Origin of the sequence: Qipengyuania sp. R86523 (genome assembly GCF_044596365.1) — a bacterium.
In the GTDB taxonomy this organism is placed as follows: domain Bacteria; phylum Pseudomonadota; class Alphaproteobacteria; order Sphingomonadales; family Sphingomonadaceae; genus Qipengyuania; species Qipengyuania citrea.
In genome coordinates, this window is the sequence record NZ_CP138997.1 from 112,710 (window position 1) to 167,583 (window position 54,874).

Here is a 54,874-nt window from a genome sequence, read left to right on the forward strand (position 1 = left end):
ACCCCGCCTGCTGCGCCGCCCCCGCCGCCGCCGCCGCCGCCCGCTCCCGAGCCGGCACCGGCTCCGGTGGCCAAGAAGGCTGCGCCGAAGAAACCGGCTGCGCCCGCCGACGAAACCCCGCAGGAACGCGTCGCGCGTCTGCAGCGCGAGGCCGAGGAAGATCGCCTGCGCCAGAGCGAGGACGCACGCAAGCGCGAGGAAGAGCAGGCCCGCCAGGCTGCCGAAGACCAGAAGAAACGCGCCGAAGAGAAGCGCAAGGCCGAGGAAGAGGCCGCCAAGGCCGCTACCGAGGAGGCGCAGAAGCCGGCGCAGCAGCCCGCGGAAGAACCCGCTGCGGCTGCTGGCGAAACCGCGGCGGAAACGCCTGCGGGTGACAAGGCCGCTGCCGGGACCCCGTCGCCGGCGCCGCGCCGCTTCACCCCGGTTGCGCGCCCCGAGCCCAAGAAGCCCGAGCGCAAGAAGAAGGACGACAAGGCCGCGCGCACTGCCGAGAAGCCGGACAAGCGCCGCGCCGGCAAGCTGACGGTCAACAAGGCCCTCAACGAGGACGAAGGACGCCGTGCACGTTCGCTCGCCGCGCTCAAGCGCGCCCGCGAGAAGGAGCGCCGCATGCAGGGCGGCCCCTCGAAGCCGCGCGAAAAGCAGGTCCGCGACGTCATCGTCCCCGAAGCCATCACGGTTGGCGAACTGGCCAAGCGGATGGGCGAAAAGGGTGCCGATCTCGTCAAGGAACTCTTCAATCTCGACATGATGGTGACCGTCAACCAGACGATCGACCAGGACACTGCGGAATTGCTGGTCGACCAGTTCGGCCACAACATCCAGAAGGTCTCGGAAGCCGATGTCGACATCGCCAATGTCGATGACGTCGATCCGCCCGAGACGCTCAAGCCGCGTCCCGCGGTGGTCACGATCATGGGCCATGTCGACCACGGCAAGACCAGCCTGCTCGACGCCCTGCGCGGCGCCAATGTCGTCAAGGGCGAAGCCGGCGGCATCACGCAGCATATCGGCAGCTACCAGGTGAATACGAAGGGCGGCGATACGATCACCTTCCTCGACACGCCGGGTCACGCCGCCTTTACCGAGATGCGCCAGCGCGGTGCCAATGTCACCGATATCGTGGTGCTGGTGGTAGCGGCCGACGACGGCATCATGCCGCAGACGATCGAGGCCATCAATCACACCAAGGCCGCGGGCGTCCCGATGATCGTCGCGATCAACAAGATGGACAAGCCCGAAGCCAATCCCGACAACATCCGTACGCGTCTGCTCGAACACGAAGTGATCGTCGAGAAGATGTCGGGCGATGTGCAGGACGTGGAAATCTCGGCCAAGGAGAAGTCCGGTCTCGACAAGCTGCTCGACGCGATCAGCCTGCAGGCCGAACTGCTCGAGCTGAAGGCCAATCCCGACCGCATGGCCGAAGCCACGGTCATCGAAGCACAGCTCGACAAGGGCCGCGGCCCGGTGGCCACCGTGCTCGTCACGCGCGGTACGCTGGAGCGCGGCAACACCTTCGTGGTCGGTACGCAGAGCGGCCGCGTCCGCGCGATCGTCAACGACCAGGGCAAGCAGATCAAGAAGGCCGGTCCGTCGATGCCGGTCGAGGTCCTCGGCCTTGGCGGCGTGCCGTCGGCCGGTGACGTGCTGAGCGTGGTCGAGAACGAACAGCGTGCCCGCGAAGTCGCCGAATACCGCCAGGAAAAGGCAACCGAGAAGCGCACCGCGCTGGCCCCGACCAGCTTCGATACGATGTTCAACAACCTCGCGTCGAATGTGGTCGAGTTCCCCGTACTGGTGAAAGCCGACGTGCAGGGTTCGGTGGAAGCCATCACGACCGCGTTGCACAATCTGTCGAACGATCTCATCAAGGTCCGCGTGCTGCACGCCGGCGTGGGTGCGATCACCGAAAGCGATGTCCAGCTGGCGGCTGCTTCCAACGCGCCGATCATCGGCTTCAACGTGCGTCCCAACGCCAAGGCGCGCGAACTGGTGAAGCGCGACGGCGTCGAGATGAAGTATTACGACGTCATCTACCACCTGACCGAGGAAATCGCGAAGGAGATGGCAGGCGAGCTGGGTCCGGAACGGATCGAACACGTCGTGGGCCGTGCCGCGGTCAAGGAAGTGTTCCGTTCGGGCAAGAAGGACAAGGCCGCCGGCCTGCTGGTCGAGGAAGGCGTCATCCGCAAGGGCCTGTTCGCCCGTCTCACGCGCGACGACGTCATCGTTTCGGCAACGACCATCGCCTCGCTGCGGCGCTTCAAGGACGACGTGGACGAAGTCCGCGCCGGGCTCGAATGCGGCGTGGTGCTGGCCGATACCAACGACATCAAGGCGGGCGACCAGCTCGAAGTCTTCGAAGTCGAGGAGCGCGAACGCACGCTGTGACCGGGGGCTGAGGACGGATGGCGAAAATCCACGAAGGCAGGCGTTCGCCATCGGCCGAGCTGATGGCGAGCGACTTCGTCTCCTTCGATGTGGAGCGGGGCGAGCTGACCACGCGCTACACCCCGCCGCCGAGCTTCGCGAGCCCGCGCGGCGCGGTGCAGGGGGGCCTCATTGCGGGGTTCCTCGATGAAGTGATGGGCGGGGCGCTGCTCGCCGTTACCGAAGCCCGCTTCGGTGCGGCGGCGCAGCGCCTGCCGCTCAATCTCGACATGAACCTCACCTATTTGCGCATGGTTCCGATGGAAACCGTCACTGCCAGGGGACGCGTGCTCAAGCTAGGCAAACGAGTCGCCTTCCTCGAGGGCGAGCTGTTCGACAAGGACGGCAATCTGCTGGTGCGCGCCACTTCGAGCGCCATTCCCACGCCGCTGCCGGGAAAGGACGACTGATGGCCGACAATGCCATCCTCGGCGCGCCGCACGCCAAATTGCTCAGCGTGGAGTTCGACCATTTCGACAAGGACCGCGAGGAAATCACCCTGCGTTTCCACGCGCCCGACAGCTTCATCACCCCGCGCGGCAGCGTGCAGGGCGGGCTTGTCGCGGGCTTCCTCGATGAGGTGATGGGCTGGGCGCATGTCTGGGCCACCGACCACGAAGAGGCGCCGCTCAATCTCGACATCTCGATGAGCCTGCTGAAGCCGGTCATGGCCGGGCCGGTCATCGGCAAGGGCCGCGTGATCCGCCGCGGACGCAAGGTCATCTTCCTCGAAGGCGAACTGTTCGACGAGGCGGGCAAGTTGCTCGCCCGCGCAACCAGCACCGCGATCCCTACACCGCGCCCGGGCGGGGCCGCCTGATGGGGCGTCGTCTCGCTCTGCTCGGGTCGATCAATGTCGGCGGCAACCGTATCACGATGGCGGATCTGGTCGGCGCGCTGACCAGGCACGGCTTCGCCGATGTCGAGACCGTCGTCGCCAGCGGCAATATCCTGTTCGACCCGCCAACCGGCGTGTTGGGAAAGGAACTGCCCGACCGGATTGCCGATATTGTGCGCAGCGAACTGGGCGTCGATACCTTCGCACTGGTACTCAGCGCCGCCGAACTGGAAGCGGCGATCGCGGAAAATCCCTTCTCCGGCACGGGCGAAGACAAATTCGTCCACGTCCACTTTCTCACCGCGCAGCCCGGACCGGAACGCTTCGAACGGCTCCTTGCCGACCATGCCGGGCGCGGGGACGAGCGGATCGCCCCTGGAACACGCGCACTCCATATCGATTATGTGAACGGTGTCGGCACCAGCAAGCTGACTGCCGCCTTTATCGAGCGCCGCCTCGGCTGCCAGGGCACGGCGCGCAACATGCGATCGCTCAAGCGACTTACCGAAAGACTTGCCTGATGGCCCGAAACGACTCCACTCCCGAACAGCAATCGGTCCGCGTCCTCAAGGTGGGCGAGCGGGTCCGCCATATCCTGTCCGAACTGCTCGCGCGCGGCGAGGCGCATGACGACGTGCTTTCCGCCAGCAACATCGCGGTGACGGAAGTGCGCATGACACCCGACCTGCGCAACGCCAAGGCCTATGTGAAGCCGCTGCTCGGCGAAGACGAGGGCCAGGTGCTCAAGGCGCTGCGGACCAACACCGCGTTCTTCCAGAAGGAAGTCGCGCAGCGGCTCGGTCTGAAATTCGCGCCCAGGCTCAATTTCCAGCCCGACGAGAGCTTCGACGAAGCCAGCCGGATCGAAAAGCTGCTGTCCGACCCCAAGGTCGCGCGCGACCTCGACGATACCGACGACTAGGCGCGCGCCCGGGGTTCCATGCACCTGCAATTCGTCATTCCCGCGCTGACGGGGATGACGAACGCATGGATCAATTCATGAGCGGCGCCGTGGGCGCGGCGACTTCCGGCAGCATGTAGCCGACCGGCGCATCCGGCCCGAGCGGAATGCCGAGGTAGAACCACAGCACGATCAGCACCGTCCCGGAGATGAGTAGCCAGACCGAATAGGGGATCATCATCGCGGTCAGGCTGCCCAGGCCGAAGTCCTTCTGCCAGCGCTGCGCGAAGACCAGGATCAGCGGGAAGTAGACCATCAGCGGGGTGATGATATTGGTCGCGCTGTCGCCGACGCGGTACGCTGCGGTCGCGCCTTCCGGGCTGATCCCCAGCAGCATGAGCATCGGCACGAGGATCGGCGCAAGCAGTGCCCACTTGGCGCTTGCCGAGCCCACGAACAGGTTGAGCAGCCCGGTGAACAGCACCATCAGGCCGAGCACCAGCGGAAGCGGCAGGCCGGTCGACTGGATCGCCGCCGCGCCATGCACCGCGCTGATAAGGCCGAGGTTCGACCAGCCGAACATCGCCACGAAATGCGCAGCGGCGAAGGCGAGCACGAGGTAATAGCCCATGTCCTTCATGCTCTCGGCCATCATCTCGACCAGGTCGCGGTGCGACCTGATCTTGCCGGTCGCGCGGCCATAGGCCCAGCCGGTCAGCAGGAACAGCAGGAAGAAGGCGGCGACGAGGCTGCGGTAAAGCGGCGCAAGCTGCGTATGGATCGAACAATCGGCCGCAGGGACCGCCTCGCACGCGGCTTCGTCGACCAGCGGCGTGCCCGGGGCGAAGACCATCAGCAGCCAGAGCGCGACCACGAACAGCGCGGCATAGCCGGCATGCCGCAGCCCCTTGGCCGCCAGCGCGCCGCTTTCGCCGGCGGGATCGGGGCTCATGTCGTCGGCCTGCGCGCCGGCAGTCGCGCCGCCTTTCCACGGGCCGAGCCGCGGTTCGACGATCTTGTCGGTGACATACCAGATGATCGGCAGGTACACGAAGGTCATCACGCTGATGAAGAACCAGTTGCCCGCGATATTGGCAGTCCACAGCGGGTCGAGCGCGCTCGCGCCCACCGCTTCCTCGGTGATCCCGAACAGCAGCGCATCGAGCTGGCCGGGCGAGATATTGGCCGAGAAACCGCCCGACACGCCGGCAAATGCGGCGGCGATCCCGGCCAGCGGATGGCGCCCGGCGGCGGCGAAAAGGATGCCGGCAAGCGGGATCAGCACGACATAGCCCGCATCGGCGGCATGGTTGCCGAGCATCGCGACCAGCGCGACCACCGGGGTGAGCATTGCTTTGGGCGCGCTCTTGACCGCTTTCGACATGCCGGCGGCGAAGAAGCCCGAACGTTCCGCGACGCCCGCGCCCAGCATCACGACGAGCACGTAGCCGAGCGGGTGGAAGTGCGTGAACGTGGCGGGCATTTCGACCCACAGGCGCTGGATGTTCTCGGGCGAAAGCAGGCTGACCGCGTCGATCCGCAGCGCGGACCCGGTCGCTTCGTCGATGGCGGTGGGGTGGAAGGCCGACACGCCCGAGAGCGCCGCGACAATCGAAACCACCACCAGCGCGATAATCAGGTAGAAGAAGATGAATACCGGGTCGGGCAGTTTGTTGCCCGTCCGCTCGACCCAGCCCAGAATGCCGGTCTGGGTGTTTTCCGCTGTCGTCGCCTCAGCCATCGAAGTTCCCTGGTCTCTTGTCGTCTCTCGTCGGGGCGATCATCCCCGATCGCATGTGACGCCCTTCTTAACAGCCACGCCGCCGGGGGCTAGGGCCAGCGCATGGCCAAGCTCTATTTCTATTATGCCAGCATGAATGCGGGAAAGAGCAGCACGCTGCTGCAGGCCGCATTCAACTACAACGAGCGCGGAATGCGGGTCTCGCTGTGGACCGCTGCGCTCGACGACCGGCCGGGTTTCGGCGCGATCTCGAGCCGGATCGGCCTGGCCAGCGAAGCGCATCGCTACGACGCGCAAACCGATATCGAAGCGCGCGTGCTGGGCGACCATGCGAAGGAGCGGGTCGCCTGCGTGCTGGTCGACGAAGCGCAGTTCCTGTCCGAAACGCAGGTATGGCAACTCGCGCGGCTGGCCGATGCGGCGGACATTCCGGTGCTGTGTTATGGGCTGCGCACCGATTTCCAGGGAAAACTGTTCCCCGGCTCCGCCACGCTGCTGGGCATTGCCGATGCGCTGGTCGAGCTGAAGGCGGTGTGCGATTGCGGGCGCAAGGCGATCATGAACCTGCGCGTCGATGCGGAGGGACGGGCGGTGAGCGAAGGCGCCCAGACCGAAATCGGCGGTAACGACCGTTATGTCGCGCTGTGCCGCCGGCACTTCGTGGACAAGCTGGGTGGGGCCTATCCCGGCGAACCGCTGGCGGGTTAGTCCGGCGCACCCTATCTAGCCTGCCATGACTGAAACGCTTCTTCTCGCGGTGATTCTCATCCCGTGCCTGATTGTCGCCATCGTGTTTCACGAGGTGGCGCATGGCTGGGTCGCGCTGGCACTGGGCGATCCCACCGCCAAGGAACAGCGGCGGCTGTCGCTCAACCCGATCCGCCATGTCGACCCGATCGGCACGCTGCTGGTGCCCGGAGCGCTGGCGCTGTTCGGCGGGCCGATCTTCGGCTGGGCCAAGCCCGTCCCGGTGCGCGGCGAACGGCTGCGCGATCCGCGGTTCGGCATGGTCGCGGTGGCGGCCGCCGGGCCGGGCACCAATCTCGTGTTGGCATTGGTCGGCGCGCTGTTGCTCGGCGCAGTATCGGGGGCGATCATCGCCGCCGGCGCCATGCCGCCCGAATGGCTGGTCACTGCGGGCGGGACATTCATCCTGATCAATGTCTTCCTCGCCTTGTTCAACCTCCTGCCGATCCCCCCCTTCGACGGTTCGCACATCGTCGGTGGGCTGCTGCCGCGCAAATGGGCGGGCAATTGGCAGAAGCTGCAGTCGCTGGGCATGCTGTTCTTCGTCGTCCTGATCGCCGCGACCTGGGCATTCCCCGATAGCGGGCTGATCGAGAACACCGTCCTGCCGCCGGTGGTGTGGCTGCAGGAACATTATTTCTCCATCGCCGAATGGGTCGCACGCGGGATCGCCGAATGACCGATCGGAAGGCGCCTCCGCATGGCTGGCTGATCCTCGATAAGCCGCGCGGGCTGGGTTCGACGCAGGCGGTCGGCATGGTCAAGCGCGTGCTGCGCCAGGGCGGCTATGCCAAGACCAAGGTCGGGCATGGCGGCACGCTCGATCCGCTGGCCGAAGGAGTGCTCCCGATCGCATTGGGCGAAGCGACCAAGCTTGCGGGCCGCATGCTCGATGCCGACAAGATCTACGCCTTCACCATCCAGTTCGGCGAGGAAACCGCTACACTCGATACCGAGGGCGAGGTCACCGAGCGCAGCGATCGCCGGCCGCCAATGGCAGCGATCGCGGGCGTACTCGACCATTTCACCGGCCCCATCGAACAGGTGCCGCCCGCTTATTCGGCGCTGAAGATCGACGGCAAGCGCGCCTACGATCGTGCCCGCGCCGGCGAAACGGTCGAAATGAAGACCCGCGCCGTGACAGTTCACGACCTTTATCTTGCCGGTCATCCCCGCGATGGCGGGGATCCAGATAAGGGCAGCTCTCTCGCTCGGGGGCGGCTGGACCCCCGCCTTCGCGGGGGTGACGATAGTGGTGTTGGCCTCGTCAGCACATTCCAGACCACTGCCGGGCGGCCCGACCCCTACGATCCGCAGGCGCCGCTCGAACTGGCGGACAGCGTCACGCTGGTCGCGCATGTCTCCAAGGGGACATACATCCGGTCGCTGGCACGGGACATCGCACGCGCGCTTGGCACGCTGGGTCACGTCACTTATCTCAGGCGCATCAAGGCCGGCCCGTTCCGCGAGGAACAGGCGATTTCGCTGGACAAGCTTGAGGAAATCGCTAAGGGCGCGGCCATTGAGAACCTTCTCTTGCCGCTCGAGGCCGGACTGGACGACATCCCGGTTCTGACACTCGATCCCGACAGCGCGCAGGCGGTCCGCCAGGGCCGGGTATTGTCGGAACTGCCCCATACCGACGGGCTCCATCTCGCCAGCTTGCACGATGTGCCGGTGGCCCTGGTGGAAGTCGACGGTGGCACGGCCAAGGTCGTGCGGGGTTTCAACCTGCCGGATGTCGCGGAGTAGAATACATGTCGGTTACTGCCGAAAAGAAACAGGAAATCATCAAGGACAACGCCCAGGCCAAGGGCGATACCGGTTCGCCGGAAGTCCAGGTCGCCATTCTGACCGAACGCATTCGCAACCTGACCGAGCACTTCAAGTCCAACCACAAGGACAATCACTCGCGTCGCGGTCTGCTGATGATGGTCAACAAGCGCCGCAACCTGCTCGCCTATCTCAAGAAGACGGACGTCGAGCGTTACAATGCGCTGATCCAGAAGCTGGGTCTTCGCAAATAAGAGTTTCTCGAAGGGGTGGCTCAGGCCGCCCCTTTGTTTATCCGGCCTGCGCGCAATACGGCGCGGGGCTGGAAAATGGAGGCGCGAAAAGCCTCGGACCGGACCGGGACGGAATACCCGGCACAGTAGGCCCCGCACCGCAATAAGGCCGTGCGGGTTCATAAGGAAAATACATGTTCGACACGAAAACCGTATCGCTGGAGTGGGGCGGAAAGACCCTCACCCTCGAAACCGGCCGCATCGCCCGTCAGGCTGACGGCGCCGTTCTGGCAACCTATGGCGAAACCGTGGTGCTGTGCGCCGTGACCGCCGCCAAGAGTGTACGCGAAGGGCAGGACTTCTTCCCGCTGACCGTCCACTACCAGGAAAAATTCTCCGCTGCGGGCCGCATTCCCGGCGGATTCTTCAAGCGCGAAGGCCGCGCCACGGAGAAAGAAACGCTCACCTCGCGTCTCATCGACCGCCCCGTACGGCCGCTGTTCCCCGAAGGTTTCTACAACGAAATCAACGTGATCTGCCAGGTCCTGTCGTATGACGGCGAGACCGAGCCCGATATCGTCGCGATGATCGCCGCTTCGGCTGCGCTGACCATCTCGGGCGTGCCCTTCATGGGCCCGATCGGTGCTGCCCGCGTCGGTTTCCGCAATGGCGAATACGAACTCAACCCGAGCCTCGAAAGCGCGCTCGACGAAGAAGGTCGCCTCGACCTCGTCGTTGCCGCAACGCAGGACGCGGTGATGATGGTCGAATCCGAAGCCAAGGAACTGACCGAAGAGGAAATGCTCGGCGCCGTCATGTTCGCGCATGAGGAAAGCCGCAAGGTCATCGGCGCGATCGTCGACCTGGCCGAGCAGGCCGCCAAGGAACCTTGGGAAATCGACACTTCGGACGATACCTCGGCGATCAAGGAAAAGCTGCGCGGCATCGTCGGCGACGACATCGCCGCCGCCTACAAGCTGACCGACAAGTCGGCGCGTTCGGATGCGCTCAACGATGCGCGGGCCAAGGCCAAGGATGCCTTCGCCGAAGAAGAAGCGCAGACGCAGATGGTCGCCAACAAGGCGGTCAAGAAGCTGGAAGCGGAAATCGTTCGCGGCGCCATCCTCAAGGACGGCCAGCGCATCGACGGTCGCAAGCTCGACCAGGTCCGCCCGATCGAGGCGATGGTCGGCCTGCTGCCCCGCACGCACGGTTCGGCGCTGTTCACGCGCGGTGAGACGCAGGCGATCTGCACCACCACGCTGGGCACCAAGGATGCCGAGCAGATGATCGACGGTCTCGAAGGCCTGTCGTACAACAACTTCATGCTGCACTATAACTTCCCGCCCTATTCGGTCGGCGAAGTGGGCCGCTTCGGCTTCACCAGCCGCCGCGAGACCGGTCACGGCAAGCTTGCATGGCGTGCGCTGCACCCGGTGCTGCCCAAGCATGAAGACTTCCCCTATACCATCCGCATCCTGTCGGACATCACCGAGTCCAACGGCTCGTCCTCGATGGCGACCGTCTGCGGTGGCTGTCTGTCGATGATGGATGCCGGCGTTCCGATCGAACGCCCGGTGTCGGGCATCGCCATGGGCCTGATCCTCGAAGGCGACGACTTTGCGGTTCTGTCGGACATCCTCGGTGACGAAGATCACCTGGGCGACATGGACTTCAAGGTTGCCGGTTCCGAAAAGGGCATCACCTCGCTCCAGATGGACATCAAGGTCGCCGGCATCACGCAGGAGATCATGAAGACCGCGCTGGAGCAGGCCAAGGGCGGCCGTGCACACATTCTCGGTGAAATGAACAAGGCGCTGACCGGCGCCCGCACCGAGGTTTCCAAGCACGCCCCGCGCATCGAGACGATGCAGATCGACAAGTCGAAGATCCGCGACGTCATCGGCACGGGCGGCAAGGTGATCCGCGAGATCGTTGCCGAAACCGGCGCCAAGGTCGACATCGACGACGAGGGCGTGATCAAGATCAGCTCCTCCAACGCCGACGAGATCGAAGCCGCACGCAAGTGGATCGAAGGCATCGTCGAAGAGGCGGAAGTCGGCAAGATCTACAATGGCAAGGTCGTCAACATCGTCGACTTCGGCGCCTTCGTGAACTTCATGGGCGGCAAGGACGGTCTCGTCCATGTCAGCGAGATGAAGAACGAGCGCGTCGAGAAGCCGACCGACGTCGTGTCGGAAGGCCAGGAAGTGAAGGTCAAGGTCCTCGAGATCGACCAGCGCGGCAAGGTCCGCCTGTCGATGCGCGTGGTCGACCAGGAAACCGGCGAAGAGCTGGAAGACACCCGCCCTGCGCGCGAACCGCGCGGTGACCGTGGCCCGCGTGGCGGCGGTGGTGGCCGTGGCGGCGATCGCCGCGGTGGCCGGGGTGGCCCGCGCCGCGACCGCGATGGCGGCGGGAACAAGGACGGGGGCGGTGAAGCCCACGTGCCCGACTTCCTGAAGGACTGATCCTTCGCTAGGCATTACAGGGGGTCGCGGGTCCGCCCGCGGCCCCCTTTGCTATGGAGAATAGACGATGCTTCCGCGCGAAACGCTCGCCACTGCCCAGGTCCCCGACGGCGAAACGCTGACGCTGGTCAGCCACGGCCGCGATTTCATCATCATGCTTGGCCGCGACGAGCTGATGGGGACGCGCATGCAGTTTTCCGAAGAACAGCTGGCCGAGCTGACGCTGGCTGAACTGGATGCGCCGCGCCCGCGGGTGCTGATCGGCGGCTATGGCATGGGCTTTACCTACCGCGCGGCGCTGGCGACACTGCCCGAAGGCGGCTCGGTCACGGTGGCCGAAATCGTCCCCGACATCCTCGAATGGGCTGCAGGGCCGCTGGCGCATCTGACCGGCGACAGCCTGTCCGACCCGCGTGGCGAAGTGGTGATCTGCGATGTCGCGGCGTTGATCGACGATGCCAATGACGGCACGACGCCGAAATACGACGCCATATTGCTGGATGTCGACAACGGTCCCGACGGGATCGTGCGCGATGCCAATTTCCGGATCTATACGAAGACCGGGCTGGGCAAGGCGCGCGATGCGCTGCGACCCGGCGGTGTCCTTGCCGTGTGGTCGGCCGCGCCCGACCACAAGTTCACCCAGCGGCTCAAGGACAGCGGGTTCAGCGTCGAGGTGCGCGAAGTGCGGGCGCGGCCCAACAACAAGGGGCCGCGCCACACGATCTGGTTTGCGCGCAAACGCTAGCGCTTGATCCGCATCCGGCCCATGAAGTCCATCTTGCCCACGGGCAGGCCCTTCATCCGCAGGATGTTGTAGGCGGTGGCGCAGTGGAAATAGAAGTTCGGCTGGCTGAAGGTGAGCAGGAAGTCCTCGGCATTGAAACCCATGCTGCGGTCCTTGAACTCGAACCGCATCGGTTGGCCGATCCAGCCTTCCATTTCCTCTTCGGTCAGCGCTTCCAGCGTTTCGCGCGCGCCCGATAGCTTTTCGCGCAGCGCGTCGAAGCTGATCGGCGGCGGGTTGAGATCGGGCGAATAGAGCCCCGCCCGCACGCCCTCGATCGACCCCTGCGTATGCTCGGCCACGCATTTGACCTGGTAGGACCACGGCAGCATGTCGTCGAACACGCGCGCATTGATGAAATCGTCATGCCCGCAATCGTGCTCGCTGCACCATTTCTCTGCTGTATCGACCAAGTGGCGGGCAGTCCCCAGCATTTGCAGGGCGCTCGGAACATAGGCAGCGTGTAGCGAAAGCGGCATGTAAGTCTCCTCTCTGAAAGCGCGCGAACATAGGCAAGATGCCCGGCGATGCCAGCGGCAATCGCGTCAGACGCCGTGCACGAGGCGCGGCTGTGAATGCTTCCCGTCCTGCCACAGCAGCAGCTGGTCCCTGCCGGCGTCCTTCGCCGCGTAGAGCGCCTCGTCGCCGCGCTTGACCGCGCTGTCGAGCGTATCGTTCGGCCGCACTTCGGTCAGCCCGGCGCTCGCCGTGACGGGGAAGGGGACCTCGGGGACCTTTTCAAGTACCGACAGGGTAATCTGCCGCCGGACGGTCTCTGCCAGCCGTTGATAATCCTCGCCATAGATCAGCACGACGAACTCCTCTCCGCCCTGCCTGGCGGGGAATACGTTCTCCTGCTTCAGGCCCTCGGCAACCGCGATCAGGACCTCGTCGCCGGTATCGTGGCCGAACATGTCATTGATGCGTTTGAAATGATCGCAATCGATGACCGCCAGCGCGGCAGGGCGCGGATGGGCGGGATCGCGAAAGCGCAGCGCGAGCCCGCGTCGGTTGGCTATCTCAGTCAGCGGATCGGTAGCGACCGCGATCCGCGCTTCGCTGACGTCGGCCCAGGCTTCGTCGCGTTCGCGCTTGACCGTGAGATAGCCGTTGATGACGCCGCCAGCAGTGACCATGAAATCGACCAGCACCGCAAGCAGCGCGGCCACCGGCCAATAGGGAACGGGCGCGCCGGTACTCAACTCATACGCAAGGACTAGCAAGCCGAGGATGATCAATGGTGCATAGCCGACAGCCTGATACTGCGCGAACCTGCTGCCTGATCGGACGGCTGCCGCAAGACCGGCCGTCATGCCGAGGATCATCGTGAGCAGAAGGAGGTCGTGCACCAGGTCGAAGCCCGGCCATAGCGGCGCCAATGCTGTAGCGATCGCCCCGACGACGCCGACGATGAAAAGGGTCCGCAGCCAGTAGCGGATCCGCGCAAATCGAGGCCGGTTTTCGATATAGGCGGCGAGAAACGGTCCGGTGCTGCCGATCGCGATCGACAAGGCGATCTCGCCGATATCGGTCCGGAATTCGCCCCCAAGTGTCGGGCTGGTGAGCGCTACCGGGAACAAGGCAACGCTCATTATCGCGAAACACAGCGCGCGCAATGCTGCCCAAAGCAGGAAGCTGCGCCGCACCAACGGATACACTGCTAGAGCCAGCAGCCCGACAGTCAGTGCAATCCCCAAGAATGCGCCAAGACCGACGCTACCCCATTCCATCTCTTCCGCCCCCCAACGGTTCCGCACACCAAGCCGCCCCCCGCGCTGCGGGAGGTGGCCGAGTGTCCTTGGGTGTAAACGCCGTCCCGTTGTGGGCTAGGCGAGGAGCGACCCGCTAAAATCTCGGTTAGCGTACCCGCGGTCCGCCGAACGGCAGCGGCGGAGGGGGACGGCGCGCGCCGCGCGGCAGCTGGGCCTGGTAGGCCCGGCCGCAGTGTTCGACGCAATAGGGGAAGCCGGGGTTCACGGCCTCGCCGCAGAAATGGAAATCGGGTTCGCCCGGGTGTCCCATCGGCCAGCGGCATACCTTGTCCGACAGATCCAGCAGGCTGGTCTTGTCGGCGATTTCGGGGCTCGGCTTGGCCGGGACCAGGCGGCGCGGCGGCGCTGGGGGAATCGGGGGCTGCTGGTCACCGGGACCCTGGCGCAGGAAGCCACCCGGCCCGACCGAAACGATCTTGGGCAGGTTGGAATTCTTGTTCGGCATCGGCTGCGACGGGTTGCCGGCATCCTGCCGCGGTGCAGGCGGCGGTGCTGCCGGTTCCGGCTGGGCGGCCGGCGCAGCAGCAGCGGCCGGCTTGGCTGCGGGCTTCGCCGCCTTCTTGGGCGCCGGTGCCTTGGGCGCGGCCTTGGGGGCAGCGGCGGCCTTCTTCTTGTCGTTGGCCTTGACCGGCGACGGGCGCGACTTGAGACCGAGGCGGTGCGCCTTGCCGATCACGGCATTGCGGCTCACCCCGCCCAGCTCGTCGGCGATCTGGCTGGCGGTCGAACCGCCTTCCCACATCTTCTTAAGCGTTGCGATCCGTTCGTCGGTCCAGCTCATGTACAGTCCTGTATCTCGTGTCTTGGCGCCGCGGCTTGCATGCCGTGACGCTTGGGCCTAGGCGCGCCCTATGGTCGATCAAGCTCAGCCCAAATCGCTCGGAAGCGATCATCCGGACGCATCCTTCGTCGAAGGTAATGCCGGAGGGGAGAGCAGGTTTCCGCCGCGGGGTCGCCCGGTGATCCGCGGAATCAACCGGATTGGCCTGTGGAGCCTCTATATGAAGGAGGTCCGCCGGTTTCTCAAGGTCCAGACGCAGACAATCTGGGCCCCGGCAGTCACCACGGTGCTTTTTCTCGTGATCTTCTCGGTCGCGCTGGGGCGGGGCGGGCGCGAGGTGCTGGGCGTCAATTTCCCCACCTTCGTCGCACCCGGCCTGATTGCCATGGCGATGATGCAGAACGCCTTCGCCAATTCCTCCTTCTCGCTGCTTTCGGGCAAGATCCAGGGGACCATCATCGACCTGCTGATGCCGCCGCTGTCCGAAGGCGAACTGATGTGCGGTATCGTGGGGGCAGCGATGACCCGCGCAGTGGCGGTCGGCTTCGTCGTCGCGGGGGCAATGATGCTGTATCCCGGAGTGAGCCTCGCGATGGCGCATCCCTGGGCGGTGGTGTGGTTCGGGCTGATGGGCGCGATGATGCTCGCGCTGCTTGGCCTTCTCGCATCGATCTGGGCGGAGAAATTCGACCACAATGCCGCGGTGACCAATTTCGTCGTCGCGCCGCTGGCGATGCTGTCGGGGACGTTCTACGTCATCGACCGGCTTGCACCGACCTTCCAGGCGGTCAGCCGCGCCAATCCCTTCTTCTACGTGATCTCGGGCTTTCGCTACGGCTTTCTCGGACGCAGCGACATCGGCGATGCGGCGGCGGTGACGATGGCCGCGCTGGGCCTGTTCGCGCTCAACGCAGTGCTGGCCTTCGCCACCTACCGGATCCTGAAGTCGGGCTGGAAGATCAAGAACTGATCGTTCGCCGCGCGCCGCTCAGTGGGTCAGGCTGACCCGCATGCGGTAGCGCCCGTTTTCGAACTGTTCGAAATACTGGTGCACATCGGGGTGCGACACCGGCCCCGAAACCGAATCCGTCACCAAGTTCTGTTGGCTGACGTAGGCGACGTAATCGCTGTCGTCGCTTTCGGCGAGCAGGTGGTAGAACGGCTGGTTGCGATCGGGGCGGATATCCTCGGGGATCGCCTCGTACCATTCGTCGCTGTTGGCGAAGACCGGGTCGATATCGAAAATCACGCCGCGGAAATCGAACACGCGGTGCTTGACCACGTCACCGATGGCGAAGCGGCTCTTGACGCGGCGCGGCACATCGATGGTGCGACCGGCCTGGGCGGAGAAATACTGTGCTCGTTCCATGAGAAGCGACGATATGGGGTCCAGGCGCCTGCTTACAATGGCGATTGGCGAAGCTTCCCCCGAATTCTGACGAAAAGGGGCTTGGCAAGGCACAGGCGCTCGGCTAATCGGCGCGCCTTGCTTCGACCGGGGCCCTGGGCCCGAAGCGCACCCGACATATGCGGAGAGGTGGCAGAGAGGTCGAATGCGCTGCACTCGAAATGCAGTGTACTGGCAACAGTACCGTGGGTTCGAATCCCACCCTCTCCGCCACGGGATTTCTCGACAATCCAAACCTTAGGGCACGCATCCGCCGGCGAATGCGTGCCTGATGTCCGTGTGTCAGCCGCGTCCGCGATAGGATGAAACGCCCTGGTCGGGCAGCCACAGGGCCGCCGGCGGTGCGCCGCTTTGCCAGAAGACGTCGATCGGGATGCCGCCGCGCGGATACCAGTATCCGCCGATGCGCAGCCATTGCGGCTGCATTTCGTAGAATAGCCGCTGGCCGATCCCCACGGTCACGTCCTCATGGAAACCGCAATGGTTGCGGAACGAGCCGAGGAACAGCTTGAGGCTCTTCAATTCGACGATGGTTTCCCCCGGCGCGTAATCGATCACCAGATGCGCGAAGTCGGGCTGGCCGGTCACCGGGCACAGCGAGGTGAATTCGGGCGCGGCGAAGCGGACCATATACAACTGGCCGGCGCGCGGATTGGGGACGTAGTCGAGTTCGGCCTCTTCGGGCGAGGCGGGCAGCGCGGTGTTCGCGCCAAGGAACTTGGGGGCAGGTGTGTCGCTCATGCCGCGCTCCTGCCGCGAAGCGCGGCGCAGCGCAAGGCGGGGCTTGGAAGCCCGCGCTTCAGTACCTATTCACCGCCGCCCCGCACACTCGCGGTCCCTTTCTTACGTAACGACCCGCAATGGCATTTGTCACCCGTATCCCGTTGATTGCACTCGCCGCAGCGCTGCCGGCCATGGCGCAGGCACAATCGGTCAATGATTTCACGCTCGAACCCGCGCCGACGCCCAGCGCCACCCCGCAGGTGCAAGGGCCCGCGGATACGCGCAGCGGGGTCGAGATTCGCCCGCGCGTCCTCGCAACCCCGACTCAAGCGCCGACAGCGAGCCCCACCGCCGCGCCGGGCCCGGCTCCGACGCTGTCACCGGCACCCGGGCCATCCGGAGACAGGGCGCCGCGCGCCCCGGTCACCCAGCCATCCCCGCGCGCTACGCCGCTGCCTGCGGTGACGCCGCCTGCGCTGGATCCAGGTGAAGCGGCGGCCATGAGCTCCGCGCCGGACGAGCCGCCATCGGTCGAGGACCCCGCGAGCGATACACGCGCGGCTTCGTCCGTCGCAGAATCCGCAGTGCCCGAGGGACCGCTACCAGAGCCCGCTGCGAACGAAGAGGCCGGGCGGACCCCGTGGCTGCCGCTTGCGGGCGGTGCAGTGTTGCTGGCGCTGCTCGGCGCAGGCTTCGCCGCCTGGCGTCGCCGCCGGCGCCGGCACGTCCCCGAAATCCAGCGCCCGGTTGTCCGCAGCGCTCCGCCCGCCGGTCCGGCGGCGCTGGGGGACGCCCTCCGACTGTTCGTCGAGCCCGACAAGATCATCCGCAGCGCCGCTTTCGTAACAGTCAAATACCGGCTGACCCTGACCAACCGCAGCGAGGCGCCGCTCGGCGCGATCGGCGTCGGGCTCGATCTGGTGTCGGCTCATGCCCAGGCACCGATGGACCAGCAGGTCGCGACCGCCGAAACCGCGCTTGAAGAGCGCCATGCCGTCCCGCGGCTGGCGCCCGGGCAGAGCATCACGCTCGACGGACAGGTGCAGCTTGCGCTCGCACAGGCGCAGGTGATCCGGCAGGGACGGCATCCGTTGCTGGTCCCCTTGCTGCGCATGCGTATCTCGGCGCGCGGCGGGGATGCGTTGTTGCGGACCTTCGTCGTCGGACAGACCGCGCCCGGCAGCAGCCGCGTGCAGCCCATCCGGCTCGACGAAGGGCCGCGCAGCTATAGCCCGGTCGCGCAGCGCGAGCTCGCCTAACTCGACTTCGCCGGGCCGCCGCGCTACCCGGTTGGCGATGGACAGTCTCGTTTCGACCCAATGGCTTGCCGACCAGCTCGGCGCTGCGGACCTCGTGGTTCTCGATGCGTCGATGCATCTGCCCGACAGTCCGCGCCAGGCGGCGCAGGATTTCGCGGCGGCGCATGTGCCCGGCGCGCGGTTTCTCGACCTTGTCAGCTTCGTCGATCCCGGTTCGCCGGTACCCAAGGCCCTGCCAAGTCCCGAACAATTCGCGGCGCGGCTGGGGCAGCTCGGGGTGGCACCGTCGTACCGGGTCGTGCTGTATGACGACAGCCCGATCCGCAGCGCGGCCCGCGCGTGGTACATCTTCCGGCTGTACGGCTTCGCTCAAGTGGCGATCCTCGATGGCGGGTTGGCCAAGTGGACCGCCGAGGGGCGCGCGCTCGAAAGCGGCGGGGTTTCCGGCAGCCCGGTCGATTTCCCGGTGCCCAAGCGTGCTGCCGGCGTGCGCAGCAAAGAGGATATCCTCGCCAACTGCGCCAGCGCGGCCGAACAGGTGGTCGATGCGCGCGACGCGGCGCGCTTTGCCGGCGAAGAAGGAAGCGGATCGCGGGGCCATATCCCGGGCGCCGCGAACGTGCATTTCACGCAGTTACTGACCGAAGCGGGCACCTATCGTACGCCAGCGGAAATCGCTGGTCTTTTCCAAAGCGCCGGCATCGATCTTGACCGTCCGGTCGTCACGAGCTGCAACAGCGGCATGACCGCAGCGGTGCTGTCCTTCGGGCTTCACCTCGCGGGCAAGGACGATACCGCGCTATACGATGGCAGCTGGCTGGAATGGGGGGAGGATCCGCAAACGCCCAAGCAGGCGGGGAGCGGGCGATAGACATGGCAGGGGTAGATGACAGCACCCATCGCGCGGCGACACGGCTGGTGACCAGCGGGCGATCGGGCGATTTCGCCAGCGATGTGGTCAACCCGCCCGTGTGGCGCGCGAGCACGCATCTCTACCCCGACTGCGCCGCATTGCGCGCGCGCAAGAGCGACAACCGCGATGGGCAGTTCTTTTACGGCCGCCGCGGATCGCCCACGCAATGGGCGCTCTCCGAAGCGCTTACCGCGCTCGAGCCGGGGGCCGCCGGCACCGTCCTCTATCCCAGCGGTCTCGCCGCGCTGGTCGGCGCGTTGCTCACGGTCCTGCGCAGCGGCGATGTGCTGCTGGTGGCGGATAATGCCTATGATCCCACGCGCAGCGCGGCCACGGGCCTGCTGAAGGATCTCGGTATCGAGCACCGCTTCTTCGATCCGCTCGACCATGAAGCCTTTGCCGGGGCATTCTGCGACCGCACGCGCGCGGTCATGCTGGAAGTGCCGGGTAGCCTCACGATGGAGGTCTGCGATATTCCCGCGCTGGCGGCCATCGCGCGCGAAAGGGGAGCCGTCAGCCTGATCGACAACACCTGGGCCACCGCGCTCGGATTTCCCGCTCTCGAGCATGGCTGCGATATCGCCATCACCGCGCTGACCAAGCATGTCGGCGGCCATTCGGACGTCATGATGGGTGCCGCCAGCGCGGGCGAGCGCTGGTATCGCCGTCTGCGGCTTGGTGCGCAACGGCTGGGCCATGTCGTGTCGCCTGACGATGCCGCGCTGGTGCTGCGCGGGCTGAGGACGATGGGCGTGCGTCTCGAGCGCCAGACCGCGACCGCGCTGGCGATCGCCGAATGGCTCGATGCGCGCGGCGAGGTGGCGCATGTGCTGTCGCCCCTGCTTCCCGGTGCGCCCGGCCACGACATCTGGCAACGCGATTTTACCGGCGGCTGCGGTCTGTTCAGTTTCGTGCTCAAGGGCGGGGACGATGCCGCGCGGTGCCGGCTGGTCGATCGGCTGGAACTGTTCGGCATCGGTTACAGCTGGGGCGGGTTCGAAAGCCTCGCCCTGCCGTTCGACGTCGAACCGGTGCGTTCTGCGATGCCCTGGCCCAAGCCGGGCTGGAGGGAAGCGGACCGCCATGGCATACGGCTGTCGATCGGGCTGGAAGACCCCGCCGATCTGATCGCCGATCTCGACCGCGGTTTCGCGGCGCTTAACGAAGGATAGACGTGCAAGGCGAAACCCCTCCCGCCGCCGAACCGACCGCTGCGACACCTGCGGTCGAACAGGCATGGAACCTGGCCGAGCCGGTGGTCGAGGAAAGCTCGGTCGCCGCGGCCGAAGGCGCCAAGGAAGCGCTGAGTTCGCAGAGCGAGACTGTCGGCTCGGTCATCGACACGGTCGATACCGTGGCGCTGTCGTTCGGCGATTTCCGCATCTCGCTGTTCGACGTGCTGGTCGTTGCCGCGGTGATCGTAGGCATCCTGTTCCTTGCATGGTTTGCCAGCCGGATGAGCCGGCGCCTGGTCCGCCGCATGACCCGGCTCGACGAGGCGCAGCAATTGCTGGTCGAGAAGGTGATCACGATCATCGTCTGGGCCGCCGCCTTCTTCCTCGGAATCGACCTGCTCGGGATCGATCTGACCGCACTGGCGGTGTTTTCGGGCGCCTTCGGTCTGGCGATCGGTTTCGGCCTGCAGAAGACCTTCGGCAATCTGATCGCAGGGATCATCCTGCTGATGGACCGGTCGATCAAGCCGGGCGATGTGATTGCGGTGGCCGATCTGGCGGGCAACGAGAGCTTCGGCCAGATTCGCAAGATCGGCATCCGCGCGGTCTCGGTGACCACGCGCGACCAGCGCGAATATCTGATTCCGAACGAAAACCTGATGATCAACCAGGTCGAGAACTGGTCCTATTCGTCCAAGAACGTGCGGATGCAGGTGCCGGTCGGGGTGAGTTACGAAGCCGACATGAAGCTGGCCGAGGAACTGATGCTCGAGGCGGCGAAGTCCTGCGACCGGGTGCTGAGCGCGCCGCCGCCGACGGTCTGGATGAGCGAATATGGCGACAGCTCGGTCAATTTCGTGATCCATTGCTGGATTACCGACCCCGAGGACGGGGTCGGCAACGTGCGCAGCGCGGTGCTCAAGAAGCTGTGGTGGCTGTTCAAGGACAACGGCATCGAGATCCCGTTCCCGCAACGCGACCTGCATATTCGCGGCAGCGACCAGCTTGAGCGGCTGGCCGAGCTCATGGTGCAGGGGCGCAAGCCTGCGGGCAGCGCGAAAGAATAGGTTGCCGCGCGCACAGCGTCGGTTTCAAATCTCGCCTTCCTAGCCGGACACGCATTCTGATTGGCGCAACGGCCGTGCCCCTCGCATCTTGCAAACATGGCACAGACCGGAACCATCTATCTCGTCGGCGCGGGACCGGGCGATCCCGATCTCCTGACGCTGCGCGCTGCGCGGCTGATCGAGAGAGCGCGGGTGATCGTCCATGACGGACTGGTCGACCCTGCGATCCTTGCACTTGCGCGCGGCGATGCGCAGCTGATCAGCGTGGCCAAGCGCCGTTCGCATCACACCTTGCCGCAGGAAGAGATCAGCGAACTGCTGGTCCGCGTGGCCCGTTCGGGCCAGGACATCGTGCGGCTCAAGGGCGGGGACCCGTTCGTGTTCGGCCGCGGCGGCGAGGAAGCCGAAGTCGCCCGCGCTGCCGGCGTTGCGGTGGAGGTGGTGCCCGGGATCAGCGCGGCCAACGGGGCCGCGGCGGCGGCACAGATCGCGCTGACGCATCGCGACGCGTCGAGCATTGTCAGCTTCGTGGCCGGCCAGTGCAAGGGTCTGAAGGACCAGGACTGGGCGGGGCTTGCCGGCAAGGGCCGGACGCTGGTGATCTACATGGGCGTGAAGACCGCGCCGCAGATCGCCGAGAAACTGATGGAAGACGGGCTGTCGCCCGACATGCCGGTGGCGGTGATCGAGAACGGCACGCGCCCCGACATGCGCGTGCTGCGCGGCCTGCTCGCCGGGCTGCCCGATCTGGTGGAACATGAAAAGGTGGTCAGCCCTGCGCTGATCGTGATTGGTGAAGTGACCGCGCGCGACGATGTCGCCCTGGCGGTTGCCGCGCAGGAGGCGGCACGATGAGATTGCTTACCGGAAACGATTTGAAGACCGGCGCGGTGACCTGGTGGACCGGCAGCGACTGGTCGATCCACGTCGAGGATGCGGCCGATGTGGCAGGTAGCGAAGACGAGATCGCGCGCCGCGAAGAGGCCGCTCGGCGCGTCAATTCGCCTTATGCAGTGGACGCCGAACTGCAGGATGGCAGCCCCCGGCCGTCGCATATCAAGGAGCGCGTTCGTGCGCTTGGCCCGACCGTCCGTCCCGACCTGACCCTCAAGCCTGCTGATCCCGAAATCGGTAACTGGGTGATCTGATGTACAAATACGACCAATACGACCAGGCGATGGTCGATGCCCGCGTGGAGGAATTCCGCGACCAGGCGCGCCGCCGTCTCGAAGGCAAGCTGACCGAAGACCAGTTCAAGCCGCTCCGGCTGATGAACGGGCTCTATCTGCAGCTCCACGCCTACATGCTGCGGGTGGCGATCCCCTATGGCACTCTGAACAGCCAGCAGATGCACGCGCTGGCCGATATCGCGGACAAGTATGATCGCGGTTACGGCCATTTCACCACGCGGCAGAACATCCAGTACAACTGGATCAAGCTGGAGGATGCCGGCGATATCCTGGCCGATCTGGCCAAGGTCGAAATGCACGCCATCCAGACCAGCGGCAATTGCATCCGCAATATCAGCTCGGATCACTTTGCGGGCGCTACTGCGGACGAGGTGGTCGATCCGCGGCCCTATGCCGAGCTGCTGCGCCAGTGGTCGAGCTTCCATCCCGAATTCAGCTATCTGCCGCGCAAGTTCAAGATCGCGGTGATCGCCAGCGACACCGACCGCGCCGCGATGCGCTTGCACGATATCGGTATCCAGATCGTCGAGAACGATGCGGGTGAACTGGGCGCTGCCTTCTACGTCGGCGGCGGCATGGGACGCACGCCGATGATCGCGCCGTGCATCAACCGCTTCGTCCCGCTCGACCGGCTGGTCACCTATGCCGAGGCGTGCCTGCGGGTCTACAACCGCTATGGCCGCCGCGACAACAAGTACAAGGCGCGGATCAAGATCCTCGTCCACGAGATGGGCGCGGAAGAATACACGCGCCAGGTCGAGGCGGAATACGCCCACCTGCTGGAAGAAGGCGTCGAACCGCCCTTCGCCGAGCTCGAACGGATCCGGACCTATTTCGAGGACCCACTGTTCGAAGCCGGCGCAAGCGAGGAGATCGACCGCAGCGACCCCGATTTCGCCGTATGGGTCGACCGCAACACGGTCGCGCACAAGGAAGCGGGCTATGTCTCGGCGGTGATCAGCCTCAAGCCGGTGGGCGGCATCCCCGGCGATGCGACCGCCGAACAGATGCGCCTGATGGCCGATCTGGCGAAGGATTACAGCTTCGACGAACTGCGTGTGATGCATACGCAGAACATCGTGCTGCCGCATGTCCGCAAGGCCGATCTGCACGCGCTGTGGACAGCGCTCGACGAAGCGGGGCTGGGCAGCCCGAACCTCGATACGGTCGAGGACATCATCGCCTGCCCGGGGCTCGACTATTGCAGCCTCGCCAATGCCCGGTCGATCCCGATCGCGCAGCGCATATCCGAACGCTTCGCCGCCAATGGCAAGACCGGGACGCTGGGCGAACTCAAGCTCAAGATTTCGGGCTGCATAAATGCCTGCGGGCATCACCATGCGGGCCACATCGGCATCCTCGGCGTCGACCGTAAGGGGGTGGAGAACTACCAGCTCCTGCTCGGCGGCAGCGAGGCGCAGGATGCCAGCCTGGCCAAGATCACCGGTCCCGGTTTCAGCGAAGACGGCATCGTCGATGCAGTCGAAACCGTGACCACCGTCTTCGAACGCGAACGCCAGGACGGCGAACGCTTTCTCGATACGTACCGCCGCATCGGCATGAACCCCTTCAAGGAGGCGCTCTATGGCTGAGACGCTACGCTATCGCGACGACCAACCGGTCGACCATCCCGCCGTGACGGTGGACGCTTTCGTCGACCAGTCGAATGCGCAGGCCGTGCGTATCGAACCAGGCGACGACACGCGTGAATTGCTGCCGCATCTCCAGCGGCTGGCGCTGGTCGAGGTCAACTTCCCCGCATTTGGCGACGGCCGCGGTTACTCCTCGGCACGGATGCTGCGCGAGGCGGGCTACGAGGGCGAATTGCGCGCAGTGGGCGACGTGCTGGTCGACCAGCTGGCCTATATGCGCCGCTGCGGCTTCGATGCGTTCGAGCCCGATCAGCAATTCGACATGGACGATGTGAAGGCCGCTTTCGAGCGATGGCCAGAAGTGTACCAGAACGCGGCGGACGACCGCACCCCGATCTGGACCAAGCGGCACCCATGAACCGTCTGCGCGCCATCGACCGGATCGACGTGGGTCCCCGTTTCACCGAGCAGGATGCGATTCGTCTCAACCGCATGTTCCGCGGGACCGAGACCGAGGAATGGCTGCGCGCGGTGATCGAGGGAAACCTGGTCGGCGATACCGCCGTGGTGTCGAGCTTCGGGGCCGAGAGCGCGGTTCTGCTGCATCTGATCGCGCAGGTCGATTCGACCGTGCCCGTGCTGTTCCTCGATACCGGCAAGCATTTCCCCGAAACGCTCGCCTACCGTGACGAGCTGACCGAGCGGCTCGGGCTCAACCGCGTCGATCTCTATCCCGAGATCGCCGATCTGCAGACGCGCGACGATACCGGGCTGCGCTGGTCGTACGATCCCGATGGCTGCTGCGAACTGCGCAAGGTCAAGCCGCTGGAAAAGGCGCTCGCCAATTTCGATGCCAGCTTCACCGGACGCAAGGCGTTCCAGTCGGCGACGCGCGCCAATCTGCCGCGCTTCGAAGTGGATTCGGCCGATGTGCAGGGCCGGCTCAAGATCAACCCGCTGATCGACTGGTCGGCAGAGGACATCGCGGCCTATTTCGAGACGCATGACCTGCCGCGCCATCCGCTGGTCGATCGCGGCTTTCCCAGCATCGGCTGCTCGCCGTGCACGCGCCAGGTCGGCGAGGGCGAAGACCCGCGCGCGGGCCGCTGGTCGGGCTGGGACAAGGTCGAATGCGGGATCCACAAGCCGGGCGAGGAACCCTTCCTCTGATCCGGTGGGCGGTGCTGGTGCCGGCTGGAGGATTCGAACCCCCGGCCTGATGATTACAAATCAACTGCTCTACCAACTGAGCTAAGCCGGCGCCCGCAAAGCGCGCCCTTTCGAGCAATCGCGCGCAAATGTCCAGAGCTTCAGAGCCAGCCGTTGTCGCGATACCACCGCGCTGTGGCGGCGAGGCCTTCTTCACCGCTTACGCTGGGTGACCAGACGGCTTCGGGCACTTTCATCGCCGACCGCGCGACCCAGTTGGGATGCGTCATATAACCCACCCTGTCGGCGGTAAGCCGGGCCTTGTCGCCGCGCACCATCCGGTCGACTTTCGCGGCCGCATCCAGCACGCTTCGGGGCAGGTGCGGCGCGAAGACCGGCCGCCCCACCGCCTTGCCGATCGCACGCGCCAGTTCCTTGTGCGACCAGCCGCCTTCGCGCGCATCGTCGGGTTCGAAAACGCGGCGGCGCACCAGCGCGGGCGGGGCATCGACCAGCGCCAGCAGCAACCGCGCCAGATCGGTGACATGAATGATCGAACTCGCGCCGCCGGGCGGCAGCGGGACAAAGCCGAACCGTGCGCTGCGGAACATCTCGAAATAATCGACGTCGCGCGGACCGTAGACGCCCGGCGGACGCACGATCGTCCAGTCGAGCCCGCTGGCCTCGACCAGCTTTTCCGCTCGCGCTTTCGAGGCGCCATAGGCCGACAGTCCGGGCTCGCGCGCCGAGAGCGAGGAAACGAAAACGAACCGCTTGGCGCGGCTGTGCTTGGCAGCGGCGATCAGTCTTGCGGTGCCGCCGACATTGGCCTCCTCGAACGCCGCGGGATCGGGCGCATTGGTCAGGCCCGCCACGTGGACGATCGCATCGCAAGGCTCGCACAATGCAGCCAGCGCGGCGGTATCGGACAAATCGCCACCAACCCATTCGACATTGGCGCGCGGCGCCTGGGCGCGGCGGGTCAACGCGCGCACGGTCTCGTCAGACTGCGCCGCCTGGTCGAGCACGGCCTGGCCGACGAAGCCGGTGGCACCGGTCAGTGCGATCGTCATAGGCGTACCATGTGATCGCGGTGGACGACGGCGGCGCGCGGGGCATAGCCGAGCGTGCGTGCCTGCTGGTCTTCCCGGAGACCCATGATCGCGCGGCATTCGGCAGCGGCATATTCGACCAGTCCCTGACCAAGCCGTTCGCCTCCGGGGCCGTGCACTGCGACGAGATCGCCGCGGACGAAATCTCCCTCCACCGCGGTAACGCCAGCGGCCAGGACGCTTGCTCCGTTATCGAGCGCGGCCATGCACCCCTGATCGACCGTCACGCTGCCTGCCGGGGCCAGCCGTCCGCCGAGCCAGGCCTTCCGTGCTGACGCGCCCGACTGCGGCACGAACACGGTGCCGCTGTCCTGCGCCAACGCGGCCGCGAAGGGTGCGGGCCGGGTGCCGTTGATGATCGCCAGCGCGATGCCCGCGCGTTCCGCGATGCGTGCGGCCTGCAATTTGGCGCGCATGCCACCCGAACCTAGGCCCGAGCCGGAATCGGCAGTGGCCATTGCCATGATCTCGGGCGAAACCCCGTCCACGCGCGCGATCCGCCGCGCGCCGGGCTCACGCGGATCACGGTCGAACAACCCGTCGACGTCGGACAGCAGCAGCACCGCATCCGCGCCCGCCGCTTGCGCGATGCGCGCGGCCAGCCGGTCATTGTCGCCGAAGCGGATTTCCTCGGTCGCCACGCTGTCGTTCTCGTTCACCACCGGTACCGCGCCCGCGGCCAGCAGGCGTCCGAGCGTGGCGGAAACATTGAGATAGCGGCGCCGGTCCTCGAGATCGCCGAGCGTGACGAGCATTTGCGCGGCAGTGATATCCTGTGCGCCGAGCGCATCGGACCACAGGCGGGCGAGTTCCACCTGCCCGACCGATGCCGCGGCCTGCGCGTCGGCGAGGCTGCCGCGGCCGCCGTGAGGCAGGCCGAGCCGGGCGGCGCCCAGCGCGATCGCCCCCGATGAAACGAGCAGGACTTCGCAAGTCTGCCGCAACTCGGCGATTTCCGCCGCAAGCGAGGCAAGCCATGCGGTCCGCGCGCGTCCCTTGTCGACCAGCAGGGCAGAGCCGACCTTGATGACAAGGCGGCGCGCCTGGCGCAGGTCGGAAAGGGCGGCGATGTCCATCAGCAGGGGACTAGCGGCTGCGGGCGGCGCGCGGAAGCCGTCTTGCCTTGCCGCGCTGTTACCGTGCCTTCACGGTCAGATCGGCGACCATTCCGGATTGCTGTCGTCGGACGAATCCTCGACTTCGACGGTCTTCGTCTCGGTCGAGGTGTGATCGGGCAGGTAGCCGAGCAGGGCATCGAGCAGTTCGCCGGTCCCGGCGCCGGTCGCACCCGAGATGGGAAAAACCTTGTCCGCCCCCGCGGCCAGCAGTTCCTCGGCGAAGGCTTCGCCCAGTTCCTGGTCGGCGAGATCGAGCTTGTTCAGCGCCACCACCTGCGGCTTGTCCGCCAGTTCGCTGCCATAGGCTTCGAGTTCGGCATTGACCGTGCGATAGGCTTCGGCCGGATCGTCGCCCGAAATGTCGATCAGGTGGATCAGGACGCGGCAGCGTTCGATATGGCCGAGGAAGCGGTCGCCGATCCCCGCGCCTTCGGCGGCGCCTTCGATCAGGCCCGGGATATCCGCAAGCACGAATTCACGGCCCTTGTGCGTCACCACGCCCAGCTTGGGGACCAGCGTGGTGAAGGCGTAATGGCCGACCTTGGCCTTGGCATTGGATACCTGGTTGATGAAGGTGCTCTTGCCCGCATTGGGCAGGCCGAGCAGGCCGACGTCGGCCAGCAGCTTGAGCCGCAGCCAGACCCACATTTCCTCGCCCGGTTCGCCGGGCTGGTGCTGGCGCGGTGCGCGATTGGTGCTGGATTTGTAGCTGGCATTGCCGCGGCCGCCCATGCCGCCTTCGAGGAACACGAGCCGTTGGCCGACCTCGGTGAAATCGGCGAGCACCTCTTCCTTGTCCTCGCTGAGCACCTGGGTGCCGAGCGGAACCTTGACGACGAGGTCGGGTGCGCCGGCCCCGGTCCGGTCCTTGCCCTGGCCGTGATTGCCGCGCTTGGCCTTGAAATGCTGGGCGTAGCGGAAGTCGATGAGCGTGTTGAGGCCCTGGACGGCTTCGAACACGATGTCGCCGCCCTTGCCGCCATTGCCGCCGTCGGGACCGCCGTACTCGATATATTTTTCGCGGCGGAAGCTGACCGCGCCGGGGCCGCCTGCGCCGGATTTCAGGAAGATCTTGGCTTGGTCGAGAAAGTGCATGGCGCGCCCTCTAGCCGCTTTCGCGGACATAGGCGAGGGCGCGCATGCTTATGGCGTATCAGTCGACGAAATCGTCCACCCGCTCGACGATGATCGCGGGGGCCATCCCGCCCGCAGCGCACATGGTGACGAGGCCGTAACGCTTGTTCTGGCGTTCGAGTTCGTCGACCATCGTCCCGATGAGGATCGACCCGGTGGCACCGATCGGGTGGCCCAGCGCGATCGAGCCGCCGTTGACGTTGACCTTGTCCCAGTCGAGCCCGAGATCCTTGACGAATTTCGCGGCGACGACGGCGAAAGCCTCGTTGATTTCGAACAGGTCGATATCGTCGGTGGTAAGTCCGGCCTTGGCGAGCACCTTTTTCGCCGCGGGTACGGGGGCATTCAGCATCAGCGTCGGATCATCGCCCATATTGGCCGTCGCAACGATGCGCGCCCGGGGCTTGAGCCCGTGCTTCTGCGCATAGTCCTTGCTGGCGACCAGCACCGCGGCGGCGCCATCGACCACGCCCGAGCTGTTGCCGGCGTGGTGGAAGTGCTTGATTTCGACATCGGGGTACTTTGCATTCACCAGCCCGGCGAAGGTGGTGCCGCTCTTGTCGAGCGGGACATTGGCAATCTTGGCAAAGGCGGGTTCGAGTTCGGCCAGGCCTTCGCGCGTGGTCTGCGGGCGCGGATATTCCTCCTTGTCGAGCACGACATTGCCCTCGTCGTCCTTCACCGGGACGACCGACTTGTCGAAACGGCCTTCCGCGATCGCCTTGGCGGCGCGCTGCTGGCTGCGATAGCCGACTTCGTCGAGCTCCTCGCGGGTGAAGCCTTCGATCGTGGCAATCGCGTCGCCGCAGACGCCCTGGTGGCTCTGCGGGTGCGACCGCATCAGGCGCTCGTTATGGCTGCCCATCATCGGCGGCTTGAGCCCTGCGGCCATCTTGTCCTTGGTCATCTGAGCGGTGAGGCTCATCATTTCGGTGCCGCCGGCGACGACGCAGTCTTCCATCCCGCTCATCACCTGTGCCGCAGCCAGCGCCACGCTGGTGATGCCGCCGCCGCAGAACCGGTCGAGCGTGGTGCCGCTGGACGTAACGTCATAGCCTGCATCGAGCGCGGCCATGCGGCCCAGGTCGCCCGCCTGCATGCCGTCCTGCGTGCTGACCGACCAGATCACGTCGTCGACCGTCGAGGTATCGAGATCGTTGCGATCCTTGATCGCGGTGAGACAGGTGGCCGCGAGGTGCTGCGGGTGCATGTGCGCGAGCGCGCCCTTGCCCTGCTTGCCGATCCCGCGCGGGGTGCGGACAGCGTCGATGATATAGGCTTCGGCCATGGCTTCTGACTCCTCTCGTTTTGTCTTTTTATGCGGCGAATGCCGGTTGACGTTTGCGTAAACGTCGCGCAGCAAGGGCGCAAGACAAGTTTCGATTTGAAATGGGAGAGAGCGGCTATGTCCGAGGAAGTTCTGACGAGCGAAGAAGACGGCATCCTCGTCGTCACCATCAACCGGCCCGATGCCAAGAACGCGATGACCAAGGCCGCGGCCGAGGGGATCGCCGCGGCGATGGACCGGCTCGACAGCGACGACAATCTGCGCGTCGGCATCCTGACCGGCGCGGGCGGGACCTTCTGTTCGGGCATGGATCTCAAGGGTTTCCTGCGCGGCGAATCGCCCAGCGTCGAAGGGCGCGGTTTCGGCGGCGTGGTGCAGCAGCCGCCCGAAAAGCCGCTCATCGCCGCAGTCGAAGGCTATGCCTTGGCTGGCGGGCTCGAATTGATGATCGCCTGCGACCTGGTGGTCGCCAGCGCCGCGGCCAAGTTCGGCATCCCCGAAGTGAAGCGCGGTCTTGTCGCTGCAGCCGGCGGCGTGATGATGCTGCCCGACCAGATCCCCGAACGGATCGCCATGGAGCTGGCGCTGACCGGCGATTTCATCGACGCACCGCGCGCCTATGAGCTGGGCCTCATCAACCGCGTGACCGATGGCGATGCGCTGGCCGGGGCCAAGGAACTCGCCGCGCGGATCGTCGCCAACGGCCCGCTGGCGGTGAAGGTGTCGAAGCAGGTGATCAAGCAATCGCGCGGCTGGCCGATGGACGAACGCTACAAGCGCCAGACCCAGCTTATCGCTCCCGTCTTCGTGTCCGAAGACGCCCGTGAAGGCGCCGCCGCCTTCGCCGAGAAACGCGCGCCGAACTGGAAGGGCAAGTAAGACCCTTCGGCGCGTCACAAGAACATTCGAGAGGATCCGAGAGATGCCAGCAATCAACGTACCCCAGCCCGAGTTCATGGAAGACGAGGAGATCTCCATCTTCGCCGATGCCGTGGGCAAGTTCTACCAGCAGCATGCGCCGGAAAAGCGCGTGCTCAAATGGCGCGAGGACGGCCAGGTCGAACGCGAGTTCTGGAACGAGGCGGGCGAGGCCGGCCTGCTGGGCGTCTCCGTGCCCGAGGAATACGGCGGCCACGGCGGCGATTTCCGGCATGACATGGTGGTGATCGACCAGCAGGCGAAGCACGGCGTCGAGGGCTTCGCCGCCAGCCTGCACAACACGGTCATCCTGCCCTATCTGGTGCGTCACGGGACCGAGGAGCAGAAGAAGAAGTACCTGCCCAAGCTCGTCACGGGCGAACTGGTCAGCGCCATTGCCATGACCGAACCGGGGGTCGGCTCCGACCTGCAGAGCATCACCACCACTGCGCTCAAGGACGGCAACGGTTACCGCATCAACGGGGCCAAGACCTATATCTCGAACGGCCAGACGGCGGACTTCATCATCGTCGTCGCCAAGACCGATCCGAACGAGCGCGCCAAGGGCATCTCGCTGATGCTGCTCGAGACCGAGGGCGCCGAAGGCTTCCAGCGCGGTAAGAAGCTCGACAAGGTCGGGATGGACGCGGCGGATACCTCCGAACTGTTCTTCGACGATGTCTTCGTGCCGGCAGAGAACGTGCTCGGCGGCGAGGAAGGCAAGGGCTTCTACCAGCTGATGGGGGAGCTGCCGCAGGAACGGCTGATCATCGCCATGGGCGCGATGACCGGGATCGAGAAGGCGCTCGAAGTCACCATGGACTTCGTCAAGAACCGCAAGGCGTTCGGCCAGACGATCTGGGACTTCCAGAACACGCAGTTCGTGCTCGCCGACCTCAACGCGCGCGGCACTGCGGCGCGGGTGTTCGTCAACGATTGCATCGCCAAGCACCTCAAGGGCGAACTCGACGTGCCGACCGCGTGCATGGCCAAGTACATGGTCACCGAACTGCAGGGCGAAGTGGTCGACAAGTGCCTGCAGTTCCACGGCGGCGCGGGCTTCATCAACGATTACCCGATCGCACGCATGTTCCGCGACAGCCGCATCACGCGGATCTTCGGCGGCTCGAACGAAGTCATGAAGATGGTCATCGCCCGTTCGATGTGATCGCATCCTCCGGCGCGGCGGAGACCGGCTGCTTCAGTCGATCCCGCCGCGGCGGAGCATCGCGTCGATGCTGGCGACCTTGCGTTCATAGCGCGGATCGTCGGTCGCGCCGTAGCGCGCGGCGAATTCGGCATCGGTCAGCCCGTCGCGGAGCGCGAGCGCCGCTGCGGGCAGCAGGTCTTCGTCCTGCGCGCCCAGCAAGGCCGCACGCGTGTCTTCCATCCGCTCCGGATCGGTCAGGCGCCGCGCGATCTTGATCCCCGATCGGTCGCTGGCGAGATCGACGAAGGAGAAGCCGCTCGGGTCCTTGGGAGCCAGCAGCGGATCGCTTTCCAGGCTGTCGGCCAGTTCCTTCCATTCACCGATCGCCGCGCTGATGCTGCTGCCGGTGGTGGTCTCGAGCGCTGCCGACAGCGCCCAGTGTTTCGCCCAGTCCGCGCGGCCCTGCAGCGTCAGCGCGACCGGCCGGGCCGCGCAGGTGCCGATCGTGCCGTCGACACCGCCGAACAGTTCGGCCGCCTCGGGCCCGAGCGAGAACAGCGCAAGCGCAACGAGCGCGGCGGAATGCCCTTCGGGGCTGGGCTGCGAAGCCGCGAGCGCGCGGCGCAGTTGCTGCGCCAGCAGCGGGGCAGGCTCGCCGCGCTGCCGTTCGGCGAGCGCGCAGTAGATGGTGCCCACCATGTCTTCGTCGACCGCGGGAACGCCGGTTGTCCGGGCATGCGCGAGCAGGCTGCCCTGCGGCATGAGGACCCGCGCGGTGACGCTGTCGGGCCCGATCCGCATGCTGCGCACGATCGTGTCGATCGGCGGGAGGGTGCCGCCCTGCGCGGCCATCCGGCGCTGGATCAGCGCCAGTCCCCATTGCGAGAACCAGTCGGGCAGGGGCAGCGCGCCGATCTTCACGGCGAAGGTCGGCAGCCCCTCGCTGGCCCCCGACGCCTGCGCGCGGATGTTGATCCAGCGGAAGAGCATGGGCCGGCTGCCGGTCAGCGTGAGCACGCCATCCTCGACGCGCGCGTCGAAGCGGTTGGGCGCAAAGCCCTGCGTTACCATCGCCGAGGTCGCGGCCAGTTCTGCTTCGGCGAGCGTGAGTTCAACCGGCTCCCCCGTCGCCCGGCTTTGCCGCGCCTGATTGACGAGCGCGCGCGCGGCCGCGACCTGCTCTGCGGTGGCATGCCGGCTATCCGGTACGGCCGGTTCGGAACTGGTCAGGAGCAGCGCCAACGCCAGCACACCGCCCACGATGAGGGCGAGCGCGAGGCGCCAGCGATGCCCGCGGGTCGGGGGGGCGGACATGATGCGGTTTTCGGTCAGCTGGGGCCCGTCAGGCCTCCACCACCGTCTGTTCGATCGCCCCGAAGATCGAGTGGCCGTCGGCGTCCTTCATCTCGACGCGGACGCTGTCGCCGGGGACCATGAAGCGCGTGCTCGCTTCACCCTTGGCGATGGTTTCGATCATGCGGATTTCGGCAATGCAGCTGTAACCGAGACCGCCTTCGGCCACCGGCTTGCCCGGGTTGCCGTCGGGGCCCTGGTTGGAGACGGTGCCCGAGCCGATGATCGTGCCTGCACCCAGGTCGCGCGTCCTGGCGGCATGCGCAACCAGTTCGGCGAGGCTGAAGGTGGCATCGACGCCGGCATTGGCGCGGCCGAAGGGCTGGCCGTTGTAATCGACCATCAGCGGCAGGTGGATGACGCTGCCCTGCCATGCTTCGCCCAGTTCGTCGGGCGTCACCGCTACGGGGCTGAACGCGCTGGCGGGCTTGGACTGGAAGAAGCCGAAGCCCTTCGCCAGTTCGCCCGGGATCAGGCCGCGCAAGCTGACGTCGTTGACCAGCATCACCAGCTTGATGTGATCCGCTGCGTCGTCCTTCGACACGCCCATCGGCACGTCGTCGGTGATCACCGCGATCTCGCCTTCCATGTCGCAGCCCCACTTGGTGTCGCCCAGCGGGATATCGTCGCGCGGCGCGAGGAAGTTGTCGCTGCCGCCCTGGTACATCAGCGGATCGTGATAGAAGCTCTCGGGCACCTCGGCGCCGCGCGCCTTGCGGACCAATTCGACGTGGTTGATATAGGCCGAGCCATCGGCCCACTGATAGGCGCGCGGCAGCGGCGAATGCGCTTCGCGTTCGTGGAACCGCTCGCACGGCACCGCCTCATGTTCGACATCGGTGTACAGCGCTTCGAGCTTGGGCGCGACTTCGGCCCAATCGTCGAGCGCGGCTTGCAGCGTCGGCGCGATGTTGTCCGCCGCGCAGTAACGGGTGAGGTCCTTGGAGACGACCACGAGCTTGCCGTCGCGCGTGCCGTCCTTGAGTGTTGCGAGCTTCATGTCGGTTGTATCCTCTCGGGATTGTCGGGTTGGTTGTCCGGATGCGCGCGCTGGAACGCGGGCAGCGCGAGACAGGCGGTTTCGATCCGGGTGATGTGGGGCTTGTCGGCAAAGTCGAAGCCAAAACGCTGGGCGTTGTACACCTGCGGCAACAGGCAGACCTCGAACAGGCCGGGCCGCTCGAACAGGAAGTTGCCGCTGCCGAGCTGCGCCAACCGCGCTTCTAGCGGGTCGAGCGTGCGCGCCAGCCAGTGACGGTACCAGATCCCGATCTCGTCCTGCGACTTGCCGTATTCCTTGGCGAGATATTTGAGCACCGGCAGGTTGAGCGGGGCGTGCAGCTCGGTCGCGATGGCATGGGCCAGTTCGCGGGCGAGATAGCGGTCACCGGCATTGCCGGGCAGCAGCGGCGCGTCGGGATAGGCTTCGTCGAGCCATTCGAGCTGCGCCATCGACTGGACATAGTCCTTGCCGTCGACCTCGAGCAGCGGGACCGAACCAAAGGGGTTGCGGCTGGTGAAGGCGGCGCCTTTCTGTTCGCTTTCGAGCAGGTTCACCGGCACGTATTCGTAGTCCAGCCCTTTCAGCTCCAGCGCGATGCGCAGGCGGTAGCTGGTCGAACTGCGATAGTAGCCGTGAAGGCGGATCATGATGCGGCTCCCGATGTCGCGCGGATCTTGGAACGGCCGAAGGCGCGTCCACGACATGGACCGCATGTTACACGGTCCAGGCGGAAAAAACCTGCCCCCTGCACACGCGGCCGGAGCCGGGTGCAAACGGGGCGGGTCGGGGTGCGGGGCATGGGGCCCCTGTGGCACAGGGCCGGGCTGTAGGACAGGATCGCTCGCACGCGAGGGGTCAAAACGCCGCGATCCCCGTTATTGCGCGGCCGAGGATCAGCGCATGGACATCATGCGTGCCTTCATAGGTGTTGACCGTCTCGAGATTTACCATGTGGCGGATCACCTGGTATTCTTCGGAAATGCCGTTGCCGCCATGCATGTCGCGCGACTTGCGCGCGATATCGAGCGCCTTGCCGACATTGTTGCGCTTGACGATGCTGATCATCTCGGGCGCGAACTTGCCTTCGTCCATCAGCCGTCCGACGCGCAGGCTGCTCTGCAGGCCGAGCGAGATCTCGGTGATCATGTCGGCGAGCTTGAGCTGGTAGAGCTGCTTGCTCGCCAGCGGCACGCCGAACTGGTGCCGGTCGAGCCCGTATTGGCGCGCTGCGTGGAGGCAGAACTCGGCCGCACCCATCGCGCCCCAGCTGATGCCGTAGCGCGCGCGGTTGAGACAGCCGAACGGACCCTTGAGGCCCTGCACTTCGGGCAGCAGCGCGTCTTCACCCACTTCGACCTCGTCCATCACGATCATGCCGGTGGTCGAGGCGCGCAGGCTCAGCTTGCCTTCGATCTTGGGGGCGGACAGCCCCTTCATGCCCTTTTCGAGCACGAAGCCGCGGATGCCGCCGCCATGCGCCTCGCTCTTCGCCCAGACCACGAAGACATCGGCGAAGGGGGCGTTGGAAATCCAGGTCTTGGAGCCGGAAATGACATAGCCGCCATCGACCTTCTTGGCGGTGGTTGTCATCCCGCCGGGATCGCTGCCAGCATCAGGCTCGGTCAGGCCGAAACAGCCGATCAGCTTACCGCTGGCAAGGCCGGGCAGGTATTTCTTGCGCTGATCTTCCGAACCATAGGCGAGGATCGGATACATAACGAGACTCGACTGGACCGAGGCCATCGAACGATAGCCGCTGTCGACGCGCTCGATCTCGCGCGCGATCAGGCCATAGGCGACATAGCTGGCACCCGCGCCGCCATATTCCTCCGGCACGGTGGCGCCCAGCAGGCCCGCCTCACCCATCATCGGGAAGAGTTCGGGGTCGTCGACTTCCTTGCTGAAGTTCTCGATCACCCGCGGTTGCAATTCGCCCTGCGCAAAGGCGTGGGCAGCGTCGCGGATCATCCGCTCGTCCTCGGTCAACTGATCGTCGAGGTTGAAGGGATCGTCCCAGGCGAAAGGCACCATAGCGGCCATGTGGTCTCCTCTGTTCCACCCCAGCCACTGGCAGGGTTGCCCGCGCGGGGCAAGACCCGCGCGGGCAGCGAAGGTCACTTCACCAGCGGCAGCGCCTTGCGGCAATCTTCCGCGCATTCGCGGCACATCTTGGCACACAGCGAGCAGTGCGGATTGTCATGGCTCTCGCACTCGGCGGCGCAGGTTTCGCAGGCGGTGATGCAGGCTTCGAGCTGGGCGCGCAGCACGTCGATGTTCTGCGCGGTGCGGCGCACGGCGAGCCGCGCGGTCGCGGCGCAGACATCGGCGCAGTCGAGGCAGTTGCGGATGCACTGCGCCATGTCCATGTCCTCGGCCACGCAGGCATCGGCGCAGCTGGTGCAGAACAGCGAACACAGCATTGCATGGCGTGCGGCAGTGACCAGTTCCTCGGTCTCGTCCTCGACCTGCGGGTGTGCGGCGATCATTGTGGGGAGCGACATCGGCATTTCCTTCCTTGAGAATATTGCGTTCGTTCAAGGAATGGTTCGTCGCTGCGCAATGTTCCGGCGATGGCGGGCGAAACCCGCCCGCTGCGGTCAGGCGTGCGCGGCGGCGCGCTGAATCGAGTCGATCACGGCAGCCGGCGGGCAGGGCTTGGCCAGCGCCTGCGCCCGTGGGAAGCGAAGCGCCACCTCGGCGGGGGACAGCTGACCCGAATGGAAGATGACCGGCACGTTTTCCGCCATCATCTGTTCGGCCAGCGGATAGACGATGCCATCGCCTAGCTGGACGTCGAGAATGGCGATATCGGGTTTGGACTTCTGGTAGGCCAGCATGGCCGACGACAGATCGTCATACGGCCCTTCGACCATGTAGCCCGCTTCTGCCACCGTATCGCACAGATCGTAACCGACGATCAGTTCGTCTTCGGCGACGAGTACTCGTAATTGACGACTCATCTGACCTCTCCTCGACTGCGGACCCACGTAACCAAATACCGCAGCCGGAAATCGGTTCCCGGTCGCGTCAGCTGAGTTTCCCGAAGCGGTCGGCGAAACCGGCTTCGTCGCCAGCGGCGAGCATGGCCGCCTGGCCGACCCAGTCGTCGCGCCGGATGCGGCCCTGGAAGCGGCCCATCTGCGCATCCACGCGGTCGATTTCGGCGTCGTCCCACGCGGCGATCTGCGCGAATGTGGTCACGCCCATGCCGTGCAGCGTGGCCGACAGCTTCGGACCCAGCCCCTTGATACGGGTCAGATCGTCGCTGCCAGCCGCCGCCGATGCGCTTGCGGGCGCTGCTGATGCGGGTGCCGGAGCCGGAGCCGGAGCTGGGGTTGCGGCGGGGGTAGTGGCGGCCGGCTCCGTCGTGGCACCGCCGGCCGGCACGCCGGCCGCGGGCTGCATCGGGGTCGCCGCCGGGGCGCTGTCGATCAGCGCCTTGTTGCGCTGCGCCGGGGCGGCGCCGTCATCGAGCACGTCACGGCTGGTGCTGGTGACGCGGGTCTTGCGCGAGCTGTTGAACAGGTACCATGCGATCACCAGGCCGAGCAGCAGCGCGGCGACGATCAGCGGCCAATAGGTCTGGAGCAGTTCGCTCATGGTCTAGTCCTCTTGTTGGTCGTGGCGGCCCCACAGCGCCCAGCCGATGCCGATCCCCGCGCCGTAGGCGGCGACCATCAGCGCGGCCAGTTCGAACCATAGCGGCATGTCAGCGGGCTCCCGGCGTGTCGACGGGGGTGGGACGGAGCGGTTCGGTGCGGATCACCGAGAATTCGATGCGGCGGTTGGCCGGGTCGCTGGGGGCCAGCCCCTCGACCGGCTGGCTGGAGCCGACCCCGCTGGCGCGCAGCCCGTCGCGCGGGATGCCGCGCTCGATCAGCGCCTGCCGCACCACGCGCGCGCGTTCCATGCTCAGCGCCAGATTGCCGGGCTCGGTGCCCGCCTTGTCGGTGTGGCCGGTGATCGCGATGATCGAGCCGAGGCACGGCCGGAGCGCGTCGGCAACTTCGTTGAGCAGCTTGCGGCTCGACGGCAGCAAGGCGCTGCTGCCTTCCTCGAACCGGATCGAACGGGTGCGCAGCAGCCCTTCGACGTCTTCCTGGCAATGCAGCGGCTGGTAGGTCGGCTCGTCGCTCTCGGCGCGCACCGTCCCGTCGCTCCAGGTCACACCGCCGACGCCGGGAATGTCGTAGACTTCACGCGCCACGCGCGTGCGGACGCTCTCGTCCAAATCCTCGCCGCCGCTCAGCAGCGGGTGGCGCGAAAGCGACCCGGTGGCGCTGGCGAAACGTGCGGTGACCCCCGTGCCGCCCGCTTCGGCTATCGCTGCGGCGGACTGCGTTTCGAGCCGGTCGATGAAGTCGGCCGCCATCGGCTCGGCCAGTGCATAGCCGGCGAGGCCGGTCGCCATGGCACCGGCAAGCATGACAAGGGGAGCACGGATCGACATGGGCTGGCTCTTAGCCGCCAGCCGCCCCCCCTGCCAAGCGCCGTGCGCGCGGTTATTCCAAACCCTCGGCGGTCATCACCAGCTGGAGGAATTCCTGCCGCCAGAAATCGCGCTGCGGCCCGGCCAGCGCGGCGATCTGCGGATAGGCATAATTCGCCAGCAGCGGGTTGCCGCGCAGTTTCTGGCCGAAAGCGGCGACCGCGCTGGCGAAGGCGAAATCGCCGCGCGGCACCCCGTTTGTCGCAAGCGCGGAGGCGGGCAGGGTGTAGGTCAGCAGCTGCGAGGTATCGCCATCGGGCCGCTTGTAGCGCAGCTTCACATAGGCCGCCTCGCTCGCCAGTTCGCGGGCGCGGTCATCGACCATGTCCTCGTAACGCCGCGCGGGCCCCCACCCTTCGCCGCCGGCGGGGATCACTTCATACAGTGCGGTGACCTGATGACCCGCGCCGATATCGCCCGCATCGACCGCATCATTGTCAAAATCCTCTTCGCGCAGCACGCGGTTTTCATAGCCGACGAGGCGGTACTGGCTGACAACCGCCGGGTTGAATTCGACCTGGATCTTCACGTCCTTGGCGATGGTGAACAGCGTCGCGCCCATTTCATCGCCGAGCACCTTGCGCGCCTCCAGCGCGCTGTCGATGTAGGAATAATTGCCGTTCCCGTTGTTGGCGACCTGTTCCATCATCGCATCGTTGAGATTGCCGCGGCCGAAGCCGAGCACCGACAGCGTGACGCCGCTTTCGCGCTTCTTCTCGATCAATTCGACCAGCGCCTCGCGATCCGAAGTGCCGACGTTGAAATCGCCATCGGTCGCCAGGATCACGCGGTTGACGCCGCCCTCGATGCGGTTGGCCTCGGCCACGCGGTAGGCGAGTTCGATCCCCGCACCGCCCGCGGTCGACCCGCCGGCATTGAGCTGGTCCAGCGCGTCCTTGATCTTGCGTTCGTCATTGGTCGGTTCGAGCACGAGGCCCGCGGCGCCGGCGTAAACGACGATCGAGACGCGGTCGCGTTCGGTCAGCTGTCCGGCAAGCTGGCGCATCGCGGTCTTGACCAGCGGCAGCTTGTCGGCGCTGCCCATCGAGCCCGAGACATCGAGCAGGAAGACGAGATTGGCGGCGGGGCGTTCCTGCGCGGGCATTTCATACCCGGCGAGCCCGATGCGCAGCAGGCGCGCGTCGGCATTCCACGGGCTCACCGCGACATCGGTGTTGACCGTGAACGGCTGGTCGAGGCTTTCCGGCCGGTCGTAGTCATAGCGGAAGTAATTGATGAATTCCTCGGTCCGCACCGCGCTCTTGGGCGGCAGCGCGCCATCGGAAATGAACCGGCGGGCATTGGTATAGGCGCCGGTGTCGACATCGACCGAGAAGGTCGAGACGGGTTCGCTGGCGACCAGCTTAACCGGCGACACGTCCTCGCCGTCATACTGCTCGCGGCTGGGCGGTGCGGGCACGAAGACCGGCGGGAAATAGCGATAGCCCGGTTCGATGACCGATGTTTCGGTGGATGGGGTTGCCGCGTCGGCACGAACTCGGGACCCCATGACGATAGGTGATGGGCTGGCCATATGCGCTGACGGAGGCGGCGGCGGGGGAGGAGGTGGCGGCGGCGGCGGCGTGCGGCCCGCTTCGGTCCGATCGGCCTTGCCGCTGGCGATGATGATGGTATCGCCATCGGGCTGAGTGGCGCAGCCGGCGATCAGCGCAGCTGCTGCACAAGTGACGGTAAATCTTGCGAAACGCATGGGCAGTCCTCCCCTTCCTTGCGAGTGCTCCACGCTACCCGTTCCTGGGGTGAATACCGACTGAACGTGTCTTATCCGCGACGAACGGTCAGATGCGCTCGGGCTCTTCCTTATCGAGATTGCGGCGGAACAGCACCCGGTCCTCCGGGCCGAACCCGCGCTTCCAGATGATGATGCCATAAATGCCGAGGATCGCCGGTATGCCCACGATCAGCTCGGCCCATTCGGGCAGCTGCGTCGCGCCCCAGCCGACCAGCACGGCAGGCGCCACGGCCCACACCAGCGGCCAGCGGAACGTGTTGATCGACTGGCCGAGAATGCGCGAGAGCAGCATCGCCTTGACCAGGCTGGCAGTGCCCAGCGCCAGCATCAGCGCGATTGCCGCGGCGGCGGCCTTGTATGGCTCGCCATAGCCGCCCGCGACCATCGCTTCGATCAGCACCACGGTAAGCACGGCCTGCAGCGCGATCGTCCCGATCGAGATCCACAAGTTCCGGACCCGTGCGACGTAGACGAGCACCGCTTCGGACACGACTGCGGTCGCGGCGACGACTTCGGCCACCAGCAGGAAGGCAAGCGCCCCGGTGCCGCCGACGAATTCAGGCCCGACAAGGCCCATCACCGCTTCGCCGGGGACGCCCAGCGCCAGCGCGATGCCGGCCTGCATGGCGACGATCCAGAAGCCGACCTGGCAGATCTGGCTGGCAATCGCCTGGTAATTCTGGGTCTTGAGGTTCTTGGTGATGACGGGGCCGAGGATCGGCTCGAAGCTGGTCTTGAGCTTCTGCGGCAGGCTCGCGACCTGCTGCGCGATGTAATAGACGCCCACCGCGGCGGGCGCGGCAAACAGGCCGAGGATGAAGATGTCGACGCGCCTCGTGCCCCATTCGATTGCGTCGGCCGTCGCCAGCGGCAGCGCGCGCATCGTCAACCGGCCCATATAGACCGGATGCGGCCGCCAGCCGCGCGGACGGCCATAGCTGCGGAAGAAGGCCCACAGCCCGGCGGCGAGCCCGGCGTAGATCGACGCGAGATAGGCCAGCGCGAGCCCCGAATCGCTGACCACCGGTAGGAAATAGAACACCCCGGCCATGATCGAGATCGTCCACGGTTCGATCACCGCGCGGGCGCGCACGGTGGTGGCGATATCGTATTTGTACGCCTGCGCGGCGAGGACGATTTCGGTCAGCGCATAGGCGGGGATCGCCAGCACGATGAACCGGTCGAGCGCGGTGTATTCCCCGCTGGGAAACAGCGGGGCGGGGACGAACCAGAAGAACGCTGCCGCTAGGCCCGAGAACAGCAGCGCCAGCAGCATGCCGTCATAGACCAGATTGGCGGGATGGCTGTCGTCGCCGTCGGCGAGCCGCTGCGCCAGTCCGCGCTTTTCGCCCATCGCGCACAGCAGCGCGACCAGTTCGACCACCACCAGCGCCGAGGCGAAGCGGCCCAGCGCATCGGGGCCGTAAAGGCGCCCGGCGATGAACAGGAAGGGCAGCCGCGCGACCAGCCGCAGGATGAAGCCAAAGAAGTTCTGCCTTCCGCCCTTGGCCAGCGCGGAAAGATCTTCGTCCGGTTTTGCGTCGGTCACCCGGGGTGGCCCTGTTCGGCACGCAGGGGCCGGGCGAGCAGGTCGGATACGACGGCGCGCGGGTCGTCGCCTTTCAGCAGGCCGTAGACGGCGGTGACGATCGGCATGGCGATGCCGTGCCGCGCGGCCAGTTCGACCAGCACCGGCGCTGTATGCGCGCCTTCGGCCACGGTCCGGCGATCGGCCATCAGCTCGCTCGCTTTGCCGCCTTCGCCCAGCGCGACGCCGAGCGAGAAATTGCGGCTTGAGGTCGACGAACAGGTCAGCACCAGATCGCCCAACCCGCACAGCCCGGCCAGGGTTTCGGCGCGTGCCCCCAGCGTTTCGCCGAAGCGCAGCATCTCGGCATAGCCGCGCGCGATCAGCGCCGCGCGCGCATTCTGCCCCAGGCCCAGCCCGTCGACCACGCCGCAGGCGATTGCGAGCACGTTCTTGACCGAGCCGCCGATTTCGGCGCCGATCACGTCGTCCGAATAATAGGGCCGGAATGCCGGCCGCGCGATGACGGGGGAAATGCGGTCCCACTGCGCTTCGCCCCCGGCACAGGCCAGCGTAACCGCAGTGGGCAGCCCGGCAGCCACTTCATGCGCGAAAGTGGGGCCCGACAGCACTGCGATCGCGCTGCCGGGTGCGGCATCCTGTGCGACGTGGTTCATCAACTGGCCACTGCCGGCCTCGATCCCCTTCGAACACAGCACCAGATCGCGCGGATGCGCGGGCAGCGAAGCCAGCACGCTGCCCGTATGCTGCGCGGGGGTAACCACGAGCAAGGTATCGAGCGCGCCGAGTTCGGCCAGATCGCCGGTGGCGCGGATCGTTTCGGCCAGCGTGGCAGTGGGAAGGTAGATCGAATTGGTGCGCGCGGAATTAATCTCGGCGACCAGTTCGGGTTCGCGCGCCCAGATCACCACCTCGCGCCCGTCGCTCGCCAGCATCTGCGCCAGCGCGGTGCCCCATGCGCCAGCGCCGAGGACGCCGACGCCGCTCATGCCTTCACCCCCGCGCCGCGCACCGGTTCGGCCGCAGGGTCGAGCGGCCAGCGCGGCCGCGCGGAAATGTCGAGCGGGTCGTCCTGCCCCAGCCGTTCGATGCCCGCCCAGGCGATCATCGCGGCATTGTCGGTGCACAGCTTGGGCGGCGGGGCGGCAAAGCGCATGCCATGCGCGGCGGCAAGCTGTTCGAGCGCAGCGCGCACCGTGGCATTGGCCGCCACCCCGCCGGCCACGACCAGCGTATCGACATCGTCCATGCCCGCCAGCGCGATACGCAACCGGTCGGTTACGCAATCCACCGCTGCCTGCTGGAAGCTGGCGGCAATATCGGCGATTTCGTACTTGCTGCTTTCGTAGGCGCGCAGGACCGCGCTCTTGAGGCCGGCAAATGAGAAATGCGGTTCGCCGCTGCCGACCATCGGCCGGGGCAGCGGGACAGCGGCGGCATCGCCTTCCTTCGCGGTGCGCTCCACCGCGGGACCGCCGGGAAAGCCGAGGCCGAGGATCTTGGCGGTCTTGTCGAAGGCTTCGCCCAGCGCATCGTCGATCGTGGTCGCCAACCGGCGATATTCGCCCACGCCGTCGACGCGCAGTATCTGGCAATGCCCGCCCGACACCAGCAGCAGTGCATAGGGAAAGGCGATGCTCGCGTCTGCGAGGCGGGGGCTCAGTGCATGGCCTTCGAGATGGTTGATCGCGATCAGCGGCGTGTCGCTCGCCATTGCCAGCGCCTTGGCACTGACCAGGCCGACCATCACCCCGCCGATCAGCCCGGGGCCGGCAGTCGCGGCGATCGCGTCGCACTCGTCCAGGCCGATGCCCGCATCCTGCAACACGCCCTCGATCATAGGGGCGAGCCGTTCGGCATGCGCGCGCGCCGCGATCTCGGGCACCACGCCGCCGAAGGGGGCGTGCTCGGCATCCTGCGAGGCGATCCGCTGCGCCACGATCCGGCGATCGCTGTCGACCAGCGCGACCGCGGTTTCGTCGCAGGAGCTTTCTATGCCGAGAACCAGTGCCATCCTGCTTTCCCTTAGCGCCATGGCTCGCTAGGGCAAGCCGACCCTATGCCAGCCCAACCTCTCATCCGTCTCGGAACCCGCCGTTCTCCGCTTGCCATGGCACAGGCGCACGAAGCGCGCGCGCGCCTGTGCGCCGCGCATGGCTGGGACGAATCGGCGGTCGAACTGGTCCCGGTGGTCGCCAGCGGCAACCGCATCCAGGACCGCCCGCTCGCCGAAATCGGCGGCAAGGCGCTGTGGACGCGCGAACTCGACCAGTGGCTGGTCGAGGGACGAATCGACGGCGCGGTCCATTCGATGAAGGATGTCGAGACGCTGCGGCCCGAAGCGATCGCCATCGCCGCGATCCTGCCGCGCGCCGACAAGGCCGACCGCCTGCTCGGCGCGCAGGCGATTTCCGACATCCCTGCCGGCGCGCGGATCGGCACCAGCGCCCCGCGCCGTGCCGCGCAATTGCTGCATCTCCGGCCCGACCTTGCCGTGGTGGGCATTCGCGGAAATGTCGCCACGCGGATGGCCAAGCTCGAGGCGGGCGAAGCCGATGCGACCTTTCTCGCCGCCGCCGGGCTCGACCGGCTGGGCGAAGACAGCGTCGGCGTGCGGCTGGACCCGGCCGAATGGCTTCCCGCCCCCGCGCAGGCCGCGATCGGGATCGAGTGCCGCAGCGGCGATGCGCAGACGCGCGCGATGCTGGCTGCGATCGACGACGCGCCCAGCCATGCCGAAGTGGCTGCCGAACGGCGGCTGCTCGAAGGGCTGGGGGGGTCGTGCAGCAGCCCGATTGCGGCGCTGTCGCGCAGCGGCGATGGCCGGATCGCGCTGACGGCGGCGATCTTCAGCCCCGATGGCACCGTCCGCATCGACGGCGAGGCCGAATTCGCCGCGGGTGACGATGCTGCGCCGCTGGCGCTGGCGCGTGATCTGCTGGCGCGCGCACCTGCGGCCGTGACCGAACATTTCGGACCGATATCGTGAAGCCGCTGTTCCTGATCCGCCCCGAACCCGGCTGGTCGGTCAGCGCCGAAACCGCGCGCGCGATGGGGCTCGACGTGCATGGCGCGCCGCTGTTCACGATCGAGCCGGTGGCCTGGGATGCGCCCGACTCCGCCGATTTCGACGGTCTGCTGGTCGGCAGCGCCAACACCTTTCGCCACGGCGGCAAGCAGCTGGCGAAACTCACCAAGCTGCCGGTCCACGCAGTGGGCGAGGCGACCGCCGATGCGGCGCGGGCGGCGGGGTTCCTGATCGGCCGCACCGGGCGCGGCGGACTGCAGAACCTGCTCGACGAGCTGAGCAAGCGCGAATTGCGGCTGCTGCGCCTTGCCGGCGCGGATCGCGTGACGCTGCGCCTGCCCGACGGGATCAGGGTCGAGACGCGCACCGTCTACCGCGCGGTGCCCGAGGGGCTGGCCGAGGAAGACCGCGAATTGCTGCGCGGGGGCGGCGTGGTGGCGCTGCATTCGGGTGCCGCGGCCGAGCGGCTCGGCGTCGAATTCGACCGCCACAAGCTCGACCGCGCCCGCGTCGACCTCGCGGTAATCGGTCCGCGCGTCGCGGAACTGGCCGGCGAGGGCTGGCGCTCGGTCTCGGTAGCCGATGCCCCGGGCGACAGCGAGCTACTGGCCTTGGCGGAAGCTTTGTGTCAGACCGATGCCTAACGATAATACGGCGCCCCGGCAGGGCGACCGGGTTCGCGGAACGGAACAGATGGACACTTACACCAGCTCCCGGCGCAAGGGGCCTTCGGCAAGGCCGGTGATGATCGCCGTGATCGCCAGCTTCGTGCTGGGCGGGGCAGTGGCGGGCTATGCGGTCTATTCGCTGAGCGACCGCGCGGAACCACAAGCGGGCGCCGCTGCGGATGACCAGCCCCAGGTGCTGGCCAGCCCGGCGGTAGATCCTTCGCCCACGCCCAGTGCCACCGCCAGCCAGGCCGCGCAGGAAGCAGTCGAGCGCGTGGCCGAACAGCAGGGCGGGCTCGACACCCGGCTGGCGGCGGCCGAACAGCGGTTGGCGCGGCTGGACCTGCAGGCCGAGGCCGCAGCCGGCAACACCGCCCGCGCCGAAGGGCTGCTGATCGCTTTCGCCACCCGCCGCGCGCTCGAGAAAGGCGCCGAGCTCGGCTATCTGGCCGACCAGCTGCGGCTGCGCTTCGGCGATGCCATGCCCAATGCGGTCGACACCATCATCCGCACCAGCCGCGATCCGATCACGCTCGACCAGCTGATCGCGCGGCTGGAAGGCCTCTCGCCGCAGCTCGCCGCACCGAGCGAACGGGACGGGTTCGCGCGCTTCAGCGAAGAATTGTCGCAACTGTTCGTGATTCGCCGCGAAAGTGCGCCATCGCCGCAGCCCCAGCGCCGGCTCGACCGCGCGCGGCTGTTCCTCGAAAGCGGGCGGACCGATTCCGCGATCGCCGAAGTGCGCAACCTGCCGGGGGCTGAAAGCGCCGAGGGCTGGCTGCGCGATGCCGAACGCTATGCCGCAGCGCAGCGGGCGCTCGACCTGATCGAAACCGCTGCCGTGCTCGAACCGCGCCGGTTGCGCGACGGGGCGGGCAACCGCGTCGAACAGCCGAGCCCCGCCGAAGAGGGCTAAGGCCTCAGGCCTTGAGCAGTTCGGGCAGCTCGCCCGAGACGCCGCGCGCCTCGTTCATGAAGAAGCCCTTGAGCCAGCTGGTGCGCTGGATCCCGGCCATGCCGAAGCGGCGCAGCGCGCTGGCGGTTTTCCCGCGAATGCCGAAAATGCGCGTGAGGCTGTCGGTCGCGCCCATCACCATCAGCGAATCGAGTGCGCGCCATTCCTCGTATTTCTTGAGCACCTGCGCATCGCCCAGATCGAGGCCGAGCCGCAGCGCTTCATCGAGAACTTCGACCAGCGCGCCGACATCGCGCAGACCAAGGTTGAGACCCTGGCCCGCGATCGGATGCATGCCGTGCGCGCTGTCGCCGACCAGCGCGAGCCGGTTGTCGACGATTTTGGCGGTATGCTGGAAGCTGAGCGGCCAGGACGAGCGCGCGCTGTTGAGCGTCAGCTCGCCCAGCAGGTCCCCCATCCGCTTGCGCACTTCGGCGAGAAAGGCGCGATCGGACAGCTTGAGCACGCCCGCCGCGTCCTTCTCGTCGACCGTCCACACCAGCGCGCTGCGATGTTGGCCATCGGGCCCGTCGAGCATGGGCAGCAGCGCGAAGGGGCCTTCGGGATAGAAGATTTCCCACGCCACATTGTCATGCGGCTTGCTGTGGTCGATCCCGGCGATCAGCGCGCGGTGGCTGTAATCCCAGCTGGCCATCTTGAACCCGGCTTCCTCGCGGCTGGGCGAGCCACGGCCTTCGGCGCCGACCATCAGCGCGGCTTCGAGCACGCGTCCGTCGCCCAGCGTGGCGGACACGCCGAACTCGCCGCGATCGCGCGCGGTGACGTCGACCGGCGCGTGCCATTCGATCAGCGGTTCGCTGGCCGCGGCTTCGTGGACTGCGAGCCGCAGCTGGCGATTGGCGAACATTCGCCCCAGCGTGCCTTCATGCGGTTCGGGGCGGAAATCGAGCCGGCCGGGCTTCATCTGGTCGAGCACCGCGATGGCGGCGATGTCGCAGCCATGCGGTTCGAGCGCCTGTTCGAGCCCGATATGGCGGAACAACCGCCAGCTGGCAGTCGATATGGCCGAGGCCCTTCCGTCGAACCCTTCGGCTGTCAGGCTGGCCGGATCGGCGCGGTCGACGAGGTGGCTCGAGAGCCCCTTTTTCGCCGCGGCCAGCGCCAGGGTCATGCCCACCAGGCCGCCGCCCAGGATCAGCAGGTCTCGCTTGTCTGTCATGGGGCCAATCCCTAGAGCCTGCGGCGTGACCGAGGCAAGGATAATGGAACGGGTCGGCCTATGGCTGGCGCTGCTGGCGCTGGCCTTTGCAGGCCCGGTCCTTGTGACCCCCGCGTCTGCCCAGGGGCCCGGCAGCGACCGCATGCCGGTCGAACTGGTCGCCGAAGGCGTCCCGCAGCCGGGCGAGCGCTGGATGGTGGCGCTGCATTTCACGCCCTCGACACCCGAATGGCACGGCTATTGGTCGAACCCGGGCGATGCCGGCCTCGGCATGCAGCTCGACTGGGAACTCCCCTCCGGCTGGAATGCGGGCGAGCCGCTCTATCCGCTGCCGCAGCAGCTGGTGATCGGCGGGTTGATGAACCATGTCTATGAAGGCGATTACGCGGTGCTCGTGCCCATCACGGTGCCCGAAGGTGCAGCGCTTGCCGGCGCCGGGACGATCGCGCTCACCGCCAGCTATCTGGCCTGCACCGACACGATTTGCGTTCCGCAGCAGGCGCGCATGACACTGGATCCCGCCCGCGCCGTCGCCGATCCGCGGTTCGGTGAATGGCGCGCCGCCATCGTCCCTCCGCTCGACAGCGCGGCGCGCTTCGAATTCGCGCGCGACCGCTTGCGGATCGGCATTCCGATCCCCACGGCGACGCAGCTCGGCGCGCCGCACCTGTTCCTCGCCACCGCCGAACTGGGCGGGGACGACCGGCCGGTCTATACCGGCGCGCAGACCTTCCGCCGCCAAGGTGACCTGCTGGTGGCCGAAATCCCGCTCGAGCAGCGGCCGTCCCCGCCGGGCGTCGATGCCGCCGGCGCGGCGCGACCGCAAACTATCGCGGGCATTCTCGATCTGGGCGATGGCCGCGGCGTGCGCTTTGCCGCGCAGCCGGGCGATGTTCCGCTCGAGGATGTGGCGCCGCTGGAAGGCGGCAGCGACGCATCGCTGTGGCAATTGCTGCTGGCAGCGCTGGCGGGCGGCCTGCTGCTAAACATCATGCCGTGCGTCTTTCCCATCCTCAGCCTCAAGGCGCTGGCGCTTGCCAAGGCCGGGGGCGATGCGCGTGCTGCGCGCAGGGATGCGCTGGCCTATACCGCCGGGGTGGTGCTCGCCTGTTCGGCGCTGGGCGGCGCCATCCTGCTGCTGCGCGCAGCGGGCGAGCAGATCGGCTGGGCGTTCCAGTTGCAGGAACCGCTGGTGGTCGCCGCGCTGTTCCTGCTGGCGCTGGCGATTACCGCCAATTTCCTCAGCCTGTTCACGATCCCCGGTTTCGCGATTTCGGGCGGCGCGCCGTCGCGGGGCGGTTCCTTCTCGACCGGGCTGCTGGCCGCCTTTGTCGCCACCCCATGCACCGGGCCGTTCATGGCGCTGGCGCTGGGCGCGGCGCTGGTGATCGAACCGCTCCATGGCTTGCTGGTGTTCGTCGCGCTGGGTGCCGGGCTGGCGCTTCCCTTCCTGCTGGTCGGCTTCGTCCCGGCGATCCGCCGCCGCCTGCCGCGGCCCGGCGCCTGGATGGAGCAATTCCGGCGCTGGATGGCGCTGCCCATGGGGCTGACGGCAGCCGCGCTCGGCTGGCTGGCATGGCGGATCGGCGGCGGCGAATGGCTGGCGCTGGTGCTGGTACTCGGCGCAGCGGCAATCGGCGGGCTGGCGCTGATCGGCCAGTTCCAGCGGCGCGCCCGCGGGGGGACGCTGTCGCTGTTCGCAGCCTTGCTGGCGGCGCTGGCGCTGGGGCTCGCCCTGCTGCCCGAACCCGAGACACCGGCCGGCGAGGCGGGCGCGAGCCTGCTCGACCCGGTCGCCTTCAGCGACGCCGCACTGGCAGAGGCGCGCGGGTCGGGGCGGCCGGTGTTCGTCTGGTTCACGGCCGACTGGTGCGTCACCTGCAAGGTCAACGAACGTGTCGCGATCGAGCGCGAAACGACACGCGCCGCGTTCGAGCAGGCGGGCGTTATCGCGATGCGCGCCGACTGGACGCGCCGCGACGAGGAAATCTCGCGCATGCTCACGCGCCAGGGGGCCGCGGGCGTCCCGCTCTACCTGTGGTACGCACCCGGCGAGGAGGCCGAGCAATTGCCGCAGGTGCTTACGCCGGATCTTCTGGTGCAGCGGGCGCAGGCGGCGGATCGCTCTCCGCCGCCTCGGCCGTAACCGCCTGGTCAGGGGCGCGGCATGCCTCGACCAGTTCGCCGGGCAGCGGGCTCGAATTGAGGATCACGCTTCCCGCGCCGGGCACGGTGGCCTCGACCTGGCGCGTGCCGGTCAGCACGTCCATGCGGGCATCGTCCGCCGCCACCGCGCCTTCCCACCGCCAGACGTCGCCGATCCGCACGGCGTCGATATGCAGCCGTGCGACATGGCCGTTGCCGATCAGCGCGAGCACCGCCTTGGCGCCCGGATCGGCGCGGGCAAAGCGGGTGTAGGCCAGCGTCGCCTCGGCCCGGTCGCCCTCGAGGCATTCGACTGCGAACAGCGGGCGTTCGCCCGGCGTGCCGTACAGCAGCCGCTGGCCGCTGGCGGCCGGGGCCCAGATCGCATTCTCGGTATCGGGGGAATCGATCGGTTCGGAGGGACCGGCGGCCGGTTCGCCAATCCGTGTCCGTTCGACGTAATCGTCCGACGCGGGCGGCTTGCAGGCCGCCAGTACGGTCAGCGGGAGGAGGGCGAGAAAGCGGCGCATGCGCGCGCTATGACACAGGCGTGACAGCGTTCAAGCGCGCGTGATGCGCTATCCTCAGCGGTTGCGGATGAAGGCGCGAATGTCGCGCGACAACTTCGCCCGGTCTTCGTCGCGGACATACATCATGTGCCCGGCATCGTAATAATGCAGCTCCACTCGGTCCTGCGGAATGCCCGTCCGGTTGAGCGAATATTCGGCGCCGAAGAAGGGCGTGGCGAAATCGTAATAGCCCTGCGCATTGAACACGCGCAGCTGCGAATTTTGGCGCATCGCCTGACCGATATAGGGCGCGACATTGAGATAGGCGCCGCGGCCCTGGCCGGTCGACCATTGCCAGTGCCGGCCCGGTTCGCGCCCGATCGACTGGTATTCGCGGGTCGTCTCGAACCCCAGCGTCTCGCGGGCCCAGCTGTTGATCGCCGCGGTGTAGCCCGCATCGATGCCGTAGAAGCTGGGATCGTTGTCGGGCGTCTCGCCGGCATTGTCGAAATCGCGCCCGGTGTAGCGCGCATCGAGCCGTCCGATCGTCAGCCCGCGGTCGCGCAGCAATTCCTTGTAGAAGCGCTGCGCAGTGACGCGCAGGTCGGCCTGGTCGAGATAGCGTTCGGACAGGCCGGTCAGCCGCGCAAGCTCGGCCCGCACCGCGGCGCGTTCGGCATCGGGCAGGTCCTGCCCCTTGAGCAGCGCGGTGATGAAGGGGCCGATGGCGAACTGGCGCGCTTCCTCGACGATCGCCTCGACCGAGGGCGCCTGTACCTTGCCGTGATAATAGGCCGCCGCCGCCATGTTGGGCAGCGTGACGACATAGGCCATTTCATTGCCCGGCGTGGGTTCGCGCCCGGCGAAATCGAGAATGGTCGAGATCAGGATCAGCCCGTTGAGGCCCACGTCATTGAAGGTGCCGCCTTCCAGCTCGCGCGCGACCATCGCGGTGCGCGTGGTGCCATAGCTTTCGCCGCCGAGATATTTGGGGCTGTTCCAGCGGCCATTGTCGTTGAGCCACAGGCGGATGACCTTGGCCACCGCTTCCTCGTCCTGTTCGAGCCCGTAATACTTCTTCGGGTCGGTCCCTTCGGTAAGATAGCTGAAGCCGGTGCCCGGCGGGTCGATGAACACGAGGTCGGCAACGTCGAGCAGGCTGTCGGGATTGTCGAGCAGCGGGTAGGGCGGCGCGCCGTCGTCGCGGGCGTCGGAGGGGATTGCCACGCGCTTGGGCCCGAACGCGCCCATCTGCAGCCACACCGAACCCGATCCGGGCCCGCCGTTGAACAGGAAGAACACGGGCCGCGAGGTATCGCGCGGGTCCTTCACATAGCTGGTGGTGACGACCACCGCTTCGGGCTTGCCGTCGTCCGCTTCCAGCACGGTCTCCGCAATCGTCGCGCGGTACGACACGCGCTGCCCGCCGAACGTCCCGACCATGTCGCGCGTCCTGACCTGCGGTTCGATCGCGGCCGGTGCGGCGGCCTCTACGCTGTCGTCCTGCGCGAGTGCGGCGTGCGGCGCCAATGCGACGGCGCTCGCGGCGCAGATGGCGGCGAGAATACGGCTCGATTTCATGCGGTTCAGTCCCCCTTTGCGGCCATCCTATGACCCCACCGCACGACCCGCGTCAAATACGCCTGTCGATCACGGTTTGCCGCCCATCCGCTTGTAGCGTGTCTTGCCATAGCGCGTCTTGCGCGTTCCCGGGCGGCCCGCATCGCTGCGGCCGACGCGCGGGGCCTTCTTCTCGCTATCGCCGAGACCGAGTTCGTCGTTCTCCAGCTGGCGGATTTCGTCGCGCAGGCGGCCGGCTTCCTCGAATTCGAGATCGGCGGCGGCAGTGCGCATGCGTTTCTCGAGGTCCTCGATATAGGCGCGCAGATTGTGCCCGACGAGATTGTTGCGCTCGTCATCGCCCGTATCGACCGTGACCCCGTCCTGCGACGCGGTATGCGCGACGATATCGGCGATCTGGCGGCGGATCGTCTGCGGCGTGATGCCGTGTTCCTCGTTATAGGCCTTCTGCTTTTCGCGGCGGCGGTCGGTTTCCGCCATCGCGCGTTCCATGCTGCCGGTGATGCGGTCGGCATAGAGGATCACGTGCCCGTCGACATTGCGCGCCGCGCGGCCGATAGTCTGGATCAGGCTGGTTTCGCTGCGCAGGAAGCCTTCCTTGTCGGCATCGAGGATGCAGACCAGCCCGCATTCGGGAATGTCGAGGCCTTCGCGCAGCAGGTTGATCCCCACCAGCACGTCATAGACGCCCAGCCGCAGGTCGCGGATCAGCTCGATGCGTTCGAGCGTCTCGACGTCGGAGTGCATGTAGCGGACCTTGACGCCCGCCTCGTGCATGAATTCGGTCAGATCTTCCGCCATCCGCTTGGTCAGCGTGGTGACCAGCGTGCGATAGCCCTTGGCGGCGGTCTTCTTGCATTCCTCGATGCAGTCCTGGACCTGGTCCTCGACCGGGCGGATGCCCACCGGCGGATCGATCAGCCCGGTGGGACGGATGACCTGTTCGGCGAAGACGCCGCCGGTCTGCTCCATCTCCCACGTGCCCGGCGTGGCCGAGACCGCGAAGGTCTGCGGGCGCATCGCGTCCCATTCGTTGAACCGCAGCGGGCGGTTGTCGATACAGGAGGGCAGGCGAAAACCATGTTCGGCCAGCGTGATCTTGCGGCGGTGGTCGCCCTTCGACATCGCCCCGATCTGCGGCACCGTCTGGTGGCTTTCATCGACGAACAGCAGCGCGTTCTCGGGCAGGTATTCGAACAGTGTCGGCGGCGGTTCACCCGGCAGGCGCCCGGTGAGGAAGCGGCTGTAGTTCTCGATCCCCGCGCAGCTGCCCGTGGCGGCGATCATCTCGAGGTCGAAATTGGTCCGCTGCTCGAGCCGCTGCGCTTCGAGCAGGCGGCCTTCCTCGTGCAGTTCCTTGAGCCGCTCGGCGAGCTCGAACTTGATCGCCTCGGCGGCCTGCTTCATCGTCGGCCCCGGCGTCACATAGTGCGAATTGGCATAGACGCGCACCTTGTCGAGGCTGGCGCCCTTCTTGCCGGTGAGCGGATCGAATTCGCTGATTTCCTCGATATCGTCGCCGAAGAAGCTGATCCGCCATGCCATGTCCTCATAGTGGCTGGGGAAGATTTCCAGGCTGTCCCCGCGGACGCGGAAATTGCCGCGCGCGAAGGCCGCGTCATTGCGCTTGTACTGGAGCGCGACGAGCTTGCGGATCAGCTCACGCTGGTCGACCGCCTCGCCCTTCTTGATGTCGAAGATCATCGCCGAATAGGTTTCGACCGAGCCGATACCGTAGAGGCACGACACCGAGGCGACGATGATCACGTCGTCGCGTTCGAGCAGCGCGCGGGTGGCCGAGTGGCGCATCCGGTCGATCGCCTCGTTTACGCTGCTTTCCTTCTCGATGTAGGTGTCGCTGCGCGGGACGTAGGCTTCGGGCTGGTAATAGTCGTAATAGCTGACGAAATATTCGACTGCGTTCTCGGGGAAGAAGCTCTTGAACTCGCCGTAAAGCTGCGCGGCGAGGATCTTGTTCGGCGCGAGGATCAGCGCCGGCCGCTGCAATTCCTCGATCACCTTGGCCATGGTGAAGGTCTTGCCCGACCCGGTCACGCCCAGCAGCACCTGCGTCTGGTCGTCCTCGCGTGCACCGGCGGTGAGTTCGGCGATGGCAGTCGGCTGGTCGCCTGATGGCGTATATTCGCTGACCAGCTTGAACTTCTTGCCCGGCATCGATTTTTCGGGGCGGGCGGGCTTGTGCGGGACGAAATCGCCAGTGGTGTCGGGTTCTTCGAGGCCGCGGCGGATGACGAGTTCGCTCATGCGCGCACATATGGGGAACGCGGGCGGCAGGCGCAACGGTGCTTGCCTCGCGCAGCCCGGCTGCTAGCCTCCTGCCTCGACCAGAAGGAGGGATTTTCCATGCGCCGTATCGTGACTGCCGCTGTCGCCAGCTTTACTCTCGCCGCTTGCGGAGGGGGCACCGCCGATGCCGACGGCGATGGCGAGATCAGCATGGAAGAGGCCGCTGCGCAGACCGCAGACATGGTCCGCCCGCTTCCCGGCCAGTATCGCGCCACGGTCGAATTCGTGGATGTCGAACTGCCCGGGGCGCCGCAGCAGGTGCAGGACATGATGCGCGGGATGCTCGACCAGGGGCCGCAGACGCACGAATACTGCCTCACCGCCGAAGAGGCCGAGAAGGGCTTCGAGGAAATGGCGCGGCAAGCGCAGGAAGACGGCGACGATTGCAGCTTCGAGAAGTTCGACGCATCGGGCGGCCAGATCGATGCGGTCATGAATTGCGAAGTCGAAGGGCAAGGCGCCGCACGGATGACCATGAAGGGCAGGGGCGGCGAAACCTCGTCGGAAATGACCATGACGATGGATGCCGAGGCGCCCGGCGGACAGACGATGACCATGACCATGAACAGTTCACAGGAGCGCATCGGCAACTGTGACGCTTAGAAGACCGGGAAGCTTTAAGGGGAGCTAAACCGTCCACGGTGCATTATTACACCGTGATGGCAGCGTTACCGTTCAAAG

The 54,874-nt window shown here is 66.5% G+C and carries 55 protein-coding genes and 2 tRNA genes (2 of these 57 only partly in view); 30 read left to right on the forward strand and 27 right to left on the reverse strand.

Features of this window, described 5'->3' with window-relative positions; all coding sequences use genetic code 11:
• The 5 genes in view from infB to rbfA are tightly spaced (at most 17 nt apart) and all read left to right on the forward strand, a layout consistent with a single transcriptional unit that may run on beyond the window.
• Window positions 1-2,394, forward strand: partial view of a translation initiation factor IF-2 gene (gene infB / locus SJY12_RS00625; RefSeq protein WP_050600181.1) — the 3' portion only. It extends 150 nt beyond the left edge of the window; only the last 2,394 of its 2,544 coding nucleotides appear in the window; its start codon lies beyond the left edge, outside the window; its stop codon occupies window positions 2,392-2,394.
• A gap of 17 nt (window positions 2,395-2,411) precedes the next feature.
• Entirely contained in the window at window positions 2,412-2,843 is a 432-nt protein-coding gene (locus SJY12_RS00630) for a PaaI family thioesterase (RefSeq protein ID WP_397505661.1), read from the forward strand.
• Window positions 2,843-3,253: a PaaI family thioesterase gene (locus SJY12_RS00635; protein ID WP_397505662.1), complete on the forward strand. Its 411-nt coding sequence runs from the start codon at window positions 2,843-2,845 to the stop codon at window positions 3,251-3,253. The genes SJY12_RS00630 and SJY12_RS00635 overlap by 1 nt, the downstream gene beginning before the upstream one ends.
• On the forward strand, window positions 3,253-3,792 hold the full coding sequence (locus SJY12_RS00640; RefSeq protein ID WP_269420725.1) for a DUF1697 domain-containing protein: 540 nt from the start codon (window positions 3,253-3,255) through the stop codon (window positions 3,790-3,792). Before SJY12_RS00635 ends, SJY12_RS00640 begins: the two co-directional genes overlap by 1 nt.
• Complete coding sequence (gene rbfA, locus SJY12_RS00645) at window positions 3,792-4,193, forward strand: 30S ribosome-binding factor RbfA (protein WP_050600344.1); 402 nt, start codon at window positions 3,792-3,794, stop codon at window positions 4,191-4,193. The genes SJY12_RS00640 and rbfA overlap by 1 nt, the downstream gene beginning before the upstream one ends.
• A gap of 70 nt (window positions 4,194-4,263) precedes the next feature.
• Here the strand turns inward: rbfA and SJY12_RS00650 are convergent, their stop codons facing one another.
• Window positions 4,264-5,913 (reverse strand): AbgT family transporter, encoded by a 1,650-nt coding sequence (locus tag SJY12_RS00650; RefSeq protein WP_397505663.1) that lies wholly within the window; start codon window positions 5,911-5,913, stop codon window positions 4,264-4,266.
• 102 nt (window positions 5,914-6,015) lie between these two features.
• Between SJY12_RS00650 and SJY12_RS00655 the strand changes: the two genes are divergently transcribed.
• From SJY12_RS00655 to SJY12_RS00680, 6 genes are all read left to right on the forward strand, one after another.
• Window positions 6,016-6,621 (forward strand): thymidine kinase, encoded by a 606-nt coding sequence (locus SJY12_RS00655; protein WP_160767561.1) that lies wholly within the window; start codon window positions 6,016-6,018, stop codon window positions 6,619-6,621.
• A gap of 25 nt (window positions 6,622-6,646) precedes the next feature.
• Entirely contained in the window at window positions 6,647-7,339 is a 693-nt protein-coding gene (locus SJY12_RS00660; protein ID WP_397505664.1) for a site-2 protease family protein, read from the forward strand.
• Window positions 7,336-8,412 (forward strand): tRNA pseudouridine(55) synthase TruB, encoded by a 1,077-nt coding sequence (gene truB / locus SJY12_RS00665; protein WP_397505665.1) that lies wholly within the window; start codon window positions 7,336-7,338, stop codon window positions 8,410-8,412. The genes SJY12_RS00660 and truB overlap by 4 nt, the downstream gene beginning before the upstream one ends.
• A gap of 5 nt (window positions 8,413-8,417) precedes the next feature.
• Entirely contained in the window at window positions 8,418-8,687 is a 270-nt protein-coding gene (rpsO, locus tag SJY12_RS00670) for a 30S ribosomal protein S15 (protein WP_050600188.1), read from the forward strand.
• 173 nt (window positions 8,688-8,860) lie between these two features.
• Entirely contained in the window at window positions 8,861-11,137 is a 2,277-nt protein-coding gene (pnp, locus tag SJY12_RS00675) for a polyribonucleotide nucleotidyltransferase (protein WP_341859295.1), read from the forward strand.
• Window positions 11,138-11,204: 67 nt separating this feature from the next.
• Window positions 11,205-11,885 (forward strand): spermidine synthase, encoded by a 681-nt coding sequence (locus SJY12_RS00680; protein ID WP_397505666.1) that lies wholly within the window; start codon window positions 11,205-11,207, stop codon window positions 11,883-11,885.
• On the opposite strand, the gene SJY12_RS00685 is transcribed toward SJY12_RS00680, so the two are convergent.
• The 3 genes from SJY12_RS00685 to SJY12_RS00695 form a co-directional block, all read right to left on the reverse strand.
• Entirely contained in the window at window positions 11,882-12,403 is a 522-nt protein-coding gene (locus tag SJY12_RS00685; protein WP_397505667.1) for a DUF1993 family protein, read from the reverse strand. The two genes, SJY12_RS00680 and SJY12_RS00685, sit on opposite strands and share 4 nt — an antisense overlap.
• Before the next feature lie 66 nt (window positions 12,404-12,469).
• On the reverse strand, window positions 12,470-13,654 hold the full coding sequence (locus SJY12_RS00690; protein ID WP_160767566.1) for a diguanylate cyclase: 1,185 nt from the start codon (window positions 13,652-13,654) through the stop codon (window positions 12,470-12,472).
• A 127-nt stretch (window positions 13,655-13,781) separates the two neighbouring features.
• Window positions 13,782-14,477 (reverse strand): GcrA family cell cycle regulator, encoded by a 696-nt coding sequence (locus SJY12_RS00695; protein ID WP_397505668.1) that lies wholly within the window; start codon window positions 14,475-14,477, stop codon window positions 13,782-13,784.
• Between the two features lie 70 nt (window positions 14,478-14,547).
• On the opposite strand from SJY12_RS00695, the gene SJY12_RS00700 reads away from it, so the two are divergent.
• Window positions 14,548-15,447 carry an ABC transporter permease gene (locus SJY12_RS00700; protein ID WP_397505669.1) on the forward strand — a complete coding sequence of 300 codons (900 nt, stop codon included), beginning with the start codon at window positions 14,548-14,550 and terminating at the stop codon, window positions 15,445-15,447.
• A gap of 18 nt (window positions 15,448-15,465) precedes the next feature.
• On the opposite strand, the gene hspQ is transcribed toward SJY12_RS00700, so the two are convergent.
• The gene (gene hspQ, locus SJY12_RS00705; RefSeq protein WP_050600194.1) at window positions 15,466-15,846 is read right to left on the reverse strand and encodes a heat shock protein HspQ; all 381 of its coding nucleotides are present in this window, start codon (window positions 15,844-15,846) and stop codon (window positions 15,466-15,468) included.
• A 162-nt stretch (window positions 15,847-16,008) separates the two neighbouring features.
• On the opposite strand from hspQ, the gene SJY12_RS00710 reads away from it, so the two are divergent.
• Window positions 16,009-16,098 (forward strand) — tRNA-Ser (locus SJY12_RS00710).
• Between the two features lie 69 nt (window positions 16,099-16,167).
• Here SJY12_RS00710 and queF read toward each other — a convergent pair.
• The gene (queF, locus tag SJY12_RS00715; RefSeq protein ID WP_397505670.1) at window positions 16,168-16,626 is read right to left on the reverse strand and encodes a preQ(1) synthase; all 459 of its coding nucleotides are present in this window, start codon (window positions 16,624-16,626) and stop codon (window positions 16,168-16,170) included.
• A gap of 119 nt (window positions 16,627-16,745) precedes the next feature.
• Between queF and SJY12_RS00720 the strand changes: the two genes are divergently transcribed.
• The 9 genes from SJY12_RS00720 to SJY12_RS00760 all read left to right on the forward strand — a co-directional run bounded on the left by SJY12_RS00720 (window position 16,746) and on the right by SJY12_RS00760 (window position 24,974).
• Window positions 16,746-17,867, forward strand: coding sequence for a hypothetical protein (locus tag SJY12_RS00720; protein WP_397505671.1), 1,122 nt, complete (start codon window positions 16,746-16,748; stop codon window positions 17,865-17,867).
• 37 nt (window positions 17,868-17,904) lie between these two features.
• Complete coding sequence (locus SJY12_RS00725) at window positions 17,905-18,738, forward strand: sulfurtransferase (RefSeq protein ID WP_050600197.1); 834 nt, start codon at window positions 17,905-17,907, stop codon at window positions 18,736-18,738.
• A 2-nt stretch (window positions 18,739-18,740) separates the two neighbouring features.
• On the forward strand, window positions 18,741-19,952 hold the full coding sequence (gene metC / locus SJY12_RS00730) for a cystathionine beta-lyase (RefSeq protein ID WP_397505672.1): 1,212 nt from the start codon (window positions 18,741-18,743) through the stop codon (window positions 19,950-19,952).
• Window positions 19,953-19,954: 2 nt separating this feature from the next.
• Window positions 19,955-21,022: a mechanosensitive ion channel family protein gene (locus tag SJY12_RS00735; RefSeq protein WP_397505673.1), complete on the forward strand. Its 1,068-nt coding sequence runs from the start codon at window positions 19,955-19,957 to the stop codon at window positions 21,020-21,022.
• A 96-nt stretch (window positions 21,023-21,118) separates the two neighbouring features.
• Window positions 21,119-21,877 (forward strand): uroporphyrinogen-III C-methyltransferase, encoded by a 759-nt coding sequence (gene cobA / locus SJY12_RS00740; RefSeq protein WP_397505674.1) that lies wholly within the window; start codon window positions 21,119-21,121, stop codon window positions 21,875-21,877.
• Complete coding sequence (locus SJY12_RS00745; RefSeq protein WP_063505894.1) at window positions 21,874-22,170, forward strand: DUF2849 domain-containing protein; 297 nt, start codon at window positions 21,874-21,876, stop codon at window positions 22,168-22,170. Before cobA ends, SJY12_RS00745 begins: the two co-directional genes overlap by 4 nt.
• Window positions 22,170-23,804 carry a nitrite/sulfite reductase gene (locus tag SJY12_RS00750; RefSeq protein WP_397505675.1) on the forward strand — a complete coding sequence of 545 codons (1,635 nt, stop codon included), beginning with the start codon at window positions 22,170-22,172 and terminating at the stop codon, window positions 23,802-23,804. The genes SJY12_RS00745 and SJY12_RS00750 overlap by 1 nt, the downstream gene beginning before the upstream one ends.
• On the forward strand, window positions 23,797-24,222 hold the full coding sequence (locus tag SJY12_RS00755) for a DUF934 domain-containing protein (protein ID WP_050600203.1): 426 nt from the start codon (window positions 23,797-23,799) through the stop codon (window positions 24,220-24,222). Before SJY12_RS00750 ends, SJY12_RS00755 begins: the two co-directional genes overlap by 8 nt.
• Entirely contained in the window at window positions 24,219-24,974 is a 756-nt protein-coding gene (locus tag SJY12_RS00760) for a phosphoadenylyl-sulfate reductase (protein WP_050600204.1), read from the forward strand. The genes SJY12_RS00755 and SJY12_RS00760 overlap by 4 nt, the downstream gene beginning before the upstream one ends.
• A 15-nt stretch (window positions 24,975-24,989) precedes the next feature.
• Here SJY12_RS00760 and SJY12_RS00765 read toward each other — a convergent pair.
• The 5 genes from SJY12_RS00765 to SJY12_RS00785 form a co-directional block, all read right to left on the reverse strand.
• A tRNA-Thr gene (locus SJY12_RS00765) sits at window positions 24,990-25,065 on the reverse strand.
• Between the two features lie 49 nt (window positions 25,066-25,114).
• The gene (locus SJY12_RS00770; RefSeq protein ID WP_397505676.1) at window positions 25,115-26,026 is read right to left on the reverse strand and encodes an NAD-dependent epimerase/dehydratase family protein; all 912 of its coding nucleotides are present in this window, start codon (window positions 26,024-26,026) and stop codon (window positions 25,115-25,117) included.
• Window positions 26,023-27,141, reverse strand: coding sequence for a glutamate 5-kinase (proB, locus tag SJY12_RS00775; protein ID WP_341859323.1), 1,119 nt, complete (start codon window positions 27,139-27,141; stop codon window positions 26,023-26,025). Before proB ends, SJY12_RS00770 begins: the two co-directional genes overlap by 4 nt.
• Window positions 27,142-27,216: 75 nt before the next feature.
• Window positions 27,217-28,278: a GTPase ObgE gene (gene obgE / locus SJY12_RS00780; RefSeq protein ID WP_050600207.1), complete on the reverse strand. Its 1,062-nt coding sequence runs from the start codon at window positions 28,276-28,278 to the stop codon at window positions 27,217-27,219.
• A gap of 58 nt (window positions 28,279-28,336) precedes the next feature.
• Complete coding sequence (locus SJY12_RS00785; RefSeq protein WP_397505677.1) at window positions 28,337-29,605, reverse strand: acetyl-CoA C-acetyltransferase; 1,269 nt, start codon at window positions 29,603-29,605, stop codon at window positions 28,337-28,339.
• Between the two features lie 117 nt (window positions 29,606-29,722).
• Here SJY12_RS00785 and SJY12_RS00790 point away from each other — a divergent pair, with 117 nt between their 5' ends.
• Together SJY12_RS00790 and SJY12_RS00795 are read left to right on the forward strand one after the other, a co-directional pair.
• A complete protein-coding gene (locus SJY12_RS00790) occupies window positions 29,723-30,484 on the forward strand; it encodes a crotonase/enoyl-CoA hydratase family protein (RefSeq protein ID WP_050600209.1) in 762 nt (253 codons plus the stop codon).
• 43 nt (window positions 30,485-30,527) lie between these two features.
• A complete protein-coding gene (locus tag SJY12_RS00795) occupies window positions 30,528-31,691 on the forward strand; it encodes an acyl-CoA dehydrogenase family protein (protein WP_050600210.1) in 1,164 nt (387 codons plus the stop codon).
• A gap of 33 nt (window positions 31,692-31,724) precedes the next feature.
• On the opposite strand, the gene SJY12_RS00800 is transcribed toward SJY12_RS00795, so the two are convergent.
• The 12 genes from SJY12_RS00800 to tsaD form a co-directional block, all read right to left on the reverse strand.
• Window positions 31,725-32,987, reverse strand: a complete 1,263-nt coding sequence (locus SJY12_RS00800) for a hypothetical protein (protein ID WP_397505678.1) — start codon at window positions 32,985-32,987, stop codon at window positions 31,725-31,727.
• 28 nt (window positions 32,988-33,015) lie between these two features.
• On the reverse strand, window positions 33,016-34,026 hold the full coding sequence (locus SJY12_RS00805) for a fumarylacetoacetate hydrolase family protein (RefSeq protein ID WP_397505679.1): 1,011 nt from the start codon (window positions 34,024-34,026) through the stop codon (window positions 33,016-33,018).
• Complete coding sequence (gene maiA / locus SJY12_RS00810; RefSeq protein ID WP_397506611.1) at window positions 34,023-34,673, reverse strand: maleylacetoacetate isomerase; 651 nt, start codon at window positions 34,671-34,673, stop codon at window positions 34,023-34,025. Before maiA ends, SJY12_RS00805 begins: the two co-directional genes overlap by 4 nt.
• 211 nt (window positions 34,674-34,884) lie before the next feature.
• On the reverse strand, window positions 34,885-36,069 hold the full coding sequence (locus tag SJY12_RS00815; RefSeq protein ID WP_397505680.1) for an acyl-CoA dehydrogenase: 1,185 nt from the start codon (window positions 36,067-36,069) through the stop codon (window positions 34,885-34,887).
• A 74-nt stretch (window positions 36,070-36,143) separates the two neighbouring features.
• Window positions 36,144-36,530 carry a four-helix bundle copper-binding protein gene (locus SJY12_RS00820; protein WP_050600347.1) on the reverse strand — a complete coding sequence of 129 codons (387 nt, stop codon included), beginning with the start codon at window positions 36,528-36,530 and terminating at the stop codon, window positions 36,144-36,146.
• A gap of 96 nt (window positions 36,531-36,626) precedes the next feature.
• Entirely contained in the window at window positions 36,627-36,989 is a 363-nt protein-coding gene (locus SJY12_RS00825) for a response regulator (RefSeq protein WP_063507116.1), read from the reverse strand.
• 67 nt (window positions 36,990-37,056) lie between these two features.
• A complete protein-coding gene (locus tag SJY12_RS00830; RefSeq protein WP_063507115.1) occupies window positions 37,057-37,629 on the reverse strand; it encodes a hypothetical protein in 573 nt (190 codons plus the stop codon).
• A gap of 109 nt (window positions 37,630-37,738) precedes the next feature.
• A complete protein-coding gene (locus SJY12_RS00835; RefSeq protein ID WP_050600216.1) occupies window positions 37,739-38,479 on the reverse strand; it encodes an OmpA family protein in 741 nt (246 codons plus the stop codon).
• A 52-nt stretch (window positions 38,480-38,531) separates the two neighbouring features.
• Entirely contained in the window at window positions 38,532-40,229 is a 1,698-nt protein-coding gene (locus tag SJY12_RS00840) for a von Willebrand factor type A domain-containing protein (protein WP_397505681.1), read from the reverse strand.
• Between the two features lie 88 nt (window positions 40,230-40,317).
• Entirely contained in the window at window positions 40,318-41,820 is a 1,503-nt protein-coding gene (locus SJY12_RS00845) for a lipopolysaccharide biosynthesis protein (RefSeq protein ID WP_397505682.1), read from the reverse strand.
• Window positions 41,817-42,809: an NAD(P)H-dependent glycerol-3-phosphate dehydrogenase gene (locus SJY12_RS00850; RefSeq protein ID WP_397505683.1), complete on the reverse strand. Its 993-nt coding sequence runs from the start codon at window positions 42,807-42,809 to the stop codon at window positions 41,817-41,819. The genes SJY12_RS00845 and SJY12_RS00850 overlap by 4 nt, the downstream gene beginning before the upstream one ends.
• The gene (tsaD, locus tag SJY12_RS00855) at window positions 42,806-43,834 is read right to left on the reverse strand and encodes a tRNA (adenosine(37)-N6)-threonylcarbamoyltransferase complex transferase subunit TsaD (protein WP_397505684.1); all 1,029 of its coding nucleotides are present in this window, start codon (window positions 43,832-43,834) and stop codon (window positions 42,806-42,808) included. Before tsaD ends, SJY12_RS00850 begins: the two co-directional genes overlap by 4 nt.
• A gap of 45 nt (window positions 43,835-43,879) precedes the next feature.
• On the opposite strand from tsaD, the gene hemC reads away from it, so the two are divergent.
• From hemC to SJY12_RS00870, 3 genes are read left to right on the forward strand one after another with little or no spacing between them, the layout of a single operon-like run.
• The gene (gene hemC, locus SJY12_RS00860) at window positions 43,880-44,809 is read left to right on the forward strand and encodes a hydroxymethylbilane synthase (RefSeq protein WP_397505685.1); all 930 of its coding nucleotides are present in this window, start codon (window positions 43,880-43,882) and stop codon (window positions 44,807-44,809) included.
• Window positions 44,806-45,492 (forward strand): uroporphyrinogen-III synthase, encoded by a 687-nt coding sequence (locus tag SJY12_RS00865; protein ID WP_160766512.1) that lies wholly within the window; start codon window positions 44,806-44,808, stop codon window positions 45,490-45,492. The genes hemC and SJY12_RS00865 overlap by 4 nt, the downstream gene beginning before the upstream one ends.
• A gap of 49 nt (window positions 45,493-45,541) precedes the next feature.
• Window positions 45,542-46,432, forward strand: coding sequence for a hypothetical protein (locus SJY12_RS00870; RefSeq protein ID WP_050600348.1), 891 nt, complete (start codon window positions 45,542-45,544; stop codon window positions 46,430-46,432).
• Window positions 46,433-46,436: 4 nt separating this feature from the next.
• On the opposite strand, the gene SJY12_RS00875 is transcribed toward SJY12_RS00870, so the two are convergent.
• The gene (locus SJY12_RS00875; protein ID WP_397505686.1) at window positions 46,437-47,651 is read right to left on the reverse strand and encodes an FAD-dependent monooxygenase; all 1,215 of its coding nucleotides are present in this window, start codon (window positions 47,649-47,651) and stop codon (window positions 46,437-46,439) included.
• A 43-nt stretch (window positions 47,652-47,694) separates the two neighbouring features.
• Between SJY12_RS00875 and SJY12_RS00880 the strand changes: the two genes are divergently transcribed.
• Window positions 47,695-49,797, forward strand: a complete 2,103-nt coding sequence (locus SJY12_RS00880; RefSeq protein ID WP_397505687.1) for a protein-disulfide reductase DsbD family protein — start codon at window positions 47,695-47,697, stop codon at window positions 49,795-49,797.
• Here SJY12_RS00880 and SJY12_RS00885 read toward each other — a convergent pair.
• The 3 genes from SJY12_RS00885 to uvrB all read right to left on the reverse strand — a co-directional run bounded on the left by SJY12_RS00885 (window position 49,733) and on the right by uvrB (window position 54,151).
• Complete coding sequence (locus SJY12_RS00885) at window positions 49,733-50,326, reverse strand: hypothetical protein (protein ID WP_397505688.1); 594 nt, start codon at window positions 50,324-50,326, stop codon at window positions 49,733-49,735. The genes SJY12_RS00880 and SJY12_RS00885 overlap by 65 nt on opposite strands.
• Window positions 50,327-50,380: 54 nt before the next feature.
• Window positions 50,381-51,886 carry a S10 family peptidase gene (locus SJY12_RS00890; protein WP_397505689.1) on the reverse strand — a complete coding sequence of 502 codons (1,506 nt, stop codon included), beginning with the start codon at window positions 51,884-51,886 and terminating at the stop codon, window positions 50,381-50,383.
• Between the two features lie 69 nt (window positions 51,887-51,955).
• The gene (gene uvrB, locus SJY12_RS00895) at window positions 51,956-54,151 is read right to left on the reverse strand and encodes an excinuclease ABC subunit UvrB (RefSeq protein ID WP_160766517.1); all 2,196 of its coding nucleotides are present in this window, start codon (window positions 54,149-54,151) and stop codon (window positions 51,956-51,958) included.
• 99 nt (window positions 54,152-54,250) lie between these two features.
• On the opposite strand from uvrB, the gene SJY12_RS00900 reads away from it, so the two are divergent.
• Together SJY12_RS00900 and SJY12_RS00905 are read left to right on the forward strand one after the other, a co-directional pair.
• A complete protein-coding gene (locus SJY12_RS00900; RefSeq protein ID WP_397505690.1) occupies window positions 54,251-54,796 on the forward strand; it encodes a DUF3617 domain-containing protein in 546 nt (181 codons plus the stop codon).
• Window positions 54,797-54,834: 38 nt separating this feature from the next.
• Window positions 54,835-54,874: the 5' end (the start) of an alpha/beta fold hydrolase gene (locus tag SJY12_RS00905; RefSeq protein WP_348032203.1), read on the forward strand. Its footprint extends 746 nt past the window's final position; 40 of the gene's 786 nt are visible here — the first part of the coding sequence; its start codon is at window positions 54,835-54,837; its stop codon lies beyond the right edge, outside the window.

Excerpts from the sequence above, each read along its gene's own strand:
- SJY12_RS00630 (WP_397505661.1), top strand. The coding sequence starts at position 2,412 with ATGGCGAAAATCCACGAAGGCAGGCGTTCGCCATCGGCCGAGCTGATG.
- SJY12_RS00635 (WP_397505662.1), top strand. The coding sequence starts at position 2,843 with ATGGCCGACAATGCCATCCTCGGCGCGCCGCACGCCAAATTGCTCAGC.
- SJY12_RS00640 (WP_269420725.1), top strand. The coding sequence starts at position 3,253 with ATGGGGCGTCGTCTCGCTCTGCTCGGGTCGATCAATGTCGGCGGCAAC.
- rbfA (WP_050600344.1), top strand. The coding sequence starts at position 3,792 with ATGGCCCGAAACGACTCCACTCCCGAACAGCAATCGGTCCGCGTCCTC.
- SJY12_RS00650 (WP_397505663.1), bottom strand. The coding sequence starts at position 5,913 with ATGGCTGAGGCGACGACAGCGGAAAACACCCAGACCGGCATTCTGGGC.
- SJY12_RS00655 (WP_160767561.1), top strand. The coding sequence starts at position 6,016 with ATGGCCAAGCTCTATTTCTATTATGCCAGCATGAATGCGGGAAAGAGC.
- SJY12_RS00660 (WP_397505664.1), top strand. The coding sequence starts at position 6,647 with ATGACTGAAACGCTTCTTCTCGCGGTGATTCTCATCCCGTGCCTGATT.
- truB (WP_397505665.1), top strand. The coding sequence starts at position 7,336 with ATGACCGATCGGAAGGCGCCTCCGCATGGCTGGCTGATCCTCGATAAG.
- rpsO (WP_050600188.1), top strand. The coding sequence starts at position 8,418 with ATGTCGGTTACTGCCGAAAAGAAACAGGAAATCATCAAGGACAACGCC.
- pnp (WP_341859295.1), top strand. The coding sequence starts at position 8,861 with ATGTTCGACACGAAAACCGTATCGCTGGAGTGGGGCGGAAAGACCCTC.
- SJY12_RS00680 (WP_397505666.1), top strand. The coding sequence starts at position 11,205 with ATGCTTCCGCGCGAAACGCTCGCCACTGCCCAGGTCCCCGACGGCGAA.
- SJY12_RS00685 (WP_397505667.1), bottom strand. The coding sequence starts at position 12,403 with ATGCCGCTTTCGCTACACGCTGCCTATGTTCCGAGCGCCCTGCAAATG.
- SJY12_RS00690 (WP_160767566.1), bottom strand. The coding sequence starts at position 13,654 with ATGGAATGGGGTAGCGTCGGTCTTGGCGCATTCTTGGGGATTGCACTG.
- SJY12_RS00695 (WP_397505668.1), bottom strand. The coding sequence starts at position 14,477 with ATGAGCTGGACCGACGAACGGATCGCAACGCTTAAGAAGATGTGGGAA.
- SJY12_RS00700 (WP_397505669.1), top strand. The coding sequence starts at position 14,548 with ATGGTCGATCAAGCTCAGCCCAAATCGCTCGGAAGCGATCATCCGGAC.
- hspQ (WP_050600194.1), bottom strand. The coding sequence starts at position 15,846 with ATGGAACGAGCACAGTATTTCTCCGCCCAGGCCGGTCGCACCATCGAT.
- queF (WP_397505670.1), bottom strand. The coding sequence starts at position 16,626 with ATGAGCGACACACCTGCCCCCAAGTTCCTTGGCGCGAACACCGCGCTG.
- SJY12_RS00720 (WP_397505671.1), top strand. The coding sequence starts at position 16,746 with ATGGCATTTGTCACCCGTATCCCGTTGATTGCACTCGCCGCAGCGCTG.
- SJY12_RS00725 (WP_050600197.1), top strand. The coding sequence starts at position 17,905 with ATGGACAGTCTCGTTTCGACCCAATGGCTTGCCGACCAGCTCGGCGCT.
- metC (WP_397505672.1), top strand. The coding sequence starts at position 18,741 with ATGGCAGGGGTAGATGACAGCACCCATCGCGCGGCGACACGGCTGGTG.
- cobA (WP_397505674.1), top strand. The coding sequence starts at position 21,119 with ATGGCACAGACCGGAACCATCTATCTCGTCGGCGCGGGACCGGGCGAT.
- SJY12_RS00745 (WP_063505894.1), top strand. The coding sequence starts at position 21,874 with ATGAGATTGCTTACCGGAAACGATTTGAAGACCGGCGCGGTGACCTGG.
- SJY12_RS00750 (WP_397505675.1), top strand. The coding sequence starts at position 22,170 with ATGTACAAATACGACCAATACGACCAGGCGATGGTCGATGCCCGCGTG.
- SJY12_RS00755 (WP_050600203.1), top strand. The coding sequence starts at position 23,797 with ATGGCTGAGACGCTACGCTATCGCGACGACCAACCGGTCGACCATCCC.
- SJY12_RS00760 (WP_050600204.1), top strand. The coding sequence starts at position 24,219 with ATGAACCGTCTGCGCGCCATCGACCGGATCGACGTGGGTCCCCGTTTC.
- SJY12_RS00770 (WP_397505676.1), bottom strand. The coding sequence starts at position 26,026 with ATGACGATCGCACTGACCGGTGCCACCGGCTTCGTCGGCCAGGCCGTG.
- proB (WP_341859323.1), bottom strand. The coding sequence starts at position 27,141 with ATGGACATCGCCGCCCTTTCCGACCTGCGCCAGGCGCGCCGCCTTGTC.
- obgE (WP_050600207.1), bottom strand. The coding sequence starts at position 28,278 with ATGCACTTTCTCGACCAAGCCAAGATCTTCCTGAAATCCGGCGCAGGC.
- SJY12_RS00785 (WP_397505677.1), bottom strand. The coding sequence starts at position 29,605 with ATGGCCGAAGCCTATATCATCGACGCTGTCCGCACCCCGCGCGGGATC.
- SJY12_RS00790 (WP_050600209.1), top strand. The coding sequence starts at position 29,723 with ATGTCCGAGGAAGTTCTGACGAGCGAAGAAGACGGCATCCTCGTCGTC.
- SJY12_RS00795 (WP_050600210.1), top strand. The coding sequence starts at position 30,528 with ATGCCAGCAATCAACGTACCCCAGCCCGAGTTCATGGAAGACGAGGAG.
- SJY12_RS00800 (WP_397505678.1), bottom strand. The coding sequence starts at position 32,987 with ATGTCCGCCCCCCCGACCCGCGGGCATCGCTGGCGCCTCGCGCTCGCC.
- SJY12_RS00805 (WP_397505679.1), bottom strand. The coding sequence starts at position 34,026 with ATGAAGCTCGCAACACTCAAGGACGGCACGCGCGACGGCAAGCTCGTG.
- SJY12_RS00815 (WP_397505680.1), bottom strand. The coding sequence starts at position 36,069 with ATGGCCGCTATGGTGCCTTTCGCCTGGGACGATCCCTTCAACCTCGAC.
- SJY12_RS00820 (WP_050600347.1), bottom strand. The coding sequence starts at position 36,530 with ATGTCGCTCCCCACAATGATCGCCGCACACCCGCAGGTCGAGGACGAG.
- SJY12_RS00825 (WP_063507116.1), bottom strand. The coding sequence starts at position 36,989 with ATGAGTCGTCAATTACGAGTACTCGTCGCCGAAGACGAACTGATCGTC.
- SJY12_RS00830 (WP_063507115.1), bottom strand. The coding sequence starts at position 37,629 with ATGAGCGAACTGCTCCAGACCTATTGGCCGCTGATCGTCGCCGCGCTG.
- SJY12_RS00835 (WP_050600216.1), bottom strand. The coding sequence starts at position 38,479 with ATGTCGATCCGTGCTCCCCTTGTCATGCTTGCCGGTGCCATGGCGACC.
- SJY12_RS00840 (WP_397505681.1), bottom strand. The coding sequence starts at position 40,229 with ATGCGTTTCGCAAGATTTACCGTCACTTGTGCAGCAGCTGCGCTGATC.
- SJY12_RS00850 (WP_397505683.1), bottom strand. The coding sequence starts at position 42,809 with ATGAGCGGCGTCGGCGTCCTCGGCGCTGGCGCATGGGGCACCGCGCTG.
- tsaD (WP_397505684.1), bottom strand. The coding sequence starts at position 43,834 with ATGGCACTGGTTCTCGGCATAGAAAGCTCCTGCGACGAAACCGCGGTC.
- hemC (WP_397505685.1), top strand. The coding sequence starts at position 43,880 with ATGCCAGCCCAACCTCTCATCCGTCTCGGAACCCGCCGTTCTCCGCTT.
- SJY12_RS00870 (WP_050600348.1), top strand. The coding sequence starts at position 45,542 with ATGGACACTTACACCAGCTCCCGGCGCAAGGGGCCTTCGGCAAGGCCG.
- SJY12_RS00875 (WP_397505686.1), bottom strand. The coding sequence starts at position 47,651 with ATGACAGACAAGCGAGACCTGCTGATCCTGGGCGGCGGCCTGGTGGGC.
- SJY12_RS00880 (WP_397505687.1), top strand. The coding sequence starts at position 47,695 with ATGGAACGGGTCGGCCTATGGCTGGCGCTGCTGGCGCTGGCCTTTGCA.
- SJY12_RS00885 (WP_397505688.1), bottom strand. The coding sequence starts at position 50,326 with ATGCGCCGCTTTCTCGCCCTCCTCCCGCTGACCGTACTGGCGGCCTGC.
- SJY12_RS00890 (WP_397505689.1), bottom strand. The coding sequence starts at position 51,886 with ATGAAATCGAGCCGTATTCTCGCCGCCATCTGCGCCGCGAGCGCCGTC.
- uvrB (WP_160766517.1), bottom strand. The coding sequence starts at position 54,151 with ATGAGCGAACTCGTCATCCGCCGCGGCCTCGAAGAACCCGACACCACT.
- SJY12_RS00900 (WP_397505690.1), top strand. The coding sequence starts at position 54,251 with ATGCGCCGTATCGTGACTGCCGCTGTCGCCAGCTTTACTCTCGCCGCT.